This is a genomic window from Streptomyces ficellus, assembly GCF_030406405.1.
Lineage (GTDB): Bacteria > Actinomycetota > Actinomycetes > Streptomycetales > Streptomycetaceae > Streptomyces > Streptomyces ficellus_B.
In genome coordinates this window covers 1-57,671 of the sequence record NZ_JAUEPL010000024.1, presented here as the reverse complement: position 1 = coordinate 57,671, position 57,671 = coordinate 1, and the positions used below count along the sequence as shown (strand labels likewise).

The window sequence follows — 57,671 nt, the reverse complement described above, 5'->3', positions numbered from 1 at the left end:
GGGTCCGCGGCGAAATGGCGTGTCTCCGCCACCGTCCATCCGTCCCAGAACGCGTACTGCGCAGGTCCGTCCCGGTGGCGGCCCCGCGCCCACGACTCCTGCGGCCCCCGCTCCATCCACAGCAGCCGGGCCAGCCGCGGCCGCAGCGCCCGGCGGCCGGCGCCCACGCCCTCGATCAGGACGACAGGGACGGGCGGGAGCGGACGGGGCGGCCCGAAGCGGCGCAGATTCCAGTCGTACGGGTGAAAGTGCGCCACCTCGCCACGGCTCAGGGGCTCCAGGACCTCGGCCCGCAGGCGGTCGGTCCAGGCGAACAGCTCGTCGTGCGTGGCGATGTCGTCCAGGTGGAGCACGGGTGCGCCGCCGAGCGCGGCCGCGAGCCGGCCGGCGAACGTGGACTTGCCCGAACCGGCGTGACCGTCGACCGCGACCAGCCGGACCGGGCCGCAGGAGGGCGGCAGCGCGCGCAGCGCGGCGGCGTGGCGGTCGAGGTCGTCCATGCGGACCACCCTACAAAGCCACAGGTGAAGACCAATATTGGTGCCGCGACGCGAGCCGGATCGCTGGCAGAGCGGCCTGGCGAACCGGGATAGTGAGCGCACAGTCGTACATCCCGACCGCACATCCCGACCGACCGGGGGTCACGCCATGACCAGTTCCCCGCCGTCCGCCGCGCGCAGAACCGTGCTCGCCGCCGCGCTCGCCGCCGCCGGCACCGCCGCTTCCTCTCCCTGGGCCGCCACGGCCGCCACCGCCCGCCCCCAGGTGCGCGCGTCCGGCCTCATCGACAACCACTTCTGGACCTCCTCCACCGACTGGTGCTCCGGCATCCGCTCGGGCACCCGCGCCCTCACCGGTGACCGCCCGGCGCTGGTGATCGACGCCCCCGCCGGGCGCACCGACTACACCGATCCGCACACCGGCACCAAAGCCGCCTGGGAGTACGCGACGTGGACGTCGCCCGAGCACGTCCCGACCGTCCCGGCGACCGAGCTCGTCGCCTCGTGGAACGCCGGCACCCCGGCCGGCACCTGGATCGCGGTGGAGCTGAAGGGCCGTTACTCGGACGGCGCCGAGACCCCCTGGTACGTGATGGGCCGCTGGGCGGCCGGTGACGGGGACATCCGGCGCACGTCGGTCGACGGCCAGAAGGACGGCAGAAGCGCGGTCCGGACCGACACCCTCTCGCTCGACGATGCCGCGAGCGGGCTGCGCCTGGTGTCGTACCGGCTGCGGCTCACCCTCTACCGCAGGCCCGGCACCGGGCTCACGCCGACCGTGTGGCGGGCGGGCGCCATGGCCTCGGACGTCCCGAACCGCTTCACCGTGCCCGCATCCGAGCCGGGCCTCGCCCGCGAGCTGGTCGTCCCGCGTTACTCGCAGAACACACACATCGGCCAGTACCCGGAGTACGACAACGGCGGCGAGGCCTGGTGCAGCCCCACCTCGTCCCAGATGATCATCGAGTACTGGGGCCGCAAGCCCACCGCCGAGGACCTGGCCTGGGTGAACCCGGCCTTCGCCGACCCGCAGGTCTGCCACGCCGCCCGCTTCACCTTCGACTACCAGTACGACGGCTGCGGCAACTGGCCCTTCAACGCCGCCTACGCCGCCACGTACGACGACATGAGCGCGGTCGTCACCCGGCTGGGGTCGCTGACCGAGCTGGAGACCCTGATCCGCGCGGGCATCCCCGCGATCACCTCCCAGTCGTTCCTGGCGGAGGAACTGACGGGCGCGGGCTACGGCACGGCGGGCCATCTGATGACCGTGATCGGCTTCACGGCCGAGGGCGATGTGATCGCCAACGACCCGGCGTCGCCGAGCAACGAGGCCGTACGCCGCGTCTACCGGCGCCGCGAATTCGAGAACGTCTGGCTGCGTACGAAGCGCTACAACGCCACCGGCAAGGTGGTCTCCGCCACGGGCGGCGTCTGCTACCTCTACTGGCCCGCCCACCCCACGGCCGCGCAGCGCAAGGCCCTGGAGGCGGTCGGCGTCCGCTGAGGCCGTCCGGAGGCGTGATGAACGTCTCTACCCCGGTGGCCGTCCGTGCTGGCACTGTGGTCTGGTCACCGGGGAACACCCCTCAGCCAGCCGACAGAGCGAGAAACCATGACCACGACCGCCGCTGCCGCCGCTCCCCGCGCCCGTACCGGAGGCCCCGATGACGACGGCCCCCAGCTGCTGGAGCACGCCCTGGGCTGGGTGCTCGTCGTCGTCTTCGCCATGCTGGTCACGCAGGCCGGCCTGCTGTGACGAGCGCCCCCCTTCGTCCCCTCACCTGATCGGCTCGCCGTTCGCCGTGTCGCCGCTCCCGCGACCGGCCGCGCGGGGTTCCGGAATGATCACGACCCCGTGACGGGAGCCCTCCGATCGGGCATACTCAACGCGCCACAGCCGCTGGTCAGCTCCTTCCGCGACCCGGGAGGAGAGCATCGGCGAAGCAGTGAGACCCGGCGGCGCCGCCCACCCCTTCGCGCGCGCCCGCCGCAGCGCCCGACAGGGAGGAGAGCGCCGCCATGCCCGACCGCGCCCCGCAGCCGGTGGAACGTCAGCTGCCCACCGAGGAATCCAGGGACCTCATCGCCCTGGTGCGCGACATCGTCCAGCGGGAGATCGCTCCCCGGGCCGCCGAGGAGGAGGACGCCGGCCGTTTCCCCCGGGAGATCTTCTCGCTGCTCTCCGAATCCGGCCTGCTCGGCCTGGCGTACGACTCCGCCTTCGGCGGCGGCGACCAGCCGTACGAGGTCTACCTCCAGGTACTCGAAGAGCTCGCCGCCGCCCGCCTCACCGTGGGCCTCGGCGTCAGCGTCCACTCCCTCGCCTGCCACGCCTTGGCCCGCTACGGCACCAAGGAGCAGCGGGCCGAGCACCTGCCGGCCATGCTGGGCGGCGGACTCCTCGGCGCCTACTGCCTCTCCGAGCCGTCCTCGGGCTCCGACGCCGCCTCCTTGCGTACGAAGGCGGTCAGGGACGGCGACGACTGGATCATCAGCGGCACCAAGGCGTGGATCACCCACGGCGGTGTGGCCGACTTCTACACGGTCCTGGCCCGCACGGGCGGCGAAGGGGCGCGGGGCATCACCGCGTTCCTGGTCCCCGGGGACGCGGAGGGGCTGTCGGCCGCGGCGCCCGAGAAGAAGATGGGCCTGAAGGGTTCGCCCACCGCCCAGCTCCACTTCGACGGCGTACGCGTCCCGGACGCGCGCCGGATCGGGGACGAGGGGCAGGGCTTCGCGATCGCGCTGTCCGCGCTGGACTCCGGTCGCCTCGGTATCGCCGCGTGCGCCATCGGCGTCGCCCAGGCGGCGCTGGACGAGGCCGTCACCTACGCCACCGCGCGGCAGCAGTTCGGGCGCCCCATCGCCGACTTCCAGGGGCTGCGGTTCCTGCTCGCCGACATGGCCACCCAGGTCGAGGCGGGCCGCGCGCTGTACCTGGCGGCCGCACGGCTGCGTGACGCGGGCCGGCCCTTCGCCCAGCAGGCGGCGATGGCCAAACTGTTCTGCACGGACGCGGCGATGAAGGTCACCACCGACGCGGTCCAGGTCCTCGGCGGCTACGGCTACACCGCCGACTTCCCGGTCGAGCGCTATATGCGCGAGGCGAAGGTGCTGCAGATCGTCGAGGGGACCAACCAGATCCAGCGCATGGTCATCGCCCGTCACCTCCTGGGCCCCGAGACCCGCTGATCTTCCCCGGGAGCGGCCATGCCGGCGCCGCCGTGAGCCTGGTCCACTCCTGGTCATGGCGGCCCGGAACGGTCCTGCCGCTGCTGGACCAGTGGCGGATCAGGGCGCGGTAGATGGGCGGGTCGGCGGGCTGGGGAACCGATTCTGCCGCGCCCGGGACCATGCGGCTCACGCCGTAGCCGCTCGTCGGGTACGTCGAGTACAGCGAGGTCATGCACGGCCAACGCGGGGCGGTCGGGACTGGTCACCCCCGTGAGGATTCGGGCGCCAGTTCCCGTCCCTCCCCGCGGGGAGGGACGCCTGACCTGACGGTTTGTCAACTGTCTTTGGTGTGCCGGGCTCCCGCACCGGTTGCGCCGGGCTCGCGGCGGCGGTGCGGGATCCGGTTACCGCCGGCGCCGTGCCTGTCAGGCGGCGCGGCGCATCGGGGACATGGGGCGGTGCGCCGGGCGCGGCACCTTGATCGGGCGCGAGCCGGGGCCACCCACGTGGGAGAAGGGCTGCGTCCGCCAGTCGAGCCCCTGCGGCAGCGTCAGCAGCAGGCCCGTCTCCTGCTCCAGCAGCTCCAGCGTCTCGTCGGCGGGACTCGCCTCCGAGACCGACCGGCCGGTGCCGGTGCAGACCGACAGGACGAACGGATTCCACGGCGTGGGGCACAGCGCGTGCTCCGGCAGGACCTCCTCGTCCGCCAGCAGTGCGATCGGCTGAACACAGTCCGGGCAGATCACCCGGAACATCTCGAATGTGTCGTACGCGTCGAGTTCGTCGTCCTCGTGGGACGCGACGGAATCAACAGGATCCTGCATGGAGAATCTCCCCCTCGGGTGGGCCGACCAGGCTCTTGCGGCCTCGACCACAGCAAGCAATTCCCTTCCGGTCGACCGGATAACCATCCGGTCACGGAGGACACCCCCCGTAAACCTGTGGCCTTGGTCACATGCCGCTCGCAGATGCCCTTCCGGGGCTGCGCCGACTGTGCCGCGAGGCACCTGGGGCAATAGGTTGACCGCATGGAGGAGCTGGATCGTCAGATCGTCGAGTTGCTCGTCAAGGACGGGCGCATGAGCTACACCGACCTGGGCAAGGCCACGGGCCTGTCCACGTCGGCGGTGCATCAGCGCGTACGCCGTCTCGAGCAGCGCGGAGTGATTCGCGGCTATGCCGCCGTCGTCGACCCCGAGGCGGTCGGGCTGCCGCTCACCGCGTTCATCTCGGTGAAACCGTTCGACCCCAGCGCCCCCGACGACATCGCGGACCGGCTCGCCGACATCCCCGAGATCGAGGCCTGCCACAGCGTCGCCGGCGACGAGAACTACATCCTCAAGGTCCGTGTGGCGACCCCGCTGGAGCTGGAGCACCTGCTCAGCCGCATCCGTTCGCAGTCGGGCGTCTCCACCCGCACCACGGTGGTCCTCTCCACCCCGTACGAGGCCCGTCCGCCCCGCGTGTAGGCGCCTCTCTAGGCTGGTCACCATGACCGAGAGCGAACACCGCACCGTGCTCCTGCGCGGTGGAGACGTCCACAGCCCCGCCGACCCCTTCGCCACCGCGATGGTCGTCGAACGGGGCCATGTCGCCTGGGTGGGATCCGAAGGCGCCGCCGACGCCTTCGCCTCCGGCGTGGACGAGGTGATCGACCTTCAAGGGGCCCTGGTGACCCCCGCCTTCACCGACGCCCATGTGCACACCACGGCCACCGGACTCGCCCTCACCGGCCTGGACCTGTCGGACACCCGCACCCTCGCCGAAGCCCTGGAGCGGGTACGGGCGCACAGCGCCGCGCGCCCCGGTGACCGGGTCCTCCTGGGCCACGGGTGGGACGCCACGCGCTGGCCCGAACGGCGCCCTCCGTCCCGTACCGAACTGGACGAGGCCACCGGAGGGCGCCCGCTCTATCTGCCGCGCATCGACGTCCACTCGGCGGTCGTCACAAGTGCGCTGCTCGACCTGGTTCCGGGCGTCACCGCCATGACCGGCTACCACCCGGACCAGCCGCTCACCGCGGCCGCCCACCACGCGGTACGCGCCGCCGCGCACGCCGCCGTGACCCCGGGCCAGCGCGCCGAGGCCCAGCGCGCCGCCCTGCACCACGCGGCCTCCCTCGGCATCGGCACCCTGCACGAGTGCGCGGGCCCCGAGATCTCCGACGAGGACGACTTCACGGGCCTGCTGGCCCTCGCGCAGCAGGAGCCGGGCCCCCGCGTCGTCGGCTACTGGGCCGACACGGACGTGAAGCGGGCGGCCGCCCTCGGCGCGATCGGCGCGGCCGGCGACCTCTTCGTGGACGGCTCCCTCGGCTCCCACACCGCCTGCCTGCACGAGCCGTACGCCGACGCGGGCCACACCGGCACCGCCCACCTCGACGCGGCCGCCGTCGCCGCGCACGTCACCGCTTGCACGGAGGCCGGGGTCCAGGCCGGCTTCCACGCCATCGGGGACGCCGCCGTCAGCGCGGTCGTCCAGGGCATGCGGGCCGCCGCCGAGGCGGTGGGCCTGGCGCGCGTGCGCGCCGCCCGCCACCGCGTCGAGCACGCCGAGATGCTCACCCCCGCGGCCATCGCCGCCTTCGCCGAGCTCGGCCTCACCGCCTCCGTACAGCCTGCCTTCGACGCGGCGTGGGGCGGCGAGGACGGCATGTACGCGCAGCGCCTGGGCGCCGAGCGGGCCCGCACCCTCAACCCGTACGCCGCGATGCTGCGCGCCGGAGTCCCGCTCGCCTTCGGCTCCGACAGCCCGGTGACCCCGCTGGACCCCTGGGGCACCGTCCGGGCCGCCGCCTTCCACCGCACCCCCGAGCACCGGATCTCGGTGCGCGCCGCCTTCACCGCCCACACGCGGGGCGGGTGGCGGGCCACCGGGCGCGACGACGCCGGGGTCCTCGTACCGGGAGCCCCCGCCGACTACGCGGTGTGGCGCACCGGCGACCTGGTCGTCCAGGCGCCCGACGACCGCGTCGCCCGCTGGTCCACCGACCCGCGCTCCGGGACGCCCGGCCTGCCCGATCTCACCCCCGGCGCCGACCTTCCCGTCTGCCTGCGCACCGTGGTTGCCGGACGCACCGTCTTCGTACGACCGAACGAGTGACGTAAAGACGTTCCGGGCTCCGGCCGTCACCCCGGAAGGCCCGTCCGCGACCTGCGGATCTTCCCCGCTGACCTGCTGATTCGGCCGAATCGTCGCAGGTGGGGCGGGTGTTGACAGCGAGCGGGCGGCGGCCGGTAGGTTCGGCCGGGTCCACCGCAGGAGGAGGGTGCGACCCGGGTGGGGCCCGGACGTTCAGTAGACAACGGCTCTCGGACGACCCGCAGCCAGCGGGCCCCAGGTCGGCCCGAAGGACGTCGGGCCCCCACTCGCGCCCGCTTCCCCACCGCCGCCGCGCCGCGCCCCGCCGGCGGCTCGCTATGGTGGTGACCCGCGCACGGACGTAAGGGGCAGCAGTGAACGACGGTGGCCAGAGGCGCTACGGCCCGCTCGGCAGAGCCTTGGTGATCATCCCGACCTACAACGAGGCCGAGAACATCAAGGCGATCGTGTCCCGGGTGCGCGCCGCCGTGCCGGACGCCGACGTCCTCGTCGCCGACGACAACAGCCCCGACGGCACCGGCAAGATGGCCGACGAACTGGCCGCCGCGGACGACCACGTCCACGTCCTGCACCGCAAGGGCAAGGAAGGGCTCGGAGCCGCCTATCTGGCGGGCTTCCGCTGGGGCATCGAGCACGACTACGGCGTCCTGGTCGAGATGGACGCCGACGGCTCGCACCAGCCCGAGGAGCTGCCCCGGCTGCTGACCGCCCTCAAGGGCTCCGACCTGGTGCTCGGCTCCCGCTGGGTGCCGGGCGGCCGGGTGGTGAACTGGCCCAAGTCCCGCGAGCTCCTCTCCCGCGGCGGCAGCACCTACTCACGCCTGCTCCTCGACGTCCCGATCCGGGACGTCACCGGCGGCTTCCGCGCCTTCCGCAGGGAGACCCTGGAGGGCCTCGGGCTCGACGACGTCGCCTCGCAGGGGTACTGCTTCCAGGTGGACCTGGCCCGCCGCGCGGTGGCCGCCGGGTACCACGTCGTGGAGGTGCCCATCACGTTCGTGGAGCGGGAGCTCGGCGACTCCAAGATGAGCCGGGACATCGTGGTCGAGGCGCTGTGGCGGGTCACCGCGTGGGGCGTCGGCTCCCGGGCCGGCCGCATCCTCGGCCGCAAGCCCTCCTGATCACCCCTTTACGCCGCCCTGGCGGGCTCCCAGGCACACTGGGAGCATGACGACCGGCACACCGCCCCCTCCCGCCCCCAGGCGCTCCCGCGCCCGCACACTGGTTCCCCTCGGCATCGCGGTCTGGCTGGTGCTGGAGATCTGGCTGCTGACCCTCGTGGCCGGTGCGGCCGGCGGACTGACCGTACTGGCCCTGCTGATCGGCGCCGGCCTCCTCGGCGCGGCGGTGATCAAGCGCGCCGGGCGCCGGGCCTTCCGCGCGCTCACCGAGACGCTCCAGCGGCAGCAGTCGGGCCTCGCGCCGGGCCAGGAGCGGGGGAGTACCGGAAACGGCTTCCTGATGCTCGGCGGGCTGCTGCTGATGCTGCCCGGGCTCGTCTCGGACGTGGCGGGACTGCTTCTGCTCGTACCGGTCGTACGGACGATGGCCGGGCGGTACGCGGAGAAGGCGCTGGAGCGGCGTATGCGGGCCGCCGTCCCCGGCTACGGCCCCCTGGGCGACGCCTTCCAGCAGGCCCGTACGCACCGGCCCGGCGGGAAGGTCGTGCCGGGCGAGGTCATCCGCGACGACAACCCCCGGCAGCCCGGCCCGTACGACGAAGGCCCCCGCCCGCCGCTGACCCGCTGAGGTCCGTCCCCGTCCCTGGTACAACGCAAAGCCGCGGGGCGGCGGTACACGATGTGTACCGCCGCCCCGCGGCTCCTGCTTCCGACGCTCGCCGTTGAGCGATTACGCGGTTACGCGGACTTCCGGCTGTCGCGCGGATGCACGGCAATGTTCATGGCGCCGGAGCGCAGGACCGCCAGCCTTTCGGCCAGCACCTCCTCGAGCTCCTCGCGGGTGCGCCGCTCCATGAGCATGTCCCAGTGCGTACGCGCCGGCTTGCCCTTCTTTTCCTCGGGGCCGTCCCCGTCCACGAGGAGTGCCTGGCTTCCGCAGACCTTGCACTCCCACTCCGGCGGAATCTCCGCCTCGACCGAGAACGGCATCTCGAATCGATGCCCCTTCTCGCATGCGTACTCCACCGCCTGGCGCGGGGCCAGATCGATGCCGCGGTCGGTCTCGTAGCTGGTCACCACGAGGCGCGTGCCGCGAAGAGCTCGCTCACTCATGAATCGTGCCTCCCGGGCTTGTCGCCCACAGGACAGGTGTCGCTGTCGTCGTCATCCGGTCAACGTCCGGTCGGCGGTAAAGATTCCCGTTGCGGGTCATGCGTCGCCCGTCGTGCCGCCCCTTGTTGTACCCACCAGTGCCCGGTTTGTCACATCTGGCAGCAGATGTCACCCAGCGTCTTTACTTCCAGAGCACGCAGTAACGGTCCGCCTGGCAGGCCAAAGGCGTACACTAGCGGCCTTTCACTTCCGCGTCTAAATCCGGCCGGGTGCGGCGTTGCCCGCGGCGGCCACCGCGCGCCGCACCGGGACCCTCGCCAGCAGGGCGAATCCCAGCGCGAAGAAGATCGCCAACGAGATGATGGCATCCCGGTAGCTGCCCGTCAGCCGATACGCGAGCCCGAACACCAATGGCCCCAGCCGGCTCAGCCCCCGGTCGCTCATCTCGTAGGCCGAGAAGTGCTCCGCCTCCTTGCCGCGCGGCACCAGATGCGAGAACAGCGAGCGCGACAGCGCCTGGCTGCCGCCCAGGACCAGCCCGATCGCCGCGGCCGGCGCGTAGAACCACACCGGCGCCCCGGCGGGCAGGAAGCATCCGGCCGCCAGGATCAGCGTCCAGACGGCCGGCGAACCCAGGATCGTGCGTTTCGCGGTACGAGGGCCGCTGGCCCGGTCGGCGGTTTCGGCGCCCACGCCCGCCCCCTCGTTCTTCCCCGTGGAGAGACGGGCGGCGGGCTCAGACCCAGACTCCCCGGTCGGTCAGTACCGTGCGCAGCGTCTCCAGATGATCCGTCATGATGCCATCCACGCCCAGGTCGAGGAGAGCGGCCATCCGGTCCGGGTCGTTCACGGTCCACACATGCACCTGAAGACCCCGCGCGTGCGCGGCCCTCACGAACCGCCGGTCGACCACGCGGATCCCGTGCTGGCGCTCCGGCACCTGCGCCGCCACCGCGCCCGCGCGCACCGCCGCCGGGATCCCGTACGAACGCAGCCGCAGCCCCAGCACCCCGCCCACGCCGTACGAGGTGGCCAGGCGAGGTCCCGCCAGCCGCAGCGCCCTCGCCACCCGGCCCTCGTTGAACGAGCCGACGCACACCCGGTTCCAGGCGGCCGCCCGGCGGACCAGCTCCATGAGGGGCGCCAGGGCGGACTCCGCCTTGACGTCCACGTTCCAGCGCGCCTCCGGGAACTCCTCCAGCAGCTCCTCGAAGAGCGGCACGGGCTCCTTGCCCGCCACCCGCGCCCGGCTCACCACACTCCACGGCAGGTCGCGGATCCGGCCGCGGGCGTCGGTCACCCGGTCAAGCGTGGCGTCGTGGAAGGCGACCAGCCTGCCGTCGGCGGTGGTGTGCACATCGGTCTCGAAGTAGCGGTAGCCGGCGGTGGCGGCCCGCCGGAAGGCGGCCACGGTGTTCTCCAGCCCGTCCGCCGCCCCGCCCCGGTGGGCGAAGGGTATGGGGAAGGGGTGGTCCAGATAGGGGTGGCGTACGCGAGTCACCGCCGCAGTATGGCCTGCCGTGGTGTCCCGGAGGCGACGACCGTGCTGCCGCCCTCCTGAGCGGGGATGGCGAACAGGCGCAGGAAGAGCTGCGCGAGCGGGCCGATCGCCAGGGCGTACAGCACTGTCCCGATGCCCAGGGAACCGCCGAGCAGGAATCCGGTGACGACGACGGCGACCTCGATCGTCGTGCGGACCAGCCGGATCGAGCGGCCGGTGAGCCGGTGCAGAGCGGTCATCAGGCCGTCGCGCGGCCCCGGACCGAAACGGGCGGCGATGTACAGGCCGGTCGCCGCGCCATTGAGGACGATCCCGGCGGCCATCAGCGCGATCCGCGCCGGAAGGCCGTGGGCGTCCGGGAGGAGCCACAGGGCGCCGTCCATCGCGATACCGATGACGAAGACATTGGACACGGTGCCCAGGCCGGGCCGCTGCTTGAGCGGGACCCACAGGACGAGCACGGCCGCGCCGACGATGATCAGCACCACCCCGATCGACAGGCCGGTCAGCCGGGACAGACCCTGGTGCAGGACGTTCCACGGCTCCAGTCCCAGCCCGCTGCGCAGCAGCATGGCGGAACTGACCCCGTACAGGGTCAGGCCGATGTAGAGCTGGAACAGCCGGCGGGTGAGGTGCCGCCCCGCTCGTGGGCCGGATGTGCTGGACACGTGGTGCCCCCCGATGTGGTGGTAGTGGACTGACTCGTGTCACTCTGTGGCGGGGGATCGGGCCCCAATCAGGGCCAATTCAAGGAAGGTGGACTGGATTCCATGGCTGAGTGGACTTCGGCGGTGGGCCCCGCCCAGCTTGCCCGGCAGCTGACCGCCCAGCAGCCGCGGCCGGCCGGGCCCGGCACGCGTAAGCCGCCCGCCTACCGCGCGCTGGCCGACGGCATCCGGCTGCTGGTGCTGGAAGGGCGCGTTCCGGTCGCCGCCCGGCTGCCGGCCGAGCGGGAGCTTGCCCTCGCCCTGTCCGTCAGCCGTACGACAGTGGCGGCGGCGTACGAGGCGCTGCGCGCCGAAGGGTTCCTGGAGTCGCGCCGGGGCGCCGGGAGCTGGACGGCCGTGCCCGCCGGCAACCCGCTGCCCGCGCGCGGCCTCGAACCGCTGCCGCCCGAGGCCCTCGGCTCCATGATCGACCTGGGCTGCGCCTCGCTCCCCGCCCCCGAGCCCTGGCTGACCCGCGGCTTCCAGGGGGCGCTGGAGGAGCTGCCGCCCTACGCCCACACGCACGGGGACTACCCGGCCGGGCTGCCCACGCTGCGGCAGACGCTCGCCGACCGCTACACGGAGCGGGGCATCCCGACGATGCCCGAGCAGATCATGGTGACGACGGGCGCGATGGGCGCGATCGACGCCATCTGCCACCTGTTCGCCGGGCGCGGCGAACGGATCGCCGTGGAGTCGCCCTCGTACGCCAACATCCTCCAGCTGATGCGGGAGGCCGGCGCCCGCCTGGTGCCCGTCGCGATGGAAGAGGGCCTGGCCGGCTGGGACCTGGCCCGCTGGCGGCAGGTGCTGAGGGACGCCGCGCCCCGGCTCGCCTATGTCGTGGCCGACTTCCACAACCCGACCGGGGCCCTGGCCGACGCGGACCGGCGGCGCGGGCTGGTCGACGCGGCCCGTTCGGCCGGGACGGTGCTCGTCGTCGACGAGACCATGTCGGAGCTGTACCTGGAAGACGGGCTGCAGATGCCCCGGCCGGTCTGCTCCTTCGACCCGGCCGGCAGCACGGTGCTCACCGTCGGCTCGGCGAGCAAGGCGTTCTGGGCGGGCATGCGCATCGGCTGGGTCCGGGCGGCGCCCGACGTGATCCGCTCACTGGTCGCCGCCCGCGCCTACGCCGACCTGGGGACACCGGTGCTGGAACAGCTCGGCGTCGACTGGCTGATGCGTACCGGCGGCTGGGAGGAGGCGGTCGCGCTGCGCCGCACCCAGGCGCGGGAGAACCGTGACGCGCTGATCCAGGCGGTACGCCGTGAGCTGCCCGACTGGGAGTTCGAGGTGCCGCGCGGCGGGCTCACCCTCTGGGTGCGCACCGGCGGCCTGTCCGGCTCCCGGCTGGCCGAGGTGGGCGAGCGCGTGGGGGTGCGGGTGCCCTCGGGGCCGCGCTTCGGCGTGGACGGTGCCTTCGAGGGGTACGTACGGCTGCCGTTCACCGTCGCCGGGCCGGTGGCCGACGAGGCGGCGGTACGACTCGCGGCGGCGGCCCGGCTGGTGCGGGCGGGCGCGAGCGCCGGGACGGGCGAGGCGCCGAGGACGTTCGTGGCGTAGGGCTGTCTGTCGGAACGTGCCGGGCTCCGGTGCCCCGGGTGCGCCGTCGGCCGCCTGCTTCGGGGGCTCGTGGCGCCCGGTGCGGTTGCCGGCCGGGCGTCAGCTTGTCAGCGGCTGGGGCTGCGACGGGGGCTGTGACGGAGGCGGGGGCTGCGACGGGGGCTCGAGGGCGGGTGCCGGGGCCAGGGCTGGTGCTGGTGCTGATGCCAGTGGCGGCGTCGGTCTCGGGTCCGTTGCCGGCTGCCGGCTCGGTGCCGGTCCGGGATCCGGTGCGGGCGTGTGGCCGGGAGGGGCTGCGGCTGCGGGTGCGGGAGTCACGGGGGGCTGGCGGTCGGGGAGCAGGTCCAGGACGGCCCTGCGGTGCGCCTCGGTCGTCGCGTCGTCGTACGGGTCGGGCGTCGCCGGTACCTGGAGCCGCAGGACCGGCCCCGTACCGAGCCGGGCGTAACCCCGTCCGTGCGGGACGTGCGGAACGGGCGTGGTGTGCGGGGCGGCGCCCAGGACCGACGCCACCTGCTCCGGCCCGGCCGGCCCGAGCACGACGCGGGCGCGGGTGTGCGCCCAGACCGGCTCGCTCAGCGCGTCCAGGCTGTCGAACTGCTCGGCCACCACGACGGTCACATGGGCAGCCCTGCCGTGCCGCAGCGGTACCTGGAGCAGCGCCTGCGGGTCCATCCGCCCGTCCGCCGCCGCCAGGTGCCCCAGGACGCTCGGCCGGTCCAGCAGGAGCCACAGCGGCCGCCTGGTGTCCTCGGGCGCCGGGTGCCCGGACTGCCGGGCCCGGTTCGCCGCGATCAGGCGTCGCTCCGTCTCGTGCGCCGCCCACTCCAGGCTCGCCAGCGCCCCCGCGAGCCCGCACTCCACGGCCAGCACCCCGGCGCGCCCCGTCAGACAGGCGTACTCGCCCGTCCCGCTGCCCTCGACGATCAGTACGTCGCCGTGCTGGAGCGCCTGGAGCGCGATGGACCGCACCAGGGTCGTCGTACCGCTGCCGGGCTGGCCCACGGCCAGCAGGTGCGGCTCCGTCGAGCGCGGCCCGGTACGCCACACCACGGGCGGGGCGTCCCACGAAGCGTCCCCGTCCCGCACGGGCAGCGTCCGCTGCACCGCGTCGGCGTCCGTGAAGCCCAGCACCGTCTCGCCCGGCACCGTGACGAAGCGCTGCGCGGCGATGGAGGTGGGCAGCGCGGGCAGCACCCGCATCAGCAGTTGGTTGCCCTCCTCGTCCCAGTCGAAGAGGTACTCGCGGCCCCGCCCGCACTTCGCGTGCAGCAACTGCTCGATCCTGGCGCGGCACTCGGCCTCGCCGTCCGTGAAGTACGCCGGGTAGGTGATCCGCAGCCGCGTCGGCCGGCCGTCGCCGTCGAACTCGACGTCACCGAAGGCCCTGGCCCAGTCACCGCCGTGCGCGAAGAGCGGGCTCGGGTCGTCGGGCACGGAGAAGTACGGCACCAGAGCCTCGTACAGCGCCCGGAGCCGCTCGCTCTCCGCCTCGCCGGGCCCGCTCCTCACCTCGGGGCGCTCGCGTCCCCGCCACGCGGCCGCGCCCATCACCGTGATCAGGGCCAGCAGCGGCCCGTACGGAATGAGCGCGACGACCAGCACGCAGGCCGCGGCCAGGAACAGCGCGGGACCGCGCCGCTCCTTGGGGGTCGCGACCCACTTGGCGCGCCCGGCCGCGGCCAGCCTCCGCAGGCCACGGGTGATGGTGATCAGCGGATGGAGGACGTCCGTGGCGCCCTCGGCGGCCGTGCGCGCGATCTCTCGACCGCGGGCGATCCGGGCGGTGGCGCTGCTCGGAATGCGGGGAAGTGGTCGCCGGGCCACGTCGTACTCCTGAAGTCGGGGAAGGGACGAGGGGCGTCAGAACTTGATCCCGCCCAGCAGGCTGGCGAGGCTCGCCCCGCCCGCCGTGATGCTGGGCGCGATCGCGGTGCCCGCGAGGTAGAAGCCGAACAGCGCGCAGACAAGGGCGTGGGAGGCCTTGAGCCCGTCCTTCTTGAAGAAGAGGAAGACGATGATGCCGAGCAGTACCACGCCTGAGATGGACAGGATCATGAGGGGTTCTCCTGGGTGAGGGGACGGTCACCTTCAGTTGTTCCAGCCTCACAGGAAGTATCTATGTGATTAAAGGTGCAAATGGGTGAAGTTTCGGCGTTTTCACTTGACTGGCGGATAGCGGACGTCTCCGCGCGCGTGTCACGTCCGGTGGATCTTCTCGCCTGATCATTGCCGCTGCCGGGCCGGGCCATGTGCGAGCCCGGGCAGTACCCTGTCGGTTCACTCGTACGGCGCCCCCGCCGTACGCACCGGTCCATCCAGGTCCACGCAGGTCAACGCGGCTGCCCCGGCCGCGTGTCAACGAGGTGAAAGGCGGTCCGCCCGATGAGTGAAACCCCGGACTCCGACGTGATCGAGCTGGCGTCCAAGATCTTCGATCTGGCGCGGCGCGGCGACGCCGACGCCCTCGCCGCCTACCTGGACGCGGGTGTCCCGGCGAACCTCACCAACGAGAAGGGCGACTCCCTGGTGATGCTCGCCGCCTACCACGGCCACGCCGCCGCGGTGGAGGCCCTGCTCGCCCGCGGCGCCGACGCCGACCGCGCCAACGACCGCGGCCAGACGCCCCTCGCCGGCGCCGTCTTCAAGGGCGAGGTCGCCGTGATCCACGCCCTCCTGGCCGGTGGCGCTGATCCGGAGGCAGGGACTCCGTCCGCGGTGGATACCGCCCGGATGTTTGGGAAGACAGACCTCCTGGAGCTGTTCGAGTCCCGGTGAACGGGTCCCGAACCCCAGGTGAGTGCGGGGCGAGTCCTCGGTGAGTCACCGGCGAGTCCCCAGGTCACAGCGGTGCCGTAAATGTGGTCGCGGTGGCGAAATGGCTGGGTCATCATGACGTCGGGCCCGCAGCGGGCCACCGACGAGAGGCAGAGGAAGATGGTCATCACCAAGCTGGTCATCACCAAGCGGAGGACGACGGGCGGCTCCACATGTTGCTGCGCGGCCTAGGTCATCACCGTTCCCCGGTCATCACCCCGGGATCCCCGGTCTTCTCCGGGTGCGTCGACAGCTTGATGTGAGGCATTTTCCATGTTCGATCCGGTCATAGCGCCGAGCGGCACATTGCTCGGCCTGTTGCAGAGGGGTCGCGGCGACGGCACGCTGCACGCGCTCGCCGCGCCACGGGCGGAAGCCCTCGCGGCCCTCAACCACTGTGTTCTCAGCGACCCGCGCCAGGACTGGCAGGTCGAGAACCGGTCCCTCTACTACGCACGCCTCTACCTGGATCTGCACGGCGGGCTGGACGAGATCGAGACCCACCTCTTCGGCGCCGAGGACCACCTCGACACCGAGGAGTCACGCACCGGGCTCGCCCTCGCCGTCCTCGGACACCTCGCCTCATACGGTCGTGACGACGCCCTGGCGCTACTGCGCCGGTACGCCGCGACCGGCACCAACTGGGCCTGGGCGCTGGACGAGCTCGCCCTGCGCGACGACGACTCCGGGCTGCGTACCCTCGCCGTCCCGGTCCTCGCCAGGTTCCCGGCCACCCCGGAGGGCGACGCCGAGCTGGCCGCCGCCGTACGGGACGCCTTCGAGCCGCGCCCGTGGCGGCTGTGGGCCGAGGACCAGCGGGACGCGGTCGGCGCGCGGGTGCGCGCCGCCCAGGAACAGGGCTCCTTCGACCGCTGGCAGCGGCAGCTGCGGCCCACTGGACCCCGGCCGGGTTGGAGCGTCCAAGCCGTCTTCGCCTGGGCCGAGGAGGGCCTGGAGCGCGGCTCCGTGCTGCACGTGCCGGCCGCCCGCTGCCTCACCGCCGTGGCCGGCCCCGATGACCGGCCCCTCATCGTCGAGGCGGCCCGCAGGGGGCCCGACGGCGCCCGCTGCGCCGCCCTGCACTACCTCGCCGAAGCACGGGACCCGGCCGTGCTCGACCTCATCGAGGCCGCGGCCGCCAGTGACTCCCGTACCGTCGCGGAAGCCGCCGTCGCCGCCTTCGAGCGCATGTGCGGCGAGGCGGCCGTGGACCGGGCGCGGGGCTGGGTGCACCGTCCCGACGCGCTGGGAGCGTCCGCGGCCGGCGTGCTCGCCTGCCGGGGCGACGCCCGGGACGCCAAGCTCGTGCTCGGCGCACTGCGTGAGGCGGTCCGCGCCGAGGGCCCCGACGCGCCGTCGCTCTACGCGCTGGTCGACGGCACGGGCCGGCTGGGCGTCGCCTGCGCCGCGCCCGTCCTGCGGCACGTCTACCGCGAGACCGCCTCCTCCCAACTGCGCGGGCGAACGGCCCGGGCCCTCGCCGCGACCGACCCCTCCTTCCCGACCGGGTTCGCCGTGGAATGCCTCTGGGACTGCGAGGAGACCACCCGCGAGATCGCCGCGCTGCACGCCGAGACCGGCGACGTCCGAGTGGCCGAGCGCCTGCGCCGCCTCGCCGCCGACCCGGCGGAGGAGGACGAGGTCCAGACGGCCGTACGGAGCAGGATCGGCCCCGACCTGCCCGCGATCTGACACGCCGCGCCGAGCCGCGCCGCGCCCACCGCGCCCCACCGCGCCGTGCCCCACCGTGCCGCGCCCCACCGCGCCGCGTCGGCCGGGCGGTCGACGGCCGGGCGGGGGTGCGGTGGGGCGTGAGCTTCACGCCGGTGGCCGGGCGTCGCAAACGCTCATGGGACGTTCCCCGGGTGGAAAGATCCAAGTCGGCGGAGCCACTCCCGGGACGACGAGAACACCCGTATGCGTGTCGTCATCGTCACCGAGTCCTTCCCGCCCGACATCAACGGTGTGGCGCACTGCGCCCTGCAGACCGCCCGGCACCTCGCCGCGCGTGGTCATGACCCGCTCGTCATAGCCCCGGCCGTACCCGCCGGCACCTCCGACGAGTGCGCACCCTGCCCGGTGGTGCGCGTCCCGTCCCTGCCGTTGCCCGGCTACCCGCAGGTCCGGGTGGCGCTGCCCAGCCGGCGGGTGGCCGCGACGATCGCCGTGCACCGGGCCGACCTGGTCCACCTCGCGAGCCCCTTCGTGCTCGGCGTACGCGGTATGGCGGCCGCCACGCGGCTCGGTCTGCCGACCGTCGCCGTCTACCAGACCGACCTCGCCGGCTACGCCCGCACCTACATGGGCGCCGGCGAGAGCGCGGCCTGGCGGCGGCTGCGCGCCGTGCACGGCGCCGCCGACCGGACCCTCGCGCCGTCCACGGCCGCCGTCCGCGACCTGGAGGCCCGCGGGGTGGCGCGGGTGCGGCTGTGGCCACGCGGCGTCGACACGCTGCGGTTCCGGCCCGCGCTGCGGGACGAGGCCCTCCGCCGCCGACTGGCGCCCGGCGGCGAACTGCTCGTCGGGTACGTGGGGCGGCTCGCGCCCGAGAAGCACGTGGAACTCCTGGCCGGGGCCTGCGCCATGCCCGGCGTACGGGTCGTGGTCGTCGGGGACGGGCCGAGCGAGGGCGCGCTGCGGGCCGCCCTGCCCGGCGCCGTGTTCCTCGGCCGCCGCACGGGCGAGGACCTGGCGCGGATCTTCGCCTCCCTGGACGTGTTCACGCACACCGGGCCGTACGAGACGTTCTGCCAGACCGTCCAGGAGGCCATGGCCAGTGGCGTCCCGGTCATCGCGCCTGCCGCGGGAGGGCCGCTGGACCTGGTCGACCACGGCCGGACCGGCCTCCTCGTCGCCCCGCACGACCCGGAGGCAGTACGGAAGGCCGTCGGGACGCTGGCCGCCGACCCCGCTCTGCGGGCGGCGTACGGGGCGGCCGGGCGGGCGGCTGTCGAGGGCCGGACCTGGGCCGCCGTCGGCGACCGGCTGGTCGGCCACTACGGCGAGGTGCTGCGCGAGCGGACGGCGGTGGCGGCATGAGCCTGCGCATCGTACGGCTGGCGAACTTCGTCACCCCGTCATCGGGCGGGCTGCGCACGGCGCTCGACGAGCTGGGCCGGGGCTATCTCGCGGCCGGGCACGAACCGCTGCTGGTGGTCCCCGGCGACCGCGAGAGCGACCGCGTCACCCCGCAGGGCCGGGTCATCACCCTGCCCGGGCATGCCCTTCCCGGGACGGGCGGCTACCGCGTCCTGGCCGACCGGGGGCGGCTGCGCCGGCTCTTGGAGGAGCTGCGGCCCGACCGCCTGGAAGTCTCCGACCGCACCACTCTGCGCTGGACGGGCGCATGGGCCCGGCGTGCCAGGGTGCCCGCCGTGATGGTCTCCCACGAGACGGCGGACGGGGTCCTGCGTACGTGGGGGATGCCCGCCGCCCTGGCCGCCCGGGCGGCCGACCGGCTCAACCGCCGTAGCGCGTGGGCGTACACGCGGATCGTGTGCACCACGGAGTGGGCGGAACGCGAGTTCGTACGGATCGGCGCGCGGAATGTGGTGCGGGCGCCGCTCGGCGTCGACCTGCGGCGGTGCCGCCCGGGACGGCGCGACAGTGCCCTTCGGGCCAGGTATGCGCACAGTGCTGACGTGGACGTGCTGCTCCTGCTCTGTTCACGGCTGTCGGTCGAGAAGCGGCCGGGCCTCGCCCTGGACACCGTCGCGGAACTGCGCGCACGCGGGGTGCGGGCGGCCCTGCTGGTCGCCGGGGACGGGCCGCTGCGCGGTGGTCTGGAGCGCCGGGCGCGGGCACAGCGGCTGCCGGTCCGGTTCCTGGGGCACCTGCCCGACCGCGAGACGGTGGCCGACCTTCAGGCGGCGGCGGATGTGTGCCTGGCGCCCGGCCCGGCGGAGACGTTCGGGCTGTCCGCCCTGGAGGCGCTCGCCTGCGGCACCCCGGTCGTCGTGAGCGCCACGTCGGCGCTCCCGGAGGTGGTGGGCGACGCGGGCGCGGCCGCCCTGGACACACCGGCCGCGTTCGCCGACGCGGTACGGAGGGTGCTGGCCCGCCCGGAGGGCCGGCGTCGCGAGGCTGCCCGCGCGCGGGCCGAGCTCTTCGGCTGGGACCGCGCGGTGGCGGCGTTCCTGGCCGCCCACGACGCCCCGTCCCACCCGGGCAAGGCCCCGGCAGCCGCCCCCGGCCCGGCCTCGGTAACCGCCCCGGCCCCGCCCCGGATCGGGCGCAGAGGAGCGCGGACATGACGGCGGAAAGAGCGGTACGGGGCAGTGCGCCACCGGCGACCATCGGCCACGCGCGAGTGGCGGCCGCCTCCGCCGGTTCCGGCTGTGCGGAGGTGACGGCTGGTTACGCCCCGGCCGCGCCCGTCCCGGCCACCCGCCACGCGCGCGTGGGCCCCGGTCGGGGCGGCGCCGGGCACGGGGGCTCGGCCGGCGCCGTGGGTGTGCGGCGGTTCGCGGCGCTGGGGGACTCGCTGACCGCGGGCGTCGGCGACCCCGTCGACGGCAGGTGGCGCGGGTGGGCGGCGCTGCTCGCGGAGGGCCTCGCGGACGTTCAGGGAGCCGTGGACTTCCGTAACTTCGCCGTCAGCGGCGCCCGCACCCGGGACGTCGCCGAATGCCAGACGCCCGCGGCACTGGCGTACCGGCCCGACCTCGTCTCCGTCGTCGTCGGCGTCAACGACACCCTGCGCCGCACCTTCGACATCGCGGAGCTCGCCATCGGCCTGGACCGCGTGTGCGGGCAGCTGGCCGCCCAGGGCGCCGTACTCCTGACGGCGTGCCTGCCCGACCCCGGCGCCATGCTCGGCCTGCCCGCCCCGCTCGCGCGCCCCCTCGCCCGGCGCCAGCGAGCGGTCAACGCGGTGGTGCACGCCCTGTCGGCGCGCTACGACACGGTCCATCTGCACACGGCGGACGCCGCCTGGGTCGCCGACCGCTCGATGTGGAGCGCCGACCGGCTGCACCCCGCCGAGCGCGGGCACCGGATGATCGCCGCCCGCTTCCACGCCCTGCTCACCGAAAGCGGCCTGGCGCGCGGCGCCGCGCCGGCCGGTGAGCCGCAGCAGCCGCCGCCGTCCCGCGCCGACGCGCTGCTCTGGCTGGCCACGGCCGGGACCGGGTGGGTCGTGCGGCGGTGCCACGACCTGCTGCCCCAGCTGCTGCGGCTGGCCGGAGCGGAGGTGCGGCACTGGGCGCGCGGCACCGGCGCACGGCTCGACCAGCGCGCGGAGCACGCGCTCCTCGCGGCGCTCGCCGCGGTGGCGCTGGACGCCCCGGTTGCCAGAATGGGGGAATGAGCGGGCGCTGGGAGTTCTGGATCGACCGCGGCGGCACCTTCACCGACATCGTGGCCCGGCGGCCGGACGGCCGCCTGGTCACCCGCAAGCTGCTCTCCCACGACCCCGGCCGCTACCGGGACGCCGCCGTCGCCGGGATCCGGCTCCTCCTCGGGCTCGGGCCGGACGACCCCGTACCGGCGGACCGGATCGACGCGGTCAGGATGGGCACCACCGTGGCCACCAACGCCCTGCTGGAGCGCCGCGGGGAGCCGACCGTCCTCCTCATCACCGCCGGCTTCCGGGACGCGCTGCGCATCGCCTACCAGAACCGCCCGCGCCTGTTCGACCGGCACATCGTGCTCCCCGAAGCGGTGTACGACCGGGTCGTGGAGGTGCCCGAGCGGATCGACGCGCACGGCGCCGTCGTCCGGCCGCTGGACCTGGACACCGTCACCGAGCGGCTGCGGGCCGCCCGGGACGCGGGTATGCGCAGCGCGGCGGTCGTCCTCATGCACGGCTACCGCCACCCCGACCACGAGCTGCGCGTCGCCGAGGCGGCCCGCGCCGCAGGCTTCACCCAGGTCAGCTGCTCCCACGAGGTCAGCCCGCTGATCAAGCTGGTGGCGCGCGGCGACACCACGGTCGTCGACGCCTACCTCTCGCCGATCCTGCGGCGGTACGTGGACGAGGTCGCCGCCGAACTCGCCGGTGTGCGGCTGATGTTCATGCAGTCCAACGGCGGGCTGCGGGAGGCCGCCCACTTCCGGGGCAAGGACGCCGTGCTGTCCGGCCCGGCGGGCGGGGTCGTCGGCATGGCCCGGACGTCCGAACAGGCCGGTTTCGGGCGGGTCATCGGCTTCGACATGGGCGGCACGTCCACCGATGTGTCGCACTACGCGGGCGAGTTCGAGCGTGAGCTCGGCACCCAGGTCGCGGGTGTGCGGATGCGCGCGCCGATGATGAACATCCACACCGTCGCCGCGGGCGGCGGTTCGGTCCTGCACTTCGACGGCCGACGCTACCGCGTCGGCCCCGATTCGGCCGGTGCCGACCCGGGCCCCGCCTGCTACCGGCGCGGCGGCCCGCTGACGGTGACGGACGCGAACGTGATGCTCGGCCGGGTGCAGCCGGAGCACTTCCCCACCGTGTTCGGGCCGGACGGGGACCAGCCGCTCGACGCCGATGTGGTGCGGAAACGGTTCACCGAACTGGCCGATGAGGTACGGCGGCACACCGGAACCACCCGCACCCCCGAGGAGGTCGCCGCGGGCTTCCTGGAGATCGCCGTCCTCAACATGGCGAACGCCGTCAAGAAGATCTCCGTACAGCGCGGACACGACGTCACCCGCTACGCGCTGACCAGCTTCGGCGGCGCCGGCGGCCAGCACGCGTGCGCGGTCGCCGACGCTCTGGGCGTCGACACGGTCCTGGTGCCCCCGCTGGCCGGCGTGCTCTCCGCGTACGGCATCGGGCTCGCCGACGCCACCGCCATGCGGGAGCAGTCCATCGAGGCGGAGCTGACCGACACCGCCCACGCGCGCGTGCGGGACGTTTGCGCGCGGCTCGCAGAGCGGACCAGCGGCGAACTGCGTGCCGACGGGGTGCCGGACAGTGCCATCCGCACCCACGCGCGCGTGCTCATCCGGTACGCCGGAACGGACTCCAGCCTGCCCGTGCCGCTCGGTTCCGCCACCGCGATGAGGGAGGCCTTCGCGGCGGCACACCGGGCGCGGTACGGGTTCACCATGGACAAGCCGCTGGTCGTGGAGGCTGTCTCGGTCGAGGCCGTGGGCCGCGCGGGCCCGCACGGGCCGGTCGACGTCGAGCAGCCCCCGCGCGGGGCGCGCCCGCGGCCACGGGCGACCGTGGCGATGTTCGTGGACGGCGCGCCCAAGGACACACCGCTGTACCGCAGGGAGGACCTGAGGCCCGCCGACACGGTCCACGGCCCGGCCGTCATCGCCGAGGCCGACGCCACGACCGTCGTGGACGACGGGTGGCAGGCGTGTGTGGCCCGCGGAGGGCACCTGGTGCTGACCCGCGTCCGGCCCCGTCCGAGCCGCACGGCCGTCGGCACGGACGTCGACCCGGTCCTCCTGGAGGTCTTCAACAGCCTCTTCATGGCGATCGCCGAACAGATGGGCGTACGGCTGGAGAACACCGCCCACTCCGTCAACATCAAGGAACGGCTCGACTTCTCCTGCGCCCTGTTCGACCCCGAGGGCAACCTCATCGCCAACGCGCCCCACATTCCGGTGCACCTGGGCTCCATGGGCGAGTCCATCAAGGAGGTGCTGCGCCGCAACCGTGGCACCCTGCGGCCCGGCGATGTGTACGCCATCAACGACCCGTACCACGGCGGCACGCACCTGCCCGATGTGACGGTCGTGACGCCCGTCTTCGGGCCGGAAGGCGAGCTGCGCTTCCTGGTGGCCTCGCGCGGGCACCACGCCGAGATCGGCGGCATCACCCCCGGCTCCATGCCGGCCTTCAGCCGCACGATCCACGAAGAGGGCGTCCTGTTCGACAACTGGCTGCTGGTACGGGACGGGCGGCTGCGCGAGGCCGAGACCCGGCGCCTTCTCACCGAGGCCCCTTACCCCTCCCGCGACCCCGGCACGAACCTCGCCGACCTGCGCGCCCAGATCGCCGCCAATGAGAAGGGCATCGAAGAACTCCGCCGTATGATCGAGGAATTCGGGATCGACGTCGTCCACGCCTATATGCGGCACGTACGGAACAACGCCGAGGAGTCGGTACGGCGGATCGTCGCCACCCTCCACGACGGCTCCTACCGCTACGAGACCGATGACGGCGCGGTCATCCACGTGGCCTTCCGCGTGGACCGCGAACGGCGCCGCGCCGTCCTGGACTTCACGGGTACCTCACCGCAGCGGCCCGGCAACACCAACGCCCCCAGGTCCGTGGTCATGGCGGCGGTGCTGTACGTCTTCCGGACCCTGGTGGACGACGACATCCCGCTCAACAGCGGCTGTCTGGAGCCGCTGGAGGTACGGGTGCCGGAAGGGTCGATGCTCGCCCCCGCCTATCCGGCGGCGACGGTCGCCGGCAACGTGGAGACCTCGCAGGCGGTGACCGGGGCTCTGTACGCCGCGCTGGGCGTCCAGGCCGAGGGCTCGGGCACCATGAACAACGTGACCTTCGGCAACGACCGGGTGCAGTACTACGAGACCGTGGCGAGCGGCTCGGGCGCCGGGGACGGCTTCGATGGCGCCGACGCCGTACAGACCCACATGACCAACTCACGGCTCACCGACCCGGAGATCCTGGAGTGGCGCTATCCGGTGAGGGTGGACGCCTTCGCGATACGGGAGGGCAGCGGCGGACGCGGCCGGTGGCGGGGCGGCAACGGTGCCGTGCGGCGTATCCGGTTCCTGGAGCCCATGACGGTGGCCCTGCTGACCGGGCACCGGAGGATCCCGCCGTACGGCATGGCGGGCGGTGAACCGGGCGCGCTCGGCCGGAACGCGGTGGAGCGCGCGGACGGCACGGTGCGGGCGCTGGGCGGCGTGGACGTGGCGGACGTCGGTCCCGGGGACGTCCTGGTGGTCGAGACGCCGGGCGGCGGCGGCTACGGGACGCCCGCGCACTGAACCACGAACCGGACGGGCGTCCCCGGCACCGCCTGGGCGGCGGCGGCCAGGTCGCGCTCGCGGACGACGGCCACCACCGGGTAGCCACCGGTCGTGGGGTGGTCGGCGAGGAACACCACCGGGCGCCCGTCCGGCGGGACCTGGACCGCGCCCAGGACCATGCCCTCACTGGGCAGTTCGCCCGGGACGGCACGCTCCAGGGGCGGGCCCTCGGTGCGCAGCCCGATGCGGTTGGAGGCAGGCGACACCCGGTACGCGCGCGTGGCGAGGGTGTGGAGCGCCGCCCTTGTGAACCAGTCGTCGCGCGGGCCGAGCCGGACCCGCAGGACCAGCTCGCCGGGCGGCCCCGGCCAGGGCGGCGCGTCATAGCAGGGCCGCGTGGCGGGCGGGGCGCCCAGCGGCAGCACGGCCCCGTCGGTGAGCGGCGGCGGCCCCAGCCCCGACAGGAGGTCCGTGGAACGGCTGCCGAGCACCGGGTCGGTGGCGACGCCCCCGGCGAACGCCACGTACGCGCGCAGGCCGCGCACCGCGGCGCCCACCTCCAGCACGGCGCCCGCGGGAACGCGTACGGCCGCGCCCCACGCGACCGGGCGCCCGTCCACGGTGACCGGGCACGGCGCGCCGCCCACCGCGACGGTCACCGCGCACCGCGGCCGCACCGCACACCCGTTGACCGTCGTCTCCAGCACGGCGGCGTCCCCCGGGTTGCCGACCAGCCGGTTGACCAGGCGGCTCGCGTACGGATCGAGGGCACCGGAGCGCGGTACGCCCAGGTGCGCGTGGCCGAGGCGGCCCAGGTCCTGCACGGTGGTCAGCGCCCCGGCCCGTACGACGGCGAAGGCCCGGTCGGTCATCGTCCCCCACCCAGCTCCGGGCCCCGGCCCGAGCCATGGCCTGAGCCCAGCTCCGGGCCCCGGCCCGAGCCCACGCCCGAGTCGAAGTCCGCGCCCCCGGCCCCGCCTTCCGGCACGAACCGCACCCGGGTGCCCGGCGAGAGCAGCGCGGCGGGCTCCCGGGCCGGGTCCCACAGCACCATGTCCGTCGTCCCGATCAGCTGCCAGCCACCGGGCGAGGAGCGCGGGTACACGCCCGTGTACCGGCCCGCGAGCGCGACCGAGCCCGCCGGGACGGCGGTGCGCGGCGTGGACCGGCGCGGCACCTCGTACGCCGCCGGGAGCCCGGTCAGATAGCCGAAGCCGGGCGCGAACCCGCAGAAGGCCACCCGGTATTCCACCCCCGCGTGGATCCGCGCCACCTCCTCGGGCTCCACTCCCCACAGGGCCGCGACCACGGCCAGGTCCGGCCCGTCGTAGCGGACCGGGATCTGCAGAGCCGGGTCCACGCGCGCGTGGAGCGGTTCGATCCGCCACCGGCCGACCTGCGCGGCGAGCCGCCCCGGCTCCTCCACCCCGTCGAGCAGCACGGTCCGTGCCGCCGGAACGATCTCCTGTACGGCGGGAAGCGCCCCGGCCGCCCGGCGGCGCAGCACTTCGGCGTGGAAGGCCTCGGCCTCCTCGCCGCTGTCCAGCTCGACCAGCAGCGCCCGTTCGCCCACCGCCAGGGTCCTCATACGAACGCCTCCACGCGCACGCCCACGGCTTCCAGCTCCGCCCGGACGCGACGGGCCAGGCCCACCGCACCGGGCGTGTCGCCGTGCAGGCACAGCGAGCGGGCACGCACGGCCACCGGCCGCCCGCACCGGGAGGTGATCACACCGAACCTGGCCATGGACACGGATCGTTCGACGACCGCCTCGGGGTCGGTGATGACGGCGCCCTCCTCGCGGCGGGGCACCAGGGTGCCGCCGGCGGTGTACGCGCGGTCGGCGAACGCCTCGGTGACGACCGGGAGCCCGGCCTTCTCGGCCACCTCGTGCAGCCGGGAGCCGGGCAGGCCCAGCACCGGCAGCCGTTCACCGGTCAGCAGCACGCCGTCGACCACGGCCTGCGCCTGCTCGTCGTCGTGCACGACCCGGTTGTAGAGGGCCCCGTGCGGCTTCACGTACGACACACGCGCCCCGGCCGCCCTGGCGAACACCTCCAGGGCGCCGATCTGGTACGCCACTTCGGCGGCCAGCTCGTCGGACGGCACGTCCATGGAGCGCCGTCCGAAGCCGGCGAGGTCGCGGTAGGAGACCTGGGCCCCGATCCGTACCCCGCGCTCCGCCGCCCGCGCGCAGACGCGCCGCATGGTGGCCGCGTCCCCGGCATGGAAGCCGCAGGCCACATTGGCGCTGGTGACCACCGACAGGAGCTGTTCGTCGTCGGTCAGCCGCCACCGCCCGAAGCCCTCTCCGAGGTCGGCGTTGAGGTCGATCGTCGCCCAGGTCATGGTGTTTCTCCTTCCCGGTGCTTTACGCGAGTTCCCGGCCGCGTGTCTCGGGCAGCCCGAACAGGGCCAGTACGGCGATGCCGTAGCCGATCGCGCCGAAGACCAGTGCCCCGCCCACGCCCCAGCTCTCCGCGAGGAAGCCGACGAGGGTCGGGAAGAACGCACCGACCGCGCGGCCGGTGTTGTACGTGAATCCCTGCCCCGTGCCGCGTACCGCCGTCGGGTAGAGCTCGGCGAGGAACGAACCGAAGCTGCTGAAGATGGCCGACATGCAGAACCCGAGCGGGAAGCCCAGGACCAGTACCAGACCGTTCGCCCCGGCCGGGATGTTGGTGTACGCGAGGATGCACACGGCCGAAAGGACCGCGAAGATCGCGATGTTGCGTTTCCGGCCCAGCCGGTCCGTGAGGTAACCCCCCGTCAGATACCCGATGAAGGCACCGGAGATGAGAAAGGTCAGATAGCCGCCGGTGCCGACGACGGTCAGTCCGCGGTCGTTCTTCAGGTACGTCGGTACCCAGGTGGCCAGCGTGTAGTACCCGCCCTGGACACCGGTGGACAGCAGCATCGCGAACAGCGTGGTCCGCAGCAGCGCGGGGCGGAAGATGGCGGTGAAGGACCCGCGTTCGCTGCTCGCCTCACGCGCCTGGGCGGCCCGCGGCGCGTCCTCGACGTTCTTGCGGACCCAGATGACCAGCAGGGCCGGCAGGGCGCCCGTCCAGAACATCACACGCCACGCGGTGTCCGGGTCGAGGAAGTGGAAGACCAGCGTGTAGACGATCACGGCGAGTGCCCAGCCGGCCGCCCAGGCGCTCTGGACGCCGCCGAGGGTACGGCCGCGGTGCTTGGCGGAGGCGTACTCGGCGACCAGGATCGCGCCGACCGCCCATTCCCCGCCGAAGCCGACGCCCTGGAGGGCACGGAAGACGAGCAGCGTCTCGTAGTTGGGCGCGAAGCCGCACGCCACGGTGAACGTCGCGTAGGTGATGACCGTGATCATCAGCGCCTTCACCCGGCCGATCCGGTCGGCGAGGATGCCCGCGAGCACGCCCCCGATCGCCGAGACGACCAGCGTGACGGTGGTGAGCAGCCCGGTCTGGCCGCTGTTGAGGCTGAAGTACGCCGAGATGGCCACCATGCTCAGTGGCAGCGTGAAGAAGTCGTAGGAATCCAGGGCATAGCCGCCGAACGCGCCACCGAAGGCGCGCCGGCCACGCGGCCCGAGCGCGCGCAGCCAGGCGAACGCGCCACTGTACGCGGGCAGTTCGCCCTGGGCGGCCTGAGGGGTCTGGGTCGTACTCATCTGCACCTCGCAGAGGGGGAGGAGCGGAGCCGTGCGGTGCCCCCAAGGTAGGGATTGTTGAACGATCCGACAAGGGGTTTGTTCCCTCGTTCTTCCTTCGGCTTTCCTTCTACGATGGGCGGGCGACGGTGGTGACGGACGAGAAGAGGGTGCTGTGAGTACGACGGGCTCCGGCTCCGAGGGCGGCGGACTGGCGGACGACCGCGCGCTGCTGGGGCGTACGAGCACGGCCGAGCGGGTCGCGGACATCCTGCGCACCCGCATCGCCGAAGGGTTCTTCCCGCCCGGCACCCGGCTGTCGGAGGACAGCATCGCGGGCGCGCTGGGGGTGTCGCGCAACACGCTGCGCGAGGCGTTCCGGCTGCTCACCCACGAACGGCTGCTCGTCCACGAACTCAACCGGGGCGTGTTCGTACGGGTCCTGGCGGTCGAGGACGTCGTGGACATCTACCGCACCCGGCGGCTGGTCGAGTGCGCCGTCGTCCGCGGCCTCGGCACGCCGCCCTTCGCGCTCGACGGGCTGACCCGGGCGGTCACCGGCGGCGAGCGGGACGCGCGCGAGGGCGACTGGAAGGGCGTGTCCACCGCCAACATCCACTTCCACCGCGAACTGGTCGCACTGGCCGGCAGCGCCCGCACCGACGAGCTGATGCGCGGCGTCCTCGCCGAACTCCGCCTCGCCTTCCACGTGGTGGACGACCCCCGCGCGCTGCACGAGCCCTATCTCGTACGAAACCGGGAGATTCTGGACGCTTTGCAGGCCGGTGAGCGTACGAAGGCGGAACGGCTCCTCGCCGACTACCTCGACGACTCCCGCGAGCAACTGGTCGAGGTCTACGCCCGCCTCGTCGACGCAGCCCCGGCCACCGAAGCCTGACACGCGCCGAACGGCCTGGCACGCACCGGACGGTCTGCACCCGCCGAGCGGCCTGACACGGACCGGTCGGCCCGCACGAGCCGGACGGCGGTGCACGCACCGGACGGCATGACACGGACCGGTCGGCCTGCTGCGCACCGGTCGGCCTGACACCGCACCGGCCGGCCTGGTGCGGGCCCGGCCGGGGGCCTCCGGGCGGGCGCCCCACGGGTCATCTGCGCCGTTTCGACCGTTGTCAGTGCGAGGACCTAATCTGTGCAGCGTGACTTCGCCTGCCTCGACGGAATTCGTTCCGCCCCAGCTCAGCGCGGGGCCGCGGCCCGCACAGGGCCCGGCCGCCGACGAAGGGCTCGCGCGGCGGCTGCGCGCGCTCGCGTGCACCGCGCCCCTGCACGACCTGGACGCGCGCAAGGCGAATCTGGCGGGGGAGTACTCGATATACGCCATGGCGGAGGTCGCCCTCGCTGCGATCGACCTCGTCACGCTCAACATGGACTTCGACACCGGCGCCGACCACGAGCAGATCGTCGCCCGGCTGCTGCCCAGGGTCGCCGCCCAGGCCCCCCAGCGCCCCGCCGCCGAGCACGAGCGCGTGGCCCGCTGGGTCCTGGAGAACCTGATCAACGTCGGCAGTGTCGACCGCGGCTTCCGCGCCGTGTACGGCACGTTCGGCCCCGACGGCGTCTATGTGCGCCGTGACTACGACTTCAAACTCATCGAGGAAGTCCCGGGATACGGCGGCAGCGTCTACCTCCGTACCACCGACGAAGCGGTCAACGTCCTCGTCGGAGCCCTCGACACCGACGTCACCAGCGCGCAGATCGCCGCCGAGGTCAAGTTGGAGGTGCTGATCAGCCGGGGCCGGCTCGCCGACGCCCAGCTCGCCGCCGAGCAGGCGCGCTACCGCACGGTGCAGTACGCGGAATCGCTCCGCAGGACCCTGGAGGCCACCCGGCGCAATGTCCGCGCCGTCGACTGGCTCAGCGCCGTCCCCGACATGATCGACGAGGCCCTCGACCACGTCGCCGACCGGTACCGCCACGAGAACGCGATCCTCACCAACATCCGCAAGGCCCGCGACGAAGCCGAGGACCACGAGCACAAGCGGCGCGCGGCCGAGCTGGTCGACATCGTCAAGGACTGCATCCGCCGCCACACCCAGCTCCAGTCCCGGCTCCTGGAAGCGGGCCCGCTGTTCCGCGCCGAGCAGGACCGGCAGGCCTTCGCACAGCCCACCGCGCGCCTGGGTCTCGACCTGTACGGCCAGCTGGTCGCCCCGCTCCTCCCGATGCCCGTGGAGCGGTCCATCAAGGTCACCGATGCCTTCTTCGCCCACGGCACCGGACTGCGCACCCCCGGATCGGTACGGATGGCCGACCTGGTCGACCTCCTGCTGACCCCGCCGGTGGAGCGGGACCACCTGGGCGCCGAGATGCCCGAGCCCGACCTCATCGCGACGCCCGACGACAGCCGGTTCAGCGAGGAGCAGCTGGCGAGCGCCATGGAGCTGCTCGACCTGGAGCACGACGCGCCGCGCCGCCTCTCCGGGCTCCTCGCCGAGGCCCGCCGCCGCGACCCGGAACTGCCCTACCTCGTCGCCCTGCTGGCCATCCACGCGGCCAGCCCTCCGGTCGGTACGGCCTACCGGCAGGGCGAAGAGCGCCTGTTGTTCGCCGTCGACGACGGAACCGAGCTGGACGACCCGGAGTTCGGCGGAGCCGACCTGATCGTCGGCACGGCCCTGCTGGACGCCGCCGGCATGGCCGCCGGCCGCACGGACGCGATATGAGCGCGCGCCGCCGCCCCGGCCGCACGGACCGGATATGACCGCGTGCCGCCGCCCCGGCCGCCCGGGCGAGCCATCGAACGGCAGGCCCCGGGCCGTCCCCCTCCGTACCGCACCCCGATCCACCCGCAGCAAGGAGCCCCAGCCGTGAGCGACCACCACGCCGAGCACGCCGACGCGTGGAGCGAGCCGGACGCCCCCCAGGCGGCCGAGCCCGCCGCCTCCGGCGCCGTCACGCCCGCCGACGCGGCCGACGCCGCCCGGCTGGTCTCCTTCGGGCTCCAGCCCAAGCTGCTCCCCGCCCGCGACGCCGAGTACGCCGACCTGCTGCGCCGGTACCGCGAGGAGCCCGCCTTCGCCCGCCTCGCCGACGCCGTCGCCACCGGCCTCGGCCTCATCGTCCTCGAAGTGTCCCCGCGCGCCGGCATGGCCGTCACCGCCGCCGAGGACTCCGTCTTCGCCGTCCGCATGGGGGACTACGCCCGCCGCGCCTCCACCGACTCCGCCGACCGCTTCCTGCACGGCCTGGCCCACCTGGCCGTCGCCGCCATGGCGTTCCCGCGCCCCGAGGACCTGGCCGACGACGGATACATCGGCCGCATCACCGTCAACGGCGTCGACGCCTTCGTACGCCAGGCCTGCCGCCGCCTGGAGGAGCGGGCCGAGGAGCAGGGCGAGAACACCGACCCGGCCACCGACGCCCCCGGCCTGGAGGCCGCCTGGCGGATCTACGCGCGGCGCAGCGCGACCGGCGCCACCAAGGACGCCCGCCGGCTCGCCGGTTCCACCACCGGCATCATCGGCAAGGCCGTCGCCTTCCTCACCGACTCGGGCTTCCTCCAGCGCACCGGCGACGAGGGCGGCGGCTCGTACCGCACCACCGCCCGCTACCAGCTCCAGGTCCGCGACATGGCGGGCAGCGCCGCGATGGCCGAGCTGCTGGAGCTGGGCGTCGTCCCCGTCACCGACGGCTCCGCCACCCTCCTGCCGCCGCCCGCGGGCGACGACCTCGAACTGGCCGCCGACGCCGGCCTGCCCTTCCACACGTAACTCGCGCAACACGCGTAACCCCCCAGCACACGACTGAAAGTCCGCCGCCATGTACGAGTTGTCCCGGGTCCGCCTCTACTCCATCGGGCCCGCCGGTGCGCGCTACGCCGACACCGTGCTGGACCTGCGCGGAGTGGGCGAGCCCGTGCCCAACCCCGCCCCGACCCAGGCGGAGTTCTTCGAGGAGGAGCCGGTCGGCCCGCCGCGCCGGCCCGCCCCCGCGGGCGTGCTCTTCCTGGAGAACGGCGGCGGCAAGTCCGTCCTCCTCAAGCTGATCTTCTCGGTCATGCTGCCGGGCCACCGCAACACGCTCGGCGGCGCCAGCTCCGGCGTCCTGCGCAAGTTCCTGCTTGCCGACGACTGCGGCCATGTCGCCCTGGAGTGGCAGCACACCCTCACCGGCGAGCTGGTCGTCGTCGGCAAGGTCAGCGAGTGGCGCGGCCGGCAGGTCTCCAACGACCCGCGCAAGTTCGCCGAGGCCTGGTACTCCTTCCGCCCGGGCCCCGGCCTCAGCCTCGATTCGCTGCCGGTCGCCGAGGCCACCTCCGTACGCCCGCCCGGCGAAGGCATCTCCGGCGCCCAGGGCCGCCGCCGCACCATGAAGGGCTTCCGCGACGCCCTCACGGAGGCGGGCAAGGCGTACCCGCACCTGGAGGTGTACTGGGAGGAGATCCACGACCGCTGGAACGAACACCTCGGCGACCTGGGCCTCGACCCCGAACTCTTCCGCTACCAGCGGGAGATGAACGCCGACGAGGGCGAGGCCGCCGGCCTGTTCGCGGTCAAGAAGGACTCCGACTTCACCGACCTGCTGCTGCGCGCGGTCACCGACACCCGCGACACGGACGGCCTGGCCGACCTCGTCAGCGGCTTCGGCAACAAGCTGGGCCGCCGCGCCGAGCTCACCGCCGAACGCGACTTCACCGCCGGGTCGGTCGACCTCCTCGGCCGGATCGTCGAAGCGGCCGACACGCGCGCGCGTGCCCGCGACATCCACGCGGGCGCCGAGCGCCGCACGCGCACGCTCGCCCGCCGCATGTCCGCCCGCGCCGCCGAGGAGCGCGGCCGCACCGCCGAACTGGCCGAGCGGGTCACCGCGGCGGCCCACACCGTCACCGAGGCCGATGAGGCCCGCGCCCGCGCCTCCCTCATCGCCGCCGAACTGGCCTATCGGCACGCCTCCCTGGCCCTGACCGCCGCCGAGAAGGGCGCCGCCGCACAGCGCCGCGAGCTGAGCGACGCCCGCACCCTGCACGCCGCCTGGCAGGCCACCGAGGTGGTCCTGCGCCACCGCGCCGCCGCCGACCGCTCCGCCCGCGTGTCCGCCGCCATCCGGGAGGCCGAGCGGGACGCCGCCCCCGCGCTCGCCGCCCGCGCCAAGGCCGCCGCCGACCTCGTACGCGCCCTGCACGCCGCCGCCGAGGAGGGCGAGCGGCACGCGGGCGAGGAGGAGGAGCGCTCCGCCGCCCTCCAGGAGGCGGGCGAGACCGCGCACCGTGACGCCACCGTCGCCGCCACCGAGGCCCAGCGCGCCCGCAGCGAGGCCGGCCACCTGCGCCAGCGCCTCGCCGAGGTCGAGCAGGAGACCGCCGAGGCGGTACGGGCCGGCTGGCTCGACGACACCGCCCCCGACGCCGACCCGGCCCGTGCCGCGCTCGCCGCCAGCGACGCCGAGAAGACCACCGTGGCCGCCTGGGAGGCGGCCCGCGACGCCGCCCGCACGGCGGCCGAGCGCGCCAAGGAAGCCGCCGCCGCCGAATCCCGCGCCGAACTGGCCGCCGCCCGCGCCGCCGACGCCGCCCAGGCGGCCGAGAACGCCCACCAGGCCGAGCGCCGCGCCGCCGAGTCCATCGCCGCCGAGGAGCGCCTCGCCGAACTGCTGAGCCTTCCCGGCGCGAAACCGGCCGTCCCCCAGCCCCGCCAGGGCACCGGCAACGGCTCCGGCTCCAGCACCAGTACCGGCACCAGCACCGGCTCCCCCACCGGCTCCGGCAACGGCTTCGGCTCCGGCTCCGGCACCGACGAGCGGCTCGCCGCACCACGCCGGGGCACCGACAACCCCCTCACGGTCGAGGAGTTCGACCGGTACGCCGATGAACTGCGTGATCTCCTCGACCAGGGCATCGCCTCCGCCGAGCGCAAGCTGTTCGAGCTGCGCACCGCAGCCGCCGACGACTCACGCATCCTCGGCGCCCTCGGTGACGGAGGGCTGCTGCCGCCCGGACCCGACGTCCTGGCGACCGTCGAGTTCCTCGGCGAGCAGGGCATCCCCGCGCTCCCCGGCTGGCGGTACCTCGCCCAGGCCGTCGACCCCGCCGACCACGCCGCCGTGCTCGCCGCCCGCCCCGAGCTGGTCGACGGTGTGGTGATCACCGACCCCGTCTCGTACGCCCGGGCCCGCGACGCCCTCGCGGGCGCCGCCCTGCTGCCGCGCTCCGCCGTGGCCGTGGGGACCGCCGCCGCCCTCCTCGCCCCCGTACCGGGGCAGCGCGGCACCGACACGGACGTCTTCCTCGTCCCGCCGAACCCGGCCATGCACGACGAGCACGCCGCCGACGAGGAGCGGCAGGCCCTGCGCGCCCGCGCCGCCGCCCGTGACGAGGAGATCCGCGCCCTCGCCGCCCGCCTCACCGCCGACCGCTCGCTCGCCGCCCGCATCGGCTCCTGGCGCGCCGACTGCCCGCCCGGCATGCTCACCGAACTCGCGGAAGCCGCCGCCACCGCGCGCGAAACCGCCGAAGCGGCCCAGGCCGCGCTCGCGGAAGCCCGCGCCGCCCGCGCCGAGGCCGACGAGGCGGCCGCCGACACCGCCCGCGTACGCGACGAGCGGCAGGAAGCCGCCCAGCGGGCCCGGCGCGCCGCCGACGCGCTCGCGGGCCTGGCGTTCCGGCTGCGGGAACGGGCCGGCTGGCAGGCCAGGCTCCGCGAACTGGCCGACGAGGCCGCCGAGTCCGAGGCCAGGGCCCAGACCTGCCTGGAGCGAGCCCGCGCCGCCGACGAGGACCGCCGCGCCGCCCAGCGCGCCGCCGACGACGCCCACCGCACCGCCCGCGCCCTGCGCGCCGAGCGCGCCGAGATCGCCGGCGCCCCCGAGAACGTCCCCGACGACGAGCCGGACGCCGGCACCCCGCGCACCGCCCTGCCCACCCTCCGCGAGGCCTACCGCGCCGCCTCCCAGCTGTACGAGAAGGTCGGCGTCGGCGCCGACCTGCGCGCCGAACAGGCCCGCGCCGAGAGCGACGAGAGCGCCGCCCTCGCCGAGCTGGACCGGCTCACCAACAAGGTCCGCACCCGCGCCGAACAGCTCCTCGAGAGCCCGGACGGCGCGGACGGCCCGTCCCGCCAGGCCGCGGCCGCCCGCGCCGAATCCCTGGTGCAGATGCTGGAGTCCCGTGCATCCGAGGCCAGCGAGAAACTCGGCCGGCTGCGCGGCGAGGCCGAACGCCTGGCCCCCGCGGACGGCGAATCGCACACCGAGCTCCCGGACGAGCTGATCCCCGCCGACGCCGACCACGCGCAGTCCCTGCTCCGCACCGCCACCACCGAACTGGCCGTCCGCACCGACGCGCTGGAGACCGCCCGCGCCACGCACGCCCGGCTCCTCCAGGCGCACCGCGCCGCCGAGGACGCGGCGGGCGGCTTCGACGAGACCGCAGCCCTCCTGCGCGACCTGCTCAGGGAGCACACGGACGACGACCAGGAGGCCCCGGAGCCGTACGCCGGCAGCCTGGAGGAGGCACGGCAGTCCGCCGCCGAGGTGCGGCGCTCCCTGCGCGGCTGCGCGGCCGACCTGTCCGCCGCCGACGCCGCCGTACGCGAGGCCTGCGACATCCTCGTACGGCACGCCAACTCCACCCGTTACGAGCAGGTCCGCACCCCGGCCCGGCAGCAGATCCGGGAGCTGCCCGCCTCGGCCCTGCCCGAGCACGCCGCGAAGTGGGCGGACGCCTTCGCGCCCCGGCTGCGGGTCCTCACCGACGAGCTGGCGCAGCTGGAGCGCAACCGCGACTCCATCGTCGACCGGCTGCGCGGCCTGGTGGAGTCCGCGCTCGCCACGCTCCGTTCGGCGCAGCGCCTGTCCCGGCTCCCCGAGGGCCTCGGCGAGTGGTCCGGCCAGGAGTTCCTGCGCATCCGCTTCGATGAGCCGGACCAGGCGACGCTGGTCGAGCGGCTCGGCGAGGTCATCGACGAGGCGACCCGGGCGGCCGTCAAGAAGAACTCCGACCTGCGCCGGGACGGCATGTCCCTGCTGCTGCGCGGCGTCCAGGCCGCGCTGCAGCCCAGGGGTGTGGCGGTGGAGATCCTCAAGCCCGACGCGGTACTGCGCGCCGAGCGCGTCCCGGTCGGGCAGATGGGCGACGTCTTCTCGGGCGGCCAGCTGCTCACCGCGGCCATCGCCCTCTACTGCACGATGGCCGCGCTGCGGAGCAACGACCGGGGCCGCGACAAGCACCGGCACGCCGGCACGCTGTTCCTCGACAACCCGATCGGCCGCGCCAACGCCACGTACCTGCTGGAGCTCCAGCGGGCCGTCTCGGACGCGCTCGGCGTCCAGCTGCTGTACACCACGGGCCTGTTCGACACGACAGCGCTCGCCGAGTTCCCCCTGGTCATCCGGTTGCGCAACGACGCGGACCTGCGGGCGGGGCTGAAGTACATCAGCGTCGAGGAGCATCTGCGCCCCGGCCTGCCGCAGCAGCCCGGCGACGGCGAACCGGTGGTGCACGGCGAGATCACCGCCACGCGCATGTTCAAGCGCAGCCAGACGGACCCGGCCACCGCCGGCCGCCCCACAAACACGTAAGGGGAGCCAACGACGAGGCGACAGCCGGGCGCCCCCGTCCCAGACCCGGGCCAGGACCCCGGCTCCGGTCCCGGCCACGACGCGGGCTCAGGCCCAGGGCAGCACGCGGGTTGAGGCTCGGGACGGTCGCGGGCTCAGGCCCCGGCCAGGACCCCGGCTCAGGTCCCGGCCACGACGCGGTTGAGGCCCGGGACGGTCGCGGGCTCAGGCCCCGGCCAGGACCCCGGCTCAGGTCCCGGCCACGACGCGGTTGAGGCCCGGGACGGTCGCGGGCTCATGCCCCGGCCAGGACACGGGCTCGGTCCCGGCCACGACGCGGGTTGAGGTTTGGGCGGACGCGACTTCAGGCCCGCGGCAGGACGCGGTTGAGGCCCGGGACAAACACGGCCTCACGTCCCGGCCACGACGCGGGCTCAGGCCCAGGGCAGCACGCGGGTTGAGGCCCGGGACGGTCGCGGGCTCAGGCCCGGAACAGGACGGGGTTCAGGCCCAGGGCAGGACCGGGTTCAGGCCCAGGGCAGGACGCGGGCTCAGGCCGGGCCGAACACGGGCTCACGCCCGGGACAGGTGGCCGCCGCGTGTGTCCCGTCGCCGTATCCGCGCCGCCTCGCGGGCTTCCGTCCGGGCCGCCCGCCGGGCCCTGCGCCGCTCCTGCCGCAGCGCGCGCGCCGTACTGCTCGGCGTCGACACGACACCGTGGCGCTGGTTCCACACCTGCCGGGTCACCCACACGTCCAGTGCCGCCCAGGTCGCCACCACCGTGCTGGCGACACTGGTGAGCACCATGGGGAAGGCCAGCCAGAAGGCCGTGAGGGTGAAGAAGAAGGCCACCACGGCCTGTATCAACGTCAGTGCCGCGATGAGCACGGCGCGCACCGCCGCCGTACGGACCGGATCGGGGAGCCTGCGCCTCCCCACCGGCTCCTCCACCCACAGTTCACTCCGCGACGCCGTCTCCATCGAACCGCACTCCCCACCACGGACCGTCTTCAGGGTCGGCTGCCCGTCTTGAGCCGCTTCACGCCGGCCTTGAGCCACCGCTCCGCCTCGACAGTTCTCGACAGTTCTCGCTTCCCCGTACAGAAGGACGAACAGCCGGCGGAGAAGATTCCCACCGAGTCCCGCTGACTCACCCGACTCACCCCCACTCACCCCGAGTCGTCCGGAAGTCGACCGGAAGTCGACCGGAACGCACGGTTCCAGCCATCTGCCGTCCTTCGCGAAGCGATGTCCTGACAGGTGTCATAGGCCACAATGGCGAAAGTCAACTCCCCGAATACCAGGACAACTCATGATCTGCGCGGCACACCGCGGCTGAAAATGGCCCGGACGTCCCTTCGAGTTGTCCACGCGGCAGTAGTAGGCTCGCGCCGTTTATTGATGTGTTGATGTGAACACCCGCGCCGGGCGGCGGGAGGGTGCGAGTAGGGGAGGCCATGCGCTTTCGCGGGAAGTCGATCCGCAGGAAGATCGTGGCGTTGCTCCTGGTGCCGCTGCTGTCCCTCACCGGCCTCTGGGGATTCGCGACGCTCATCACCGGCCGCGAGGCCAACCAGCTCCTGGACGTCGGCTATGTCGTCGACAAGGTCGGCCACCCTCTCGAAGACGCCGTCCGCGTCATCCAGAAGGAACGCCGCCAGACCCTCGTCTACCTGGCCGACCCGCGCTCCGCCGACGCCCTCCCCACGCTCCTCCGCGAACGCGCCGCCACCGACCGGGCCATCGCCAGGATCCGGGCCAACGCCAAGGACCCCGGCGTGGTGGAGGCCCTGCGCCCCCCGGCGGCCGGGCGGCTCAATTCGCTCCTCGAAGCCCTCGACGGCCTCGCCTCGCTGCGCCGGTCCGTCGAGAACCGTGCCGTCGGCCGCATCCAGGCCCTCGACTTCTACAACCACCTCGTCGACCCCTGCTACGGCTTCCTGCTGACCCTCCACGGGCTGGAGAACGTGGAGATGGACAAGCAGGCCCGGGCCCTGGTCGGCCTCATACGGGCCCGCGAGATGCTCGCGCGCGAGGACGCCCTGGTGGTCTCCTCACTGATCAGCAAGCGGATCACCGCAGAGGAGGTCCGTACGGTCTCCGACCTCATCGCCCACCGGGAGCTGTTCTACGACGTCAACCTGGAGCTGCTGCCCGTCACCGAGCGCGAGATCTACCGGACGTACTGGCACAGCCCCGACACCGAACCCCTCCGGGACGCCGAGGACCAGCTGCTGGGCACCGGCCCCACCGACGAACCCCGTACGATCGACGCCGCCCGCTGGCAGGATGTGGTCAACCCGGTCCTCGACCACCTCGCCACCGAGAACACCGAGGCGAGCGACCGCTACCAGGACCGGGTCCAGCCCGCCGCGTACAGCGTCCTGCTGAAGGCGGGCATCGCGGGCGTCCTCGGCTTCCTCGCCCTGCTCGTGTCCGTCGTCGTCTCCGTACGCGTCGGCCGTGACCTCGTACGCGACCTGCGCCGCCTGCGCAAGGAGGCCCAGGAGGTCTCGGGCGTACGGCTGCCCAGCGTGATGCGCCGGCTGGCCGCCGGTGAACACGTCGACGTCGAGACCGAAGTGCCGCACCTGGAGTACGAGAAGGACGAGGTCGGCCAGGTCGGGCAGGCGCTCAACACCCTCCAGCGCGCCGCCGTCGAAGCCGCCGTCAAACAGGCCGACATGCGCCGAGGCGTCTCCGAGGTCTTCGTCAACCTCGCCCGCCGCAACCAGGTGCTGCTGCACCGCCAGCTCACCCTCCTCGACACCATGGAGCGGCGCACCGAAGACACCGAGGAACTCGCCGACCTGTTCCGGCTCGACCACCTCACCACCCGTATGCGCCGCCACGCCGAGGGCCTGGTGATCCTCTCCGGCGCGGCCCCCTCGCGGCAGTGGCGCAAGCCGGTCCAGCTGATGGACGTCGTACGGGCCGCGGTCGCCGAGGTCGAGGACTACGAGCGCATCGAGGTGCGCCGGCTGCCGCGCATCGGCGTGGGTGGACCCGCCGTCGCCGACCTCACCCACCTCATCGCCGAACTGCTGGAGAACGCCACGGTGTTCTCGCCGCCGCACACCGCGGTACAGGTCCTCGGCGAGCCGGTCGCCAACGGCTTCACCCTCGAAATCCACGACCGGGGGCTCGGCATGACCCCGGAAGCCATGCTCGACGCGAACCTGCGGCTCGCCGAGACACCAGAGTTCGAACTCTCCGACACCGACCGGCTCGGCCTCTTCGTCGTCAGCCGCCTCGCCCAGCGCCAGAACGTGCGCGTGTCGCTCCAGCCCTCGCCGTACGGAGGGACCACCGCGGTCGTGTTCATACCGGCCGCGCTGCTCACCGAAGCGCCCGAGACGCAGGGCGCGGGGTTCCGGCTGGACCGCAAGGGCGGCGACGTCCCGCCCCGTCGCGCGGCCCTCTCCCAGGTGCCCTCCGGGCGCTCCACCTCCGGCCCGTCCTCCCTGCTGGACGGCCCGGTCGAGCTGGAGGCCCCGGTCGGCGCGCTCGGCCTCGGAGAACGGCTCGGTGACCGGCTCGGTGACCGGCTGAACGACAGGCTGGGGGACCGGCTCAGCGACAGGCTCGGTGAAGGGCTTGGCGACGGCCTCGGTGACCGGCTCGGTGGCGGGCTGGGCGGTCCGCTCGGCGATCTCGGCGACATCGAGGATACGGAGACCGAACGCGGCGGGCTGTTCCGCGCCACCCGCAGGCCACTGCGCCCGGTGCCCGGCGGCCACGAGCAGCACCAGCAGGCCTCCGACCAGGACCCGGAGCGCTCCGGCCGCCCTGTCCCGCTGCCCCGCCGCAAAACCCCCAAGCTCATCGCGGACCGCGGCCGCCGCCTGGACGAACGCGGCCGCGCCCACCCGGCCCCGGAGACGCCCCACGGGGAAGACCCGCGAACGCCCGGCGCCGCCCCCGCAGAGCCCACACCCACCGACCCCGCGCCCGACGAGGCGACCCTGCTGCTGCGCGGCCTGCCCCGCCGCGTACGCCAGGCCAGCCTCGCCCCCCAGCTGAAAAGCGCCGCCACGGCCGGCCCCGCACCCAAGGGAGCCGAACGTCGGGACGCGGCGGAAAGCGATGACGCGGAACGCGACGCGGAAGAAGTACGCAGCCGTATGGCCGCGATGCAACGCGGCTGGCAGCGAGGGCGCCGGCAGAACGCCGAGGGCGCCCCGTCCGCCGGCCGCGGCGAGACAGCACCAGGAACGACACCGGAGGGGGACGGTCGATGACCGCACCGAACGCCGCAGCATCCAACTCAACCGGCTCGAACGGCGAGCTCAACTGGCTCCTCGACGAACTGGTCGAGCGGGTCGGCTCCATCCGCAAGGCCCTGGTGCTCTCCAGCGACGGCCTGCCGACCGGGGCGTCCAAGGACCTCACCCGCGAGGACAGTGAGCACATGGCGGCCGTGGCCTCCGGGTTCCACAGCCTCGCCAAGGGCGTCGGCCGGCACTTCGACGCGGGCCGCGTCCGCCAGACCGTCGTCGAACTGGAAGAGGCGTTCCTCTTCGTCACGGCCGCGGGCGACGGCAGCTGCCTCGCCGTGCTCGCGGACGCCGACTCGGACGTCGGGCTCGTCGCGTACGAGATGACCCTGATGGTCAAGCGGGTCGGGGCCCACCTCGCCACGGCACCTCGGACCGGTCTGCCCGCGGGAGGGTGAGTGGGGACGCGATGAGTGAGGCAGCAGGCAAGCACAGACGGCGACGTGAGGACCAGGACCCGCACCACTGGTTCGACGACGACGCGGGCCCGGTGGTCCGCCCGTACGCGATGACCCGCGGCCGTACCAGCACCGCCACCCGCCACCGCCTCGACCTGATCGCGGTGGTCGTCCCCGAACCCGCGGCCGACGACCCCGGCCGTGACCAGACGCTCTCACCCGAGCATGTGGAGATCGTCGAGCGGTGCAGCGACCTCCCCCAGTCGATCGCCGAGCTCGCCGCCGGTCTTGACCTCCCCGTCGGGGTGGTCCGGGTCCTGGTCGGCGATCTCGTCGAGGACGAACTCGTCCACGTAACCCGTCCCGTGCCGCCGGCCGAACTGCCGGACGTCAGCATTCTGCGTGAGGTGATCAATGGCCTTCGGGCGCTCTAGCGGCGGCCGCAAGAAGCGGCCGGTCGAGCCGGTGACGCTGAAGATCCTGGTCGCGGGCGGGTTCGGGGTGGGCAAGACCACCCTGGTCGGCGCGGTCAGCGAGATCCGGCCGCTGCGCACCGAGGAGAACCTCAGCGAGGCCGGCCGGCCCGTCGACGACCTGCACGGCGTCGAGGCCAAGTCCACCACCACGGTCGCCATGGACTTCGGACGGATCACACTCCGCGAGGACCTGGTGCTGTACCTGTTCGGTACGCCGGGACAGGACCGTTTCTGGTTCCTCTGGGACGAACTCGCGCAGGGGGCGCTGGGCGCGGTCGTGCTGGCCGACACCCGCCGCCTGGAGGAGAGCTTCGCCGCGATCGACTACTTCGAGCGGCGCGGGATCCCCTTCACGGTGGCCGTCAACTGCTTCGAGGGCGCGGCGCGTTTCCCGTCCGAGTCGGTACGGGCGGCGCTCGACCTCGACGCGGACGTACCGCTGGTGATGTGCGACGCGCGGGAGCGCGAGTCGGCCAAGGAGGTGCTGGTGGCCGTGGTCGAACACGCGATGGCCGTCGCCGCCCGCACCCGCGAACCGGTCACGACCTGACCGCACCCGCGAACCGATCGGCCGTCGCGACCCCACCGGACGACGCAGCCGGAACACGGCCCGTACCCCCACCGACAGGGGTACGGGCCGCGCGCCTGCGTGGCGGTCCGCCCGCGCAGCCGGTCGCCTGCGCGGGGTCCGCCTGCGCGGCGGTTCGCCTACGCGGGCTCCTCCCAGCCGAAGCTCCGCTCCACCGCCTTGCGCCAGTTGCCGTACTCCCGCTCCCGCACCTGCGCCGCCATGCGCGGCACCCACTCCACATCGCGCCGCCAGTGCGCCTTCAGCTCGTCCAGCCCGGACCAGACACCGGTCGCCAGACCCGCCGCGTACGCCGCGCCCAGACAGGTCGTCTCCGAGACCTTCGGCCGGATCACCGGGACGCCCAGTACATCCGCCTGGTGCTGCATCAGCAGGCCGTTGACCGTCATTCCGCCGTCCACCTTCAGCGAGGTGATCCGTACCCCCGAGTCCTGGTACATCGCGTCCACCACCTCACGCGTCTGCCAGCTCGTCGCCTCCAGGACGGCGCGCGCGAGGTGCGCCTTGGTGACGTACCGCGTCAGTCCGGTGACGACGCCGCGCGCGTCGGAGCGCCAGTACGGGGCGTACAGCCCGGAGAACGCCGGCACGATGTACGCGCCGCCGTTGTCCTCCACGCTCGCCGCAAGCGTCTCGATCTCGGCGGCGCTGCGGATGATGCCGAGCTGGTCCCGGAACCACTGCACCAGGGCGCCCGTGATCGCGATCGAGCCCTCCAGGCAGTAGACCGGCGCCTGGTCACCGATCTTGTACCCGACCGTGGTGACCAGCCCGCTCTTCGAGGGAACCGGCCGCTCCCCGGTGTTGAGCAGCAGGAAACTCCCCGTGCCGTACGTGTTCTTGGCCGTCCCCGTCTCGTAGCAGGCCTGCCCGAAAACCGCCGCCTGCTGGTCGCCGAGCGCCGACGCCACAGGCACGCCCCGCAACGGCCCCACAGCGGTGCCGTACACCTCCGCCGACGACCGGATGCGCGGCAGCATCACCTCCGGGACGTTCATGGCCGCGAGGATCGTACGGTCCCACTCCAGCGTCTCCAGGCCCATCAGCATGGTGCGGGAGGCGTTGGTGACGTCGGTGACGTGGACGCCGCCGTCCGTACCACCCGTGAGGTTCCAGATCAGCCAGGAGTCGATGGTGCCGAACGCGATCTCGCCCCGCTCGGCGCGGGTTCGCAAGCCCGGTACGTTGTCGAGCAGCCAGGCCGCCTTGGGCCCGGAGAAGTAGCTGGCCAGCGGCAGCCCGGTGGTGTCCCGGAAGCGGTCCTGGCCGTCCGCGCCGCCGAGTTCGGCGCACAGCGCCGAGGTGCGGGTGTCCTGCCAGACGATCGCGTTGTGCACCGGTTTGCCGGTGGCCCGGTCCCACAGGACGGTCGTTTCGCGCTGATTGGTGATGCCGAGGGCGCTCAGCTGCTCGGCCCGCAGCCCGGCCCGGGCGAGCGCGCCCGCCACGACCGCCTGCACCTTGGCCCAGATCTCCGTGGCGTCGTGCTCGACCCAGCCCGGCTTGGGGAAGATCTGACGGTGCTCGCGCTGGTCGACGGCGACGACGGCCCCGCCCTGGTCGAAGATGATGCAGCGACTGGAGGTGGTGCCCTGGTCGATGGCGGCGACGAACCTGTCCTTCATGACGAACCCCTCGTTCCCTTGCCGCTGGCTTGTCCTGGTGGGCCGCGTGAGCAGCCCGCGCTAATAGGCCGCGTTGAAGACCATCCCGGCGAGCAGACCTCCCAGGAGCGGGCCGGCCACCGGCACCCACGCGTAACCCCAGTCGGATCCGCCCTTGTTGGGGATGGGCAGCAGCGCGTGGGCGATGCGCGGCCCGAGGTCACGGGCCGGGTTGATGGCGTAACCGGTCGGTCCGCCGAGTGACAGGCCGATACCGACGACCAGCAGCGACACCAGCAGGATGGAGATGCCCGAGCCGTAGATGCCCGCGTCCTCGCCGGGGATCTGCCCGATGCCGATGCCGTCGTTCTTGCCGAAGGCGAGGATCGGCAGGACGAGCGCCGCCGTCGCGATGACCTCCGTGGTGAGGTTGGCGGCCGGACTGCGGATCTCGGGGCCGGTCGAGAAGACACCCAGCGTCGGCTGCGCGGTCCGTACGTCGGCGTTCGCGCGGAACTGCGCGTAGTACACCAGCCAGGCGAGTACGGCTCCGAGAACGGCGCCGACCAGCTGCGCGCAGACGTACAGCGGCACCTTGCCCCACTCACCGGTGTCGACGGCGACGCCGACGGTCACGGCCGGGTTGAGGTGCCCGCCGGAGAGGGGAGCGGCGGTGTACGCCCCGGCCAGCACGCCGAAGCCCCACCCGAAGGCGATGACGACCCAGCCGGCGGCCTTCGCCTTGGAGAAGTTGAGGGTGACAGCGGCGCAGACGCCCGCCCCGAAGAGGATCAGTATCGCGGTGCCGATGACCTCACCGGCGAAGATGTCTCCATTGCTCATGGCGGCTCCTAGGCATGGGCCCTCGCCCACAGAACGAGCGGTGCGCGTCACAACGAGCGGAAATGAGCGTGCGGAAATGAGCGTGCGGAAGTGCGGCGATGCCGACGAACACGCAGTTTTCACCCACCATGAGGGACCGTCAAGGAGACTGACAGCACCAGCCTGAAGCGACCACGGGCGTGCCCGTACGGGTCAAGCCGCCCGCGCTCGACCGGGAAGTCGAAGTACGTGTCGGGAAAGAGCTCCGGCTTGTACGTGAAGTGCCACCACTCCTCAGGAAGGTTCACGAACCCCTCCGCACCGAGCGTGCCCTTCAGAAGCCGCCGGTTCGCGCGCTGGAACCCCCCTACGCGCGGATCATCCGTGTGGGACAGCGTGTCGAAGCAGTCGAAACCCGTCCCCATGTCCACGGAATTATCCGGGAACCGCTCCGGCTGCGGGGCGTAACACGGCACCAGCTTCTCACCCGGCACATAGGGGCGGGTCGGCCGCGCGGGCAGCTTGACGAGGGTCAGGTCCACCGTGGAGCCCCGGCTGTGTCCCGACCTCTCGGCGAGGTAACCGCCCGCGAAGAGCCGCGACTTGGCCACCCGCGGATAGAACTCCGCCTTCATCTTCTCGTCCTTCAGGTCCTTCGCCCACCGTACGAAGTGGTCGACCGCCCGCTGAGGCCGGTAACAGTCGTACACCTTCAGCGAATAGCCCTGCCGCAGCAGCTTCACCTGAGCCCGGTGAAGCGCCCGCGCGGCCGGCCGGGTCAGGACGCACACCGGATGGCGGTAGCCATCGACCGGCTCGCCCACGAAGTTGTGCTCCGTGGTGTAGCGCATCTCCTGGAGGATCGTGGGGTCCACCGAGCGCAGCGCCACGAACTCCTGGGGAGCCTTGGGCTCGGGCGTGGCCCGCGCGGCGGGGTCCGCCGCCGTCACGAAGACCAGCGCGGTCGCGGTCGCGAGCAGCGTACGGAGCGTACGGAGAGCGGATGCGCGTCCTGTCCCTGTCATGGGCACCGTCTACCAGCTCCGTGCCGGTCGGTACAGTCCGCCACGTGAAGGACTCCCACTGCACGAGCTGCGGCAGCCGGCACGCGCCCGGCGCCGGCTGGCCCCGGTCCTGCCCCGCCTGCGGCGCCGTGGCCTACCGCAACCCCCTGCCGGTCGCCGTCGCCCTGCTGCCCGTCACCGGGGCGCGCGGCACCGGGCTGGTCGTCATCACCCGCGGCATCGAGCCGCGGCGCGGGGGGATCGCCCTGCCCGGAGGGTTCATCGACCACGCGGAGGACTGGCGGGAGGCGGTGGTACGGGAGCTGAGGGAGGAGACCGGGATCGAGGCCCCCGCGCGGGACGTAGCCCTGGCCGACGCGATGAGCTCGCCCGCCGGCCATCTGCTGCTCTTCGGCCTCCTGCCCGAACGCCCCGCCGCCGCCCTGCCGCCGTCCGTCCCCACGGACGAGACGGAAGGGCACCACGTCCTGTACGCGCCCGCCGAGCTTGCCTTCCCGCTCCACACCGCGGCGGTACGCAACTGGTTCGCCGGCCGCTACCGCTGACGCCCCACCCCTCCACCGCGCCCGCGCCTGGTCCACCCGGCCTTGGGCCGTTCGCCAAGCCTGGGGCCCCTTCCCCGCGCGCCTCCCCCCGGCCTTCCCGCCTCCACCGGGCCCGCGCCCGGTCCTACCGCGCCCGCGCTCCCACCAGCCCCCTGGCCTCATCCAACCCGCCTGTCTCGCTCCACCCGGCCTGCGCCCCTTGACCGCGCCCCGCGCCTCCACCGGTGCCCGGGGCCCCTTCACCCCGCCCCGCGCCTCCACCGGTGCCCGGGGCCCCTTCACCCCGCCCCGCTCTACCCCGCCCCCATCCCCCTGACCCGCACCCGCTTCTCGACCTCCGCCGCGCCGTCGCTCGTCACGCGCTCGACCCTGACCCGGCCGTCCACCAAGCGCGTGACATACCGTTCGACCTCCGCCCGCGCCCAGCCGTCGCCCACGTCCCGCACCACCAGCCCGCCCCCGGTCCGCCCCGCGGCAGGAGCCCAGACCTCCAGCTCCACGGCGCCCCCGTCACCGCCCGCGCCCCCCACTGCCGCGCCCGCGCCCGTGCCCCCCGCACCGCCCGTACCCCGCACCGGAATCACCGCACCGGCCCGCGCGAGCACCGGAATGCGCGACATCGGCGCGTCCAGCAGCACCTGCCCCGGCCCTTCGTACGCCTGGCCCGTCGCCGTGTCGTACCAGCGCCCGCGCGGCAGCCGTACCGCCCGCCGGTCCGTGCCCCGCGCGAGCACCGGCGCGACCAGCAGCGCGTCGCCGAGCAGGAACGCGTCCTCGCAGTCCCGCAGCGCCCGGTCCTCGGGGGAGCCCCACCACACGGGCCGTGCGTAGGGCGCGCCCGTGAGCCGTGCCAAGTGCGCCAGGGTCACGAAGTACGGCCGCAGCCGCTCGCGTTCGGCCAGCGCCGCCCGGGCGTACTCCAGCACCTCGGGGCCGAACTCCCACGGCTCGCGCCGTCCCGCGTCGATCGCCGCGTGCGTACGGAACAGCGGCAGCCACGCGCCCAGCTGGAACCAGCGCAAGAACAGCTCCGGCGACGGGCTCCCGTCGAACCCGCCCACATCCGGCCCCGAGTACGGCACGCCGCACAGCCCCAGCCCCAGCACCAGGGACAGCGAGGCGCGCAGCCCCGGCCACCCGGTCGACACATCGCCGGACCACGTCCCGCCGTACCGCTGCATCCCCGCCCAGCCGGAGCGCGAGAACAGGAACGGACGCTCCTGCGGCCGCAGCTGCCGCAGGCCCTCGTATCCGGCCCGCGCCATCGCCAGCCCGTACACGTTGTGCGCCTCGCGGTGGTCGCCGCCCCGGCCCTCCAGCGCGTGCCGGGCCGAGCGCGGCAGCGTCATGTCGCCGAACGGCGTGAACGACACCGGCTCGTTCATGTCGTGCCACACCCCGGAGAACCCCTGCGCGAGCCGCTCCTCGTACAGCCCGCCCCACCACTCCCGTACCGCCGGGTCCGTGAAGTCGGGGTACACGCACTCGCCCGGCCACACCACGCCCCGCACCTCGCGGCCACGCCCGTCCCGTACGAAGGCCCCGCAGGGCCCGACCGCGGCGCCGCTCTCATAGACCGGGTTTCCGGGCTCGGCCTTCACCCCGGGGTCGACGATCGACACCAGCCGCACGCCCTCCTCGCGCAGCTCGCGCGCCAGCCCCGGCAGATCAGGAAACCGCTCCTTGTCGACCGTGAACACCTGGTGCCGGTCGTAGTGGTCGATGTCCAGGTGCAGTACGGACAGGGGCAGGTCCCGCTCCCGGTAGCCGGCGACGACCCGCCGCACCTCCTGCTCGCTGCCGAACCCCCACCGCGCGTGCTGCGGCCCCAGCGCCCACGACGGCGGCTGCGCGGGCGCGCCCGTGAGCGCCGTCCAGCCGTGCAGCACGCGCGCGGGGGTGCCGACGACGACCCAGCAGCGCAGCGGCCCGCCGTGGACGCGCACCTCGCTCGCGCCCGGCCGGTCGTGCCCGGAACCGGCGCCCTCCTCGCCCTCGCGCAGGGTGACCAGCCCGTCCCAGGAGTTGTCGTGGAACGCCAGATGCGTGCCCGCGTCGGACACCACCAGTTGCACCGGCATGGTGATGTAGAGCGGGTCGTCGCCCGGCGCGAAGCTGCCGCGCGGGTCCGTGTTCCACAGCCGGTACGTCCCGCTGCGCAGCCGCGGCCCCGACGCCCGCCCGCCCAGCCCGAAGAACCGCGCGTCGGCCGGCACCTCCGACCGCTGCACCCACCGCGCGGGGCCCCCGTTCACCGGCTCCCACCACCGGGGCGGCAGGTCCCGGCGCAGCACGACCCCGCCGGGCGTGCGCACCTCCACGGCGCCGTTGCGCGACACCGCGACGGTCACCCGCTCGGAGACCACCCGCCAGCCGCCGCCCTTGTCGGGCTCCAGCCCGGCGCGCGGATCGGGCTCCGGCGGATTCCCGGCCAGGGCGTACGACGGCAGCGGCTCCGCCCCGTCCCAGCCCCAGAAGACCGTGCCGCCACTCGCGACGCTCACCCGCAGCTCCGAGCGGGCGAACCGGACGATGCCCCCGCCCGGCAGCGGCTCCACACCCTCGACCTGCCCCGGCACCCGCGCCCGCTCGGGCCCCCGGGGCCGCAGCCCCCAGGCGTCCGTACGCCGCTGCCGCCAGGCCGACCGCATCGCCCGCAGCCCCCGTACCGAGCCGAAGATCCTCACCGAACGCACCAGATCACGACCGTCCATGCCGCACACCCTGCCACCCGACCGGCGGTCCGTAGGGGCCGTTCAACTGGCGTTCACCCGTGGTGAGCCCACATATTCATCCGGCCGACCATGGGTGATGAGCCCTGGTGCGAACAACGATCACATGGCATCGTCCTGTCAGCCGCGTCACGCGCACACCCCCGCACGTGCGCGCGACCCACGCAGACCCGCGTACAGGGACGTACAGCCAGGGAGCAGCCCCATGACCTCCAAGCCCGCGCACGACCAGCCGCTCTGGCAGCCGGACCCGGACCGCGTCGCCGCAGCCGCCGTCACCCGCTTCCAGGCATGGGCGGCCGAACAGCACGGCGCCCCCGCCGACGGCGGCTACCCGGCGCTGCACCGCTGGTCGGTCGAGCACCTCGAAACGTTCTGGCAGGCGGTGGCCGAGTGGTTCGACATCCGCTTCTCCACCCCGTACGAGCGCGTCCTCGCCCATCGCACCATGCCCGGCGCCCAGTGGTTCCCCGGCGCCACCCTCAACTACGCCGAGCACGCCCTGCGCGCCGCCGCCGACCGCCCCGACGAGGCCGCGCTGCTCCACGTCGACGAGACGCAGGAAGTGACGCCCATCAGCTGGGCCGAGCTGCGCCGCCAGGTCGGTGCCCTCGCCGCCGAGCTGCGCGCCCTCGGCGTACGCCCCGGCGACCGCGTCAGCGGCTACCTGCCCAACATCCCGCAGGCCGTCACCGCCCTCCTCGCCACCGCCGCCGTGGGCGCCGTGTGGACCTCCTGCGCGCCCGACTTCGGCGCCCGCAGTGTGCTGGACCGCTTCCAGCAGGTGGAGCCGGTCGTCCTGTTCACCGTCGACGGCTACCGCTACGGCGGCAAGGAACACGACCGCCGCGACACCGTCGCCGAACTGCGCCGCGAACTGCCCACCCTCCGCGCGGTCGTCCATATCCCGCTCCTTGGTACAGAGGCCCCGTACGGCACCCTCGAATGGTCCGCCCTCACCGCCGGCGACGCCGAACCGGTCTTCGAGCAGGTCCCCTTCGGCCACCCCCTGTGGGTGCTGTACTCCTCCGGCACCACCGGCCTGCCCAAGGCGATCGTCCAGTCCCAGGGCGGCATCCTGGTCGAACACTTCAAGCAGCTCGGCCTGCACTGCGACCTCGGCCCGGAGGACCGGTTCTTCTGGTACACCTCCACCGGCTGGATGATGTGGAACTTCCTCGTCTCCGGCCTGCTGACCGGCACCACCGTGGTCCTGTACGACGGCAGCCCCGGCTACCCGGACACCGGCGCCCAGTGGCGCGTCGCCGAACGTACCGGCGCCACCCTGTACGGCACCTCCGCCGCGTACGTCATGGCCTGCCGCAAGGCCGGCGTGCACCCCTCCCGTGACCATGACCTGTCCCGGATCACCTGCGTCGCCACCACCGGCTCGCCCCTCCCGCCGGACGGCTTCCGCTGGCTCCACGACGAGGTGAGGGAGGACCTGTGGATCGCCTCCGTCAGCGGCGGTACGGACGTGTGCAGCTGCTTCGCGGGCGCGGTCCCCACCCTCCCCGTACACATCGGCGAACTCCAGGCAGCCTGCCTCGGCACCGACCTCCAGGCCTGGGACCCCCACGGCAAGCCGCTCATCAACGAGGTCGGCGAACTGGTGGTCACCAACCCCATGCCGTCCATGCCCATCTACTTCTGGAACGACCCGGACGGCAGCCGCTACCGCGACAGCTACTTCGACATGTACCCGGGCGTCTGGCGCCACGGGGACTGGATCACCATCACCGATCGCGGCTCGGTGATCATCCACGGCCGGTCCGACTCCACGCTCAACCGGCAGGGCGTCCGTATGGGGAGCGCCGACATCTACGAGGCCGTCGAACGCCTGCCGGAGATCCGTGAATCCCTCGTCATCGGCCTGGAAGAGCCCGACGGCGGTTACTGGATGCCTCTCTTCGTCCACCTCGCCGAAGGCGCCACCCTCGACGAGGACCTGAAGTCCCGCATCAAGCAGACCATCCGTACGCAGCTGTCCCCCCGCCACGTCCCCGACGAGATCATCGAGGTCCCGGGCGTCCCGCACACCCTCACCGGCAAGCGCATCGAGGTCCCGGTCAAACGGCTCCTCCAGGGCACCGACCTGTCCAAGGCGGTCAACCCGGGCTCCGTCGACAACCTGGACCTGCTCCGGTTCTACGAGGAACTGGCCCGCGAGCGCGCCACGAAGCCGCACTGACTCAACCCCCGTACATGGCCTCGGACTCGCCCAGTACGCTCGCGAAGTCCGAGGCCAGCCGCGCGGCGTCGGCCGGCTCCAGCATCGCCGTGGTGACCCGTACGGCCGTGGGAGTCGCGATCCGGAAGCGCGCCCCCGCCGCGACCCACCAGCCGTGCGACCGCACCCCGTTGACCACGGCCGACTCGTCCCGCACGGGCACCCACACATTGATCCCGCTCGCCCCGTGCGCCGCGATCCCGCGCCGGGCGAGCTCCCCGATCAGCGCCCGGCGCCGCTCGGTGTACGCCTCCTCCGCCCGCGCCACCAGCCGCTTCACCTCCCGGTCGGCGAGCAGCCGCGCCACGGTCTCCTGCAGTACGTGACTGATCCACCCCGACGTCAGCAGCATCCGCCCGTCGTGCCGGGCCAGTGTCGTCTCGTCGCACGCGAGCCCCGCCCACCGCAGGTCGATGCCCAAGTGCTTGGACACGGTCCGCACCTGCGCCCACCGCGGCAGCCCGGCCGCCGCCAGTGAGTACGACGGCGCCCCCGACACGTCCGCGTTGTGGTCGTCCTCGATCACCAGCACCCCGGGGAAGCCGTCCAGCACGCCCATCAGCGCGTCCCGCCGCTCCCGCGAGAAGCGGCCGCCCATGGGGTTCTGCCCGCGCGGACTGCACACCAGCGCCCGCGCCCCCGCCCGCAGCGCGGCCCGCAGCGCCTCCGGAACCAGCCCCTCGTCGTCCACCGCCACCGGCACCATCCGCAGCCCCAGCGCCGGCACCAGGTCCAGCAGGTGGTGGAACCCGGGGTCCTCCACGGCCACCGAGTCGCCCGGCTTGAGCTCCGTCGACAACAACCGTCCGATGCAGTCCAGGGCGCCGTGCGCGAACGTCACCCGCTCCGAGGGCACCCCGTCCCGGGCGAACCACTCACGCGTCAGCTCCTCCAGCGACGCGAGCCGAGGCGACGCCCTTCGCGAACCGGGCACCGGACTCACTGGCGAGGGCGGCCTCAGCTCCGGCAGGAACGCCGGATCGGGATGCCCGCCCGCCAGATCGCGCACCCCCTGGGGAACCTTCGGCGGCCGCCGTGAACCGACCGACGGCGTCTGCGCCACCACCGTCCCGCCACGCCCCCGCGTCACCACGATCCCGCGCTGCCGCAGCTCCTTGTACGCCGTCGCCACCGTGCCGGGACTGATGCCCAAGCCGTCCGCGAGCCGCCGCACCGGAGGCAGCGCCGCGCCGGGCCCCAAGGCGCCGCCCGCAACGGCCCGTTCCACGGACGCGGCGATTTCCCTGGCCGTCGACCCACTGATCGAATATTGTGTTGCCACGTACCACATTATGTATCAATACATAAACAGAGGTCAAGGGGGAGACCGTGGACGCCAAGCCACGCCGGACCGCACTCGCACAGCGCATACCAGGAGGCCGCGACGGCCGCCGCATGCTGCTCGTCACCTTCATCGACAAAACCGGAACCGGACTCTGGGCCACCGCCGTCGCCCTCTACTTCACCCATGTCACCGGCATGTCCATCGCCCAGGTCGGCATCCTCATCGGCGTCTCCGGCGGCATCGGCATCGCCGGCGCCCCACTCGCCGGACGCCTCGCGGACCGCTTCCCCGTCACCCGCGTCCTCATCGGCACCCAACTCCTCCGCGCCACCGCCCTGCTGGCCCTCCTCACCACCCACCACTACGCACTGCTCCTGCTGTACTCCGCCCTCGGCGCCCTCCCCGACCGCGCCTCCAACGTCCTCACCAAGCTCTACGCCGCCCGCGTCGCCGGGCCGCGACGCGCCCGCTACCAAGCCCTCAACCGCACCGTCTCCAACCTCGGCTGGGCCCTCGGCGGCCTCGGCGCGGCAGCCGCCCTGGCCGTCGCCACCACCACCGCCTACCAGGCCCTCCTCGTCGGCAACGCCCTCTCCTACGTCGTCATCGCCGCCCTCACCCTCCGCTGCGCCGAGCCCCCCGCCCCCTCCCGCATCGCCGCCGACTCCACCACCCCCGCCCCGGCAGCCACGCCCTCCAGCCCCTGGCGGGACCGCACCTTCCTCCTCTACACCGCCACCGAGGCCGCCCTCTTCCTCGACGACGCGATCCTCCAGGTCGGCATGCCGCTGTGGATCGCCCACGCCACCGACGCACCCGTCGGCCTCGCCCCCCTGCTGCTGGTCCTCAACTCCGTCCTCGTCGTCCTCTTCCAGGTCCCACTCGCCCGCTTCGGCACCACACCTGCCGCCGCCCGCGCCCTGCTCGTCCCGCTCGCCCTCCTCTTCACGGCGGGCTGCCTGGCCATGGCCGCCTCAGCCGCAGGCGGCCGCTGGTTCGCCATCGCGGCCCTCACCGTGGCCGCCGTCGCACTCACCTTCGCCGAGATGATCCACGCCATCGCCTCCTGGGAACTCTCCATCGCCCTCGCCCCCGGCGACGCCCAAGGCGCCTACCTCGGCGTCCACGGTCTCGCCGCCTCCACCCAACGCAGCGCCGGCCCCCTCCTCGTCACCGCCGTCATCACGGCCGGCCCCCTCGCCTGGCCGATCCTGGGCGCCGGCTTCGCCGCCACCTGCCTCGCCCAGCGCCGACTGGTCCACCGCCGCCTGCCCGACCCCCCACTGTCAGTGCCCCCGGTTACTGTGAGTGAGCATCAATGAATGAGGGGGACTCATGGCACACACCAGGAACACCGCGACCATCCGCCGGGCACTGCGCCGCGAAGTACCGAGCACCGTCGGCGTCCTGGCCGACGAACAGGACTTCACGGCCATGCGCCGCTACCGCACCTTCACCTTCGACGACCACGACCTCTACCTCCGCCAGATCGACGACCTCCTGAGGATCCTCGCCGCCCGCGGCGGACACACCACCGTCGCCCTCTTCGACCCCGAGGACTACGCGGAGTACTGCACCGAAGCCGGCCTCGACCCCGACACCCCCGCCAGCCGCAGCCGCTTCACCGCCGAACTCGCCGCCACCGGCCCCTGCGTCCCCTACACAGGACAACCGATCGACCGGCTCGTCCCCCTCCTCATCAACCGAGCGGTACGCCAAGCCACCTGGGAGTACGCCGCGATGCTCCTCACCGACCTCGGCGAATGCGCCGACTGCGGCCAGGACATCGGCCGCGCCGCGTTCGAGCGGGCGTCCCACACGCTCACGCGCCTGCTGGAAGAAGCCGGCCCCGGCACCCACCACCTCGTATGCAGCGTCCCCGCCGACGAACAGCTCCTCGCGGCCCTCCACGCCGAACGACCCGAGGACGGCCCCGCCAGACTCGACTCCACAGAAGGCGCCGAGTTCGTCACCGTCCTCGCCGCCGGGATCGCCCTGGAACGCCCCGGGGGACTGGTCCTCCGCACCACCACCCCCGCCGCCCCCGACCGCGTCCACGGCTGGCGCCTCGACCGCGGCCGCCTCATCGCCCTCACCGCGGCAGAGGTCTTCAACGCGTACTGCACCGACGCCGACACCGGAGAACCGCTCCCACCCGAGCCCAACGTCGACTACCGCGCCGGCTTCGACATCACCCCCGACGACCCCTGGCCCACGCACCACTGACCACCCAAGCCAAAGGGGCTTCCCCACCACCAGGCGGGAAAGCCCCTTCACCAACCCCAGCCACCGGGGCCCTGCGCGACGCTACTCGCCGGACAGCACCGCCTGCGCGGCCAGCCGCGCCTCCTCGGCCGTGTCCGCCGCCCGCGCGGCCGCAGCCGCGCGCTCGCACTGCGCCAGCGTGTGCTTCGCCAGCGTCGCCCGTACGTACGGAATGGAAGCCGAACCCATCGACAGGGAGGTCACCCCCAGACCCGTCAGCACACAGGCGAGCAGCGGATCCGAGGCCGCCTCACCACACACCCCGCAGCTCTTGCCCTCGGCTCGGGCCGCCTCCGCCGACATCGCCACCAGGTCCAGCAGCGCCGGCTGCCACGGATCCTGCAACCGCGACACCGCACCCACCTGCCGGTCGGCGGCGAAGGTGTACTGCGCCAGGTCGTTCGTACCCAGCGACAGGAACTCCACTTCTTGCAGGATCGAGCGCGCCCGCAGCGCGGCCGACGGAATCTCCACCATCGCACCGAACTTCGCCCGCAAGCCCGCCTCACGGCACGCGTCCGCGAACGCCTTCGCGTCCGTACGGTCCGCCACCATCGGCGCCATGACCTCCAGGTACACCGGCAGCCCCTCGGCCGCCTTCGCCAGCGCGGTCAGCTGCGTCCGCAGCACCTCCGGGTGGTCCAGCAGCGTCCGCAGACCCCGCACACCCAGCGCCGGGTTCGGCTCGTCGGCGGGCGTCAGGAAGTCCAGCGGCTTGTCCGCGCCCGCGTCCAGCACCCGCACGACCACACGGCCCTCGGGGAACGCCTCCAGCACCTTCCGGTACGCCTCGACCTGCTTCTCCTCCGACGGCGCCTGCTTGCTGTCGTCGAGGAACAGGAACTCGGTACGGAACAGACCGACACCCTCGGCCCCGGCCTCCACGGCCGCCTGCACATCGGCGGGCCCGCCGACGTTCGCCAGCAGCGGCACCTTGTGCCCGTCCGACGTCGCACCAGGACCGGTCGTCGCCGACAGCGCCGCCTTGCGCTCCGCGGCCGCCCGCTCCAGCTCGGCCCGCTTCTCATCGCTCGGGTCGACGAAGATCTCACCGGTGCTGCCGTCCACCGCGATCACGGTGCCCTCGGCAAGCTCGCCGGCCCCCGGCAGCGCCACCACGGCCGGCACACCCAGCGCCCGCGCCAGGATGGCGCTGTGACTGGTCGGCCCGCCTTCCTCGGTGACGAACCCGAGCACCAGCGCCGGGTCCAGCAGCGCGGTGTCCGCCGGAGCGAGATCGCGCGCGATCAGCACATACGGCTCGTCGCTGTCCGGCACACCGGGCATCGGCACACCCAGCAGCCGGGCCACGATCCGGTTCCGTACGTCGTCCAGGTCCGCCACTCGCCCCGCCAGGTACTCCCCGGCCCCGGCGAGCAGCGCCCGGTAGGCGGCGAAGGCGTCGTACACGGCCCGCTCCGCCGTGCTGCCCACAGCGATACGACGGTCGACATCGGCCATCAGCTCGGGGTCCTGCGCCATCATCGCCTGCGCCTCGAGCACGTGCTGTGCCTCGCCACCGGCCAGATTGCCCCGCGCGATCAGATCGGCCGCCACCGCGTCCACGGCCTGGCGGGCACGCCCCTGTTCGCGCTCCGCCTCCTCGGCCGGGATCTGCTTGGCCGGCGGCTCCAGGACCGCCGTGCCCATGTGGCGAACCTCGCCGATCGCCACACCGTGGCTGACGCCGACGCCCCTCAGCGTTGTCTGCATTACACCTGTCTCCGATTGATGGGCGGCCAGGACCGCCACGTTGTATCTCCCGAGCCGCTGCCGTCAATGGACGGCGGGCACTGGCGTCACTGCCAGGTGAAGAGCGAGTCGCCGGGCTTCACGTCGCCGTCCTCGACGACGTCGCCGAGCGAGTCGGCGGAGGCCTCCAGGGCCACGATCGGACAGATCGGGGACTTCCCGGCCTCTTCGACCGCCGCGGGGTTCCACCGCACGACGGCCTGCCCACGCGTGACGGTGTCCCCCTTGTTCACGAGCAGCTCGAAGCCCTCGCCGTTGAGTTGGACCGTGTCGATCCCCAGGTGCGTGAGCACCCCGTGTCCCTCACCGTCGACCACCACGAAGGCGTGCGGGTGCAGGGAAACGACGATGCCGTCGACGGGAGAGACAGCCTCAGCGGCCTCGCGCGCGGGGTCGATGGCGGTACCCGGCCCGACCATCGCCCCGGAGAAAACGGGGTCCGGTACAGCGGCGAGCCCGATGGCGCGGCCCTCGATCGGCGACGTCACGGTGGTCATGGGGAGCCTCCCAGGGGTGGAGTGGCGTACTGATCAGAAGCGTATGTCATAAGAAGTCCGGGTTCCGTGCCAGAGGTACGGGTTCGCGGACCTAGGGACCACCGCAAGCGATTTGCCTCAACTAGCCAGCGCCCGGTACTGTCGTAGCCCTGCCTGACCCCGACGCGACTGTGAGTCGTAGGTCGGCAGCGTCTGTCAAGCCGAGATCCTAACCGTTCCACGCCTGTGGTCTACACCTCTGTGTGCCCGCAGGGACAGTGGTCAGGGACATGGAAAACGGCTGATAGAGTCGGACCCGCCGGAAAGGGAAAGCGCGAAAGCGAAGAACGGCCCGGCAGCCCGCTCCAGCGGGTGGCAGAAACGGAAAACGAATCTGCTAAGCTGGAAACACGAAATACCGAAGGGAAGTGCCCGGAGGAAAGCCCGAGAGGGTGAGTACAAAGGAAGCGTCCGTTCCTTGAGAACTCAACAGCGTGCCAAAAATCAACGCCAGATATGTTGATACCCCGTCCATCTTCGGATGGTCGAGGTTCCTT

General features: G+C 73.3%; 45 protein-coding genes and 1 pseudogene (1 of these 46 running past the window's edge). 26 read left to right on the top strand and 20 right to left on the bottom strand.

Annotated features, from left to right (window positions below; all coding sequences use genetic code 11):
- Window positions 1-500: the 5' portion of a hypothetical protein gene (locus QWM81_RS17250; protein ID WP_290112910.1), read on the bottom strand. Its footprint begins 130 nt before the window's first position; the window shows 500 of its 630 coding nt (coding positions 1-500); it begins with the start codon at window positions 498-500; its stop codon lies beyond the left edge, outside the window.
- 148 nt (window positions 501-648) lie between these two features.
- On the opposite strand from QWM81_RS17250, the gene QWM81_RS17245 reads away from it, so the two are divergent.
- The 3 genes from QWM81_RS17245 (at window position 649) to QWM81_RS17235 (ending at window position 3,695) form a co-directional block, all read left to right on the top strand.
- Window positions 649-2,007: a C39 family peptidase gene (locus QWM81_RS17245; protein WP_290112909.1), complete on the top strand. Its 1,359-nt coding sequence runs from the start codon at window positions 649-651 to the stop codon at window positions 2,005-2,007.
- A gap of 108 nt (window positions 2,008-2,115) precedes the next feature.
- Complete coding sequence (locus tag QWM81_RS17240; RefSeq protein WP_290112908.1) at window positions 2,116-2,259, top strand: SCO1431 family membrane protein; 144 nt, start codon at window positions 2,116-2,118, stop codon at window positions 2,257-2,259.
- A 263-nt stretch (window positions 2,260-2,522) separates the two neighbouring features.
- Entirely contained in the window at window positions 2,523-3,695 is a 1,173-nt protein-coding gene (locus QWM81_RS17235; protein ID WP_290112907.1) for an acyl-CoA dehydrogenase family protein, read from the top strand.
- A 407-nt stretch (window positions 3,696-4,102) separates the two neighbouring features.
- On the opposite strand, the gene QWM81_RS17230 is transcribed toward QWM81_RS17235, so the two are convergent.
- Window positions 4,103-4,501 (bottom strand): hypothetical protein, encoded by a 399-nt coding sequence (locus tag QWM81_RS17230; protein WP_290112906.1) that lies wholly within the window; start codon window positions 4,499-4,501, stop codon window positions 4,103-4,105.
- A 204-nt stretch (window positions 4,502-4,705) separates the two neighbouring features.
- Here QWM81_RS17230 and QWM81_RS17225 point away from each other — a divergent pair, with 204 nt between their 5' ends.
- The 4 genes from QWM81_RS17225 to fxsA all read left to right on the top strand — a co-directional run bounded on the left by QWM81_RS17225 (window position 4,706) and on the right by fxsA (window position 8,528).
- Window positions 4,706-5,146 (top strand): Lrp/AsnC family transcriptional regulator, encoded by a 441-nt coding sequence (locus QWM81_RS17225; RefSeq protein ID WP_290112905.1) that lies wholly within the window; start codon window positions 4,706-4,708, stop codon window positions 5,144-5,146.
- 22 nt (window positions 5,147-5,168) lie between these two features.
- On the top strand, window positions 5,169-6,779 hold the full coding sequence (locus QWM81_RS17220) for an amidohydrolase (RefSeq protein ID WP_290112903.1): 1,611 nt from the start codon (window positions 5,169-5,171) through the stop codon (window positions 6,777-6,779).
- Window positions 6,780-7,132: 353 nt separating this feature from the next.
- Window positions 7,133-7,900, top strand: coding sequence for a polyprenol monophosphomannose synthase (locus QWM81_RS17215; protein ID WP_290112901.1), 768 nt, complete (start codon window positions 7,133-7,135; stop codon window positions 7,898-7,900).
- Between the two features lie 46 nt (window positions 7,901-7,946).
- Entirely contained in the window at window positions 7,947-8,528 is a 582-nt protein-coding gene (fxsA, locus tag QWM81_RS17210) for an FxsA family membrane protein (protein ID WP_290112900.1), read from the top strand.
- A 110-nt stretch (window positions 8,529-8,638) separates the two neighbouring features.
- Here the strand turns inward: fxsA and QWM81_RS17205 are convergent, their stop codons facing one another.
- From QWM81_RS17205 to yczE, 4 genes and pseudogenes are all read right to left on the bottom strand, one after another.
- A complete protein-coding gene (locus tag QWM81_RS17205; RefSeq protein WP_026278069.1) occupies window positions 8,639-9,013 on the bottom strand; it encodes an RNA polymerase-binding protein RbpA in 375 nt (124 codons plus the stop codon).
- Between the two features lie 255 nt (window positions 9,014-9,268).
- Window positions 9,269-9,667: pseudogene (locus tag QWM81_RS17200) on the bottom strand (MFS transporter); the annotation flags it as partial.
- An 82-nt stretch (window positions 9,668-9,749) separates the two neighbouring features.
- Window positions 9,750-10,514 (bottom strand): glycerophosphodiester phosphodiesterase family protein, encoded by a 765-nt coding sequence (locus QWM81_RS17195; RefSeq protein ID WP_290112899.1) that lies wholly within the window; start codon window positions 10,512-10,514, stop codon window positions 9,750-9,752.
- Window positions 10,511-11,182: a membrane protein YczE gene (yczE, locus tag QWM81_RS17190; protein ID WP_353938311.1), complete on the bottom strand. Its 672-nt coding sequence runs from the start codon at window positions 11,180-11,182 to the stop codon at window positions 10,511-10,513. Before yczE ends, QWM81_RS17195 begins: the two co-directional genes overlap by 4 nt.
- A gap of 102 nt (window positions 11,183-11,284) precedes the next feature.
- Between yczE and QWM81_RS17185 the strand changes: the two genes are divergently transcribed.
- Window positions 11,285-12,787: an SCO1417 family PLP biosynthesis transcription factor gene (locus QWM81_RS17185; RefSeq protein ID WP_290112898.1), complete on the top strand. Its 1,503-nt coding sequence runs from the start codon at window positions 11,285-11,287 to the stop codon at window positions 12,785-12,787.
- A gap of 99 nt (window positions 12,788-12,886) precedes the next feature.
- On the opposite strand, the gene QWM81_RS17180 is transcribed toward QWM81_RS17185, so the two are convergent.
- Together QWM81_RS17180 and QWM81_RS17175 are read right to left on the bottom strand one after the other, a co-directional pair.
- Window positions 12,887-14,614, bottom strand: coding sequence for a hypothetical protein (locus QWM81_RS17180; RefSeq protein WP_290112897.1), 1,728 nt, complete (start codon window positions 14,612-14,614; stop codon window positions 12,887-12,889).
- Window positions 14,615-14,650: 36 nt separating this feature from the next.
- The gene (locus tag QWM81_RS17175) at window positions 14,651-14,845 is read right to left on the bottom strand and encodes a hypothetical protein (protein ID WP_017949565.1); all 195 of its coding nucleotides are present in this window, start codon (window positions 14,843-14,845) and stop codon (window positions 14,651-14,653) included.
- A gap of 327 nt (window positions 14,846-15,172) precedes the next feature.
- On the opposite strand from QWM81_RS17175, the gene QWM81_RS17170 reads away from it, so the two are divergent.
- The 6 genes from QWM81_RS17170 to QWM81_RS17145 all read left to right on the top strand — a co-directional run bounded on the left by QWM81_RS17170 (window position 15,173) and on the right by QWM81_RS17145 (window position 24,508).
- The gene (locus QWM81_RS17170) at window positions 15,173-15,565 is read left to right on the top strand and encodes an ankyrin repeat domain-containing protein (RefSeq protein ID WP_290112896.1); all 393 of its coding nucleotides are present in this window, start codon (window positions 15,173-15,175) and stop codon (window positions 15,563-15,565) included.
- Window positions 15,566-15,877: 312 nt separating this feature from the next.
- Entirely contained in the window at window positions 15,878-17,296 is a 1,419-nt protein-coding gene (locus QWM81_RS17165; protein WP_290112895.1) for a HEAT repeat domain-containing protein, read from the top strand.
- Between the two features lie 225 nt (window positions 17,297-17,521).
- Window positions 17,522-18,643, top strand: coding sequence for a glycosyltransferase family 4 protein (locus tag QWM81_RS17160; protein ID WP_290112894.1), 1,122 nt, complete (start codon window positions 17,522-17,524; stop codon window positions 18,641-18,643).
- On the top strand, window positions 18,640-19,857 hold the full coding sequence (locus QWM81_RS17155) for a glycosyltransferase (protein ID WP_290112893.1): 1,218 nt from the start codon (window positions 18,640-18,642) through the stop codon (window positions 19,855-19,857). The genes QWM81_RS17160 and QWM81_RS17155 overlap by 4 nt, the downstream gene beginning before the upstream one ends.
- Entirely contained in the window at window positions 19,854-20,912 is a 1,059-nt protein-coding gene (locus tag QWM81_RS17150; protein ID WP_435372385.1) for an SGNH/GDSL hydrolase family protein, read from the top strand. The genes QWM81_RS17155 and QWM81_RS17150 overlap by 4 nt, the downstream gene beginning before the upstream one ends.
- Complete coding sequence (locus QWM81_RS17145) at window positions 20,909-24,508, top strand: hydantoinase B/oxoprolinase family protein (protein ID WP_290112892.1); 3,600 nt, start codon at window positions 20,909-20,911, stop codon at window positions 24,506-24,508. Before QWM81_RS17150 ends, QWM81_RS17145 begins: the two co-directional genes overlap by 4 nt.
- Here the strand turns inward: QWM81_RS17145 and QWM81_RS17140 are convergent.
- From QWM81_RS17140 to QWM81_RS17125, 4 genes are read right to left on the bottom strand one after another with little or no spacing between them, the layout of a single operon-like run.
- Window positions 24,487-25,362 carry a 5-oxoprolinase subunit C family protein gene (locus tag QWM81_RS17140; protein WP_290112891.1) on the bottom strand — a complete coding sequence of 292 codons (876 nt, stop codon included), beginning with the start codon at window positions 25,360-25,362 and terminating at the stop codon, window positions 24,487-24,489. The two genes, QWM81_RS17145 and QWM81_RS17140, sit on opposite strands and share 22 nt — an antisense overlap.
- Entirely contained in the window at window positions 25,359-26,078 is a 720-nt protein-coding gene (gene pxpB / locus QWM81_RS17135; protein ID WP_290112890.1) for a 5-oxoprolinase subunit PxpB, read from the bottom strand. Before pxpB ends, QWM81_RS17140 begins: the two co-directional genes overlap by 4 nt.
- Window positions 26,075-26,839, bottom strand: coding sequence for a LamB/YcsF family protein (locus QWM81_RS17130; RefSeq protein WP_290112889.1), 765 nt, complete (start codon window positions 26,837-26,839; stop codon window positions 26,075-26,077). Before QWM81_RS17130 ends, pxpB begins: the two co-directional genes overlap by 4 nt.
- Window positions 26,840-26,861: 22 nt before the next feature.
- The gene (locus QWM81_RS17125; RefSeq protein ID WP_290112888.1) at window positions 26,862-28,142 is read right to left on the bottom strand and encodes an MFS transporter; all 1,281 of its coding nucleotides are present in this window, start codon (window positions 28,140-28,142) and stop codon (window positions 26,862-26,864) included.
- 154 nt (window positions 28,143-28,296) lie between these two features.
- On the opposite strand from QWM81_RS17125, the gene QWM81_RS17120 reads away from it, so the two are divergent.
- The 4 genes from QWM81_RS17120 to QWM81_RS17105 all read left to right on the top strand — a co-directional run bounded on the left by QWM81_RS17120 (window position 28,297) and on the right by QWM81_RS17105 (window position 36,659).
- On the top strand, window positions 28,297-29,019 hold the full coding sequence (locus QWM81_RS17120; protein WP_290112887.1) for a GntR family transcriptional regulator: 723 nt from the start codon (window positions 28,297-28,299) through the stop codon (window positions 29,017-29,019).
- A 262-nt stretch (window positions 29,020-29,281) separates the two neighbouring features.
- Window positions 29,282-30,808, top strand: coding sequence for a hypothetical protein (locus tag QWM81_RS17115; protein WP_290112886.1), 1,527 nt, complete (start codon window positions 29,282-29,284; stop codon window positions 30,806-30,808).
- 144 nt (window positions 30,809-30,952) lie between these two features.
- Window positions 30,953-31,855: a hypothetical protein gene (locus tag QWM81_RS17110; RefSeq protein ID WP_290112885.1), complete on the top strand. Its 903-nt coding sequence runs from the start codon at window positions 30,953-30,955 to the stop codon at window positions 31,853-31,855.
- Window positions 31,856-31,904: 49 nt separating this feature from the next.
- Complete coding sequence (locus QWM81_RS17105; RefSeq protein WP_290112884.1) at window positions 31,905-36,659, top strand: coiled-coil domain-containing protein; 4,755 nt, start codon at window positions 31,905-31,907, stop codon at window positions 36,657-36,659.
- 552 nt (window positions 36,660-37,211) lie between these two features.
- On the opposite strand, the gene QWM81_RS17100 is transcribed toward QWM81_RS17105, so the two are convergent.
- The gene (locus tag QWM81_RS17100) at window positions 37,212-37,619 is read right to left on the bottom strand and encodes a hypothetical protein (protein ID WP_290112883.1); all 408 of its coding nucleotides are present in this window, start codon (window positions 37,617-37,619) and stop codon (window positions 37,212-37,214) included.
- Window positions 37,620-38,095: 476 nt separating this feature from the next.
- Between QWM81_RS17100 and QWM81_RS17095 the strand changes: the two genes are divergently transcribed.
- Genes QWM81_RS17095 through QWM81_RS17080 form a run of 4 tightly spaced genes read left to right on the top strand, consistent with a single transcriptional unit; the run spans window position 38,096 to window position 42,339 of the window.
- Window positions 38,096-40,879, top strand: a complete 2,784-nt coding sequence (locus tag QWM81_RS17095) for a sensor histidine kinase (RefSeq protein WP_290112882.1) — start codon at window positions 38,096-38,098, stop codon at window positions 40,877-40,879.
- Complete coding sequence (locus QWM81_RS17090) at window positions 40,876-41,313, top strand: roadblock/LC7 domain-containing protein (RefSeq protein WP_290112881.1); 438 nt, start codon at window positions 40,876-40,878, stop codon at window positions 41,311-41,313. The genes QWM81_RS17095 and QWM81_RS17090 overlap by 4 nt, the downstream gene beginning before the upstream one ends.
- An 11-nt stretch (window positions 41,314-41,324) precedes the next feature.
- The gene (locus QWM81_RS17085) at window positions 41,325-41,747 is read left to right on the top strand and encodes a DUF742 domain-containing protein (protein WP_290112880.1); all 423 of its coding nucleotides are present in this window, start codon (window positions 41,325-41,327) and stop codon (window positions 41,745-41,747) included.
- Window positions 41,728-42,339 (top strand): GTP-binding protein, encoded by a 612-nt coding sequence (locus QWM81_RS17080; RefSeq protein ID WP_290112879.1) that lies wholly within the window; start codon window positions 41,728-41,730, stop codon window positions 42,337-42,339. The genes QWM81_RS17085 and QWM81_RS17080 overlap by 20 nt, the downstream gene beginning before the upstream one ends.
- Before the next feature lie 158 nt (window positions 42,340-42,497).
- Here the strand turns inward: QWM81_RS17080 and glpK are convergent, their stop codons facing one another.
- The 3 genes from glpK to QWM81_RS17065 form a co-directional block, all read right to left on the bottom strand.
- Window positions 42,498-44,003, bottom strand: a complete 1,506-nt coding sequence (glpK, locus tag QWM81_RS17075; protein ID WP_290112878.1) for a glycerol kinase GlpK — start codon at window positions 44,001-44,003, stop codon at window positions 42,498-42,500.
- 60 nt (window positions 44,004-44,063) lie between these two features.
- Complete coding sequence (locus QWM81_RS17070; protein WP_290112877.1) at window positions 44,064-44,825, bottom strand: MIP/aquaporin family protein; 762 nt, start codon at window positions 44,823-44,825, stop codon at window positions 44,064-44,066.
- 119 nt (window positions 44,826-44,944) lie between these two features.
- Entirely contained in the window at window positions 44,945-45,829 is an 885-nt protein-coding gene (locus QWM81_RS17065) for a M15 family metallopeptidase (RefSeq protein WP_290112876.1), read from the bottom strand.
- 44 nt (window positions 45,830-45,873) lie between these two features.
- On the opposite strand from QWM81_RS17065, the gene QWM81_RS17060 reads away from it, so the two are divergent.
- Window positions 45,874-46,374, top strand: coding sequence for an NUDIX domain-containing protein (locus tag QWM81_RS17060; RefSeq protein ID WP_290112875.1), 501 nt, complete (start codon window positions 45,874-45,876; stop codon window positions 46,372-46,374).
- A gap of 293 nt (window positions 46,375-46,667) precedes the next feature.
- On the opposite strand, the gene QWM81_RS17055 is transcribed toward QWM81_RS17060, so the two are convergent.
- A complete protein-coding gene (locus QWM81_RS17055) occupies window positions 46,668-49,088 on the bottom strand; it encodes a glycoside hydrolase family 31 protein (RefSeq protein WP_290112874.1) in 2,421 nt (806 codons plus the stop codon).
- A 223-nt stretch (window positions 49,089-49,311) separates the two neighbouring features.
- Here QWM81_RS17055 and QWM81_RS17050 point away from each other — a divergent pair, with 223 nt between their 5' ends.
- Entirely contained in the window at window positions 49,312-51,297 is a 1,986-nt protein-coding gene (locus QWM81_RS17050) for an acetoacetate--CoA ligase (RefSeq protein WP_290112873.1), read from the top strand.
- Window position 51,298: 1 nt separating this feature from the next.
- On the opposite strand, the gene QWM81_RS17045 is transcribed toward QWM81_RS17050, so the two are convergent.
- Window positions 51,299-52,618, bottom strand: a complete 1,320-nt coding sequence (locus tag QWM81_RS17045) for an aminotransferase class I/II-fold pyridoxal phosphate-dependent enzyme (RefSeq protein ID WP_290112872.1) — start codon at window positions 52,616-52,618, stop codon at window positions 51,299-51,301.
- A gap of 47 nt (window positions 52,619-52,665) precedes the next feature.
- Here QWM81_RS17045 and QWM81_RS17040 point away from each other — a divergent pair, with 47 nt between their 5' ends.
- Together QWM81_RS17040 and QWM81_RS17035 are read left to right on the top strand one after the other, a co-directional pair.
- Window positions 52,666-53,943, top strand: coding sequence for an MFS transporter (locus QWM81_RS17040; protein ID WP_290112871.1), 1,278 nt, complete (start codon window positions 52,666-52,668; stop codon window positions 53,941-53,943).
- A gap of 13 nt (window positions 53,944-53,956) precedes the next feature.
- Complete coding sequence (locus QWM81_RS17035) at window positions 53,957-54,847, top strand: DUF8829 domain-containing protein (RefSeq protein ID WP_290112870.1); 891 nt, start codon at window positions 53,957-53,959, stop codon at window positions 54,845-54,847.
- Between the two features lie 81 nt (window positions 54,848-54,928).
- On the opposite strand, the gene ptsP is transcribed toward QWM81_RS17035, so the two are convergent.
- Together ptsP and QWM81_RS17025 are read right to left on the bottom strand one after the other, a co-directional pair.
- A complete protein-coding gene (ptsP, locus tag QWM81_RS17030; RefSeq protein WP_290112869.1) occupies window positions 54,929-56,599 on the bottom strand; it encodes a phosphoenolpyruvate--protein phosphotransferase in 1,671 nt (556 codons plus the stop codon).
- An 86-nt stretch (window positions 56,600-56,685) separates the two neighbouring features.
- The gene (locus QWM81_RS17025; protein ID WP_290112868.1) at window positions 56,686-57,135 is read right to left on the bottom strand and encodes a PTS sugar transporter subunit IIA; all 450 of its coding nucleotides are present in this window, start codon (window positions 57,133-57,135) and stop codon (window positions 56,686-56,688) included.
- Between the last annotated feature and the right edge of the window lie 536 nt (window positions 57,136-57,671).

Bases quoted from the DNA above. Each gene is read 5' to 3' on its own strand.
- QWM81_RS17055 (WP_290112874.1), bottom strand. From the start codon at position 49,088: ATGGACGGTCGTGATCTGGTGCGTTCGGTGAGGATCTTCGGCTCGGTA.
- QWM81_RS17080 (WP_290112879.1), top strand. From the start codon at position 41,728: ATGGCCTTCGGGCGCTCTAGCGGCGGCCGCAAGAAGCGGCCGGTCGAG.
- QWM81_RS17175 (WP_017949565.1), bottom strand. From the start codon at position 14,845: ATGATCCTGTCCATCTCAGGCGTGGTACTGCTCGGCATCATCGTCTTC.
- QWM81_RS17245 (WP_290112909.1), top strand. From the start codon at position 649: ATGACCAGTTCCCCGCCGTCCGCCGCGCGCAGAACCGTGCTCGCCGCC.
- QWM81_RS17220 (WP_290112903.1), top strand. From the start codon at position 5,169: ATGACCGAGAGCGAACACCGCACCGTGCTCCTGCGCGGTGGAGACGTC.
- QWM81_RS17235 (WP_290112907.1), top strand. From the start codon at position 2,523: ATGCCCGACCGCGCCCCGCAGCCGGTGGAACGTCAGCTGCCCACCGAG.
- QWM81_RS17095 (WP_290112882.1), top strand. From the start codon at position 38,096: ATGCGCTTTCGCGGGAAGTCGATCCGCAGGAAGATCGTGGCGTTGCTC.
- QWM81_RS17125 (WP_290112888.1), bottom strand. From the start codon at position 28,142: ATGAGTACGACCCAGACCCCTCAGGCCGCCCAGGGCGAACTGCCCGCG.
- ptsP (WP_290112869.1), bottom strand. From the start codon at position 56,599: ATGCAGACAACGCTGAGGGGCGTCGGCGTCAGCCACGGTGTGGCGATC.
- QWM81_RS17090 (WP_290112881.1), top strand. From the start codon at position 40,876: ATGACCGCACCGAACGCCGCAGCATCCAACTCAACCGGCTCGAACGGC.
- QWM81_RS17230 (WP_290112906.1), bottom strand. From the start codon at position 4,501: ATGCAGGATCCTGTTGATTCCGTCGCGTCCCACGAGGACGACGAACTC.
- QWM81_RS17025 (WP_290112868.1), bottom strand. From the start codon at position 57,135: ATGACCACCGTGACGTCGCCGATCGAGGGCCGCGCCATCGGGCTCGCC.
- QWM81_RS17100 (WP_290112883.1), bottom strand. From the start codon at position 37,619: ATGGAGACGGCGTCGCGGAGTGAACTGTGGGTGGAGGAGCCGGTGGGG.
- QWM81_RS17205 (WP_026278069.1), bottom strand. From the start codon at position 9,013: ATGAGTGAGCGAGCTCTTCGCGGCACGCGCCTCGTGGTGACCAGCTAC.
- QWM81_RS17185 (WP_290112898.1), top strand. From the start codon at position 11,285: ATGGCTGAGTGGACTTCGGCGGTGGGCCCCGCCCAGCTTGCCCGGCAG.
- QWM81_RS17145 (WP_290112892.1), top strand. From the start codon at position 20,909: ATGAGCGGGCGCTGGGAGTTCTGGATCGACCGCGGCGGCACCTTCACC.
- QWM81_RS17150 (WP_435372385.1), top strand. From the start codon at position 19,854: ATGACGGCGGAAAGAGCGGTACGGGGCAGTGCGCCACCGGCGACCATC.
- QWM81_RS17155 (WP_290112893.1), top strand. From the start codon at position 18,640: ATGAGCCTGCGCATCGTACGGCTGGCGAACTTCGTCACCCCGTCATCG.
- QWM81_RS17065 (WP_290112876.1), bottom strand. From the start codon at position 45,829: ATGACAGGGACAGGACGCGCATCCGCTCTCCGTACGCTCCGTACGCTG.
- QWM81_RS17035 (WP_290112870.1), top strand. From the start codon at position 53,957: ATGGCACACACCAGGAACACCGCGACCATCCGCCGGGCACTGCGCCGC.
- QWM81_RS17070 (WP_290112877.1), bottom strand. From the start codon at position 44,825: ATGAGCAATGGAGACATCTTCGCCGGTGAGGTCATCGGCACCGCGATA.
- QWM81_RS17225 (WP_290112905.1), top strand. From the start codon at position 4,706: ATGGAGGAGCTGGATCGTCAGATCGTCGAGTTGCTCGTCAAGGACGGG.
- QWM81_RS17130 (WP_290112889.1), bottom strand. From the start codon at position 26,839: ATGACCTGGGCGACGATCGACCTCAACGCCGACCTCGGAGAGGGCTTC.
- QWM81_RS17160 (WP_290112894.1), top strand. From the start codon at position 17,522: ATGCGTGTCGTCATCGTCACCGAGTCCTTCCCGCCCGACATCAACGGT.
- glpK (WP_290112878.1), bottom strand. From the start codon at position 44,003: ATGAAGGACAGGTTCGTCGCCGCCATCGACCAGGGCACCACCTCCAGT.
- QWM81_RS17140 (WP_290112891.1), bottom strand. From the start codon at position 25,362: ATGACCGACCGGGCCTTCGCCGTCGTACGGGCCGGGGCGCTGACCACC.
- QWM81_RS17105 (WP_290112884.1), top strand. From the start codon at position 31,905: ATGTACGAGTTGTCCCGGGTCCGCCTCTACTCCATCGGGCCCGCCGGT.
- QWM81_RS17170 (WP_290112896.1), top strand. From the start codon at position 15,173: ATGAGTGAAACCCCGGACTCCGACGTGATCGAGCTGGCGTCCAAGATC.
- pxpB (WP_290112890.1), bottom strand. From the start codon at position 26,078: ATGAGGACCCTGGCGGTGGGCGAACGGGCGCTGCTGGTCGAGCTGGAC.
- QWM81_RS17165 (WP_290112895.1), top strand. From the start codon at position 15,878: ATGTTCGATCCGGTCATAGCGCCGAGCGGCACATTGCTCGGCCTGTTG.
- QWM81_RS17050 (WP_290112873.1), top strand. From the start codon at position 49,312: ATGACCTCCAAGCCCGCGCACGACCAGCCGCTCTGGCAGCCGGACCCG.
- fxsA (WP_290112900.1), top strand. From the start codon at position 7,947: ATGACGACCGGCACACCGCCCCCTCCCGCCCCCAGGCGCTCCCGCGCC.
- QWM81_RS17085 (WP_290112880.1), top strand. From the start codon at position 41,325: ATGAGTGAGGCAGCAGGCAAGCACAGACGGCGACGTGAGGACCAGGAC.
- QWM81_RS17240 (WP_290112908.1), top strand. From the start codon at position 2,116: ATGACCACGACCGCCGCTGCCGCCGCTCCCCGCGCCCGTACCGGAGGC.